General features: G+C 61.3%; 51 protein-coding genes and 5 pseudogenes (1 of these 56 running past the window's edge). 36 read left to right on the plus strand and 20 right to left on the minus strand.

All coding sequences use genetic code 11. The features are described 5' to 3' along the window. Both M653_RS1000000137505 and M653_RS0112670 read left to right on the plus strand, forming a co-directional pair. Nucleotides 1-185 (plus strand): annotated as a pseudogene (locus tag M653_RS1000000137505) (IS91 family transposase); the annotation flags it as partial. A 468-nt stretch (nt 186-653) separates the two neighbouring features. Then, on the plus strand, nt 654-1,463 hold the full coding sequence (locus tag M653_RS0112670; protein ID WP_051442652.1) for an SDR family oxidoreductase: 810 nt from the start codon (nt 654-656) through the stop codon (nt 1,461-1,463). 1,100 nt (nt 1,464-2,563) lie between these two features. Here the strand turns inward: M653_RS0112670 and M653_RS0112680 are convergent. Both M653_RS0112680 and M653_RS1000000137620 read right to left on the minus strand, forming a co-directional pair. Then, entirely contained in the window at nt 2,564-2,992 is a 429-nt protein-coding gene (locus tag M653_RS0112680) for a DUF1810 domain-containing protein (RefSeq protein ID WP_027143690.1), read from the minus strand. A 200-nt stretch (nt 2,993-3,192) separates the two neighbouring features. After that, nucleotides 3,193-3,401: pseudogene (locus M653_RS1000000137620) on the minus strand (DNA repair exonuclease); the annotation flags it as partial. 480 nt (nt 3,402-3,881) lie between these two features. Between M653_RS1000000137620 and M653_RS01000000132410 the strand changes: the two are divergent. Continuing rightward, a complete protein-coding gene (locus M653_RS01000000132410; protein ID WP_245262115.1) occupies nt 3,882-4,973 on the plus strand; it encodes a Fic family protein in 1,092 nt (363 codons plus the stop codon). A gap of 215 nt (nt 4,974-5,188) precedes the next feature. Here the strand turns inward: M653_RS01000000132410 and M653_RS0112695 are convergent, their stop codons facing one another. After that, entirely contained in the window at nt 5,189-5,371 is a 183-nt protein-coding gene (locus M653_RS0112695; RefSeq protein WP_027143691.1) for a CsbD family protein, read from the minus strand. 310 nt (nt 5,372-5,681) lie between these two features. On the opposite strand from M653_RS0112695, the gene M653_RS0112700 reads away from it, so the two are divergent. Together M653_RS0112700 and M653_RS01000000132415 are read left to right on the plus strand one after the other, a co-directional pair. Then, on the plus strand, nt 5,682-6,716 hold the full coding sequence (locus tag M653_RS0112700) for a PAS domain-containing protein (protein ID WP_027143692.1): 1,035 nt from the start codon (nt 5,682-5,684) through the stop codon (nt 6,714-6,716). 311 nt (nt 6,717-7,027) lie between these two features. Then, complete coding sequence (locus tag M653_RS01000000132415) at nt 7,028-9,115, plus strand: HWE histidine kinase domain-containing protein (protein ID WP_051442653.1); 2,088 nt, start codon at nt 7,028-7,030, stop codon at nt 9,113-9,115. Between the two features lie 445 nt (nt 9,116-9,560). Here M653_RS01000000132415 and M653_RS0112715 read toward each other — a convergent pair whose 3' ends face one another. Further along, nucleotides 9,561-10,082 (minus strand): SRPBCC domain-containing protein, encoded by a 522-nt coding sequence (locus M653_RS0112715; protein WP_027143693.1) that lies wholly within the window; start codon nt 10,080-10,082, stop codon nt 9,561-9,563. Next, the gene (locus M653_RS0112720; protein WP_027143694.1) at nt 10,060-10,425 is read right to left on the minus strand and encodes a metalloregulator ArsR/SmtB family transcription factor; all 366 of its coding nucleotides are present in this window, start codon (nt 10,423-10,425) and stop codon (nt 10,060-10,062) included. Before M653_RS0112720 ends, M653_RS0112715 begins: the two co-directional genes overlap by 23 nt. A 565-nt stretch (nt 10,426-10,990) precedes the next feature. Here M653_RS0112720 and nadE point away from each other — a divergent pair. Further along, complete coding sequence (gene nadE / locus M653_RS0112730) at nt 10,991-11,830, plus strand: ammonia-dependent NAD(+) synthetase (RefSeq protein WP_027143696.1); 840 nt, start codon at nt 10,991-10,993, stop codon at nt 11,828-11,830. 115 nt (nt 11,831-11,945) lie between these two features. Here nadE and M653_RS0112735 read toward each other — a convergent pair whose 3' ends face one another. Beyond that, nucleotides 11,946-12,152 carry a hypothetical protein gene (locus M653_RS0112735; RefSeq protein ID WP_027143697.1) on the minus strand — a complete coding sequence of 69 codons (207 nt, stop codon included), beginning with the start codon at nt 12,150-12,152 and terminating at the stop codon, nt 11,946-11,948. A gap of 864 nt (nt 12,153-13,016) precedes the next feature. On the opposite strand from M653_RS0112735, the gene M653_RS0112745 reads away from it, so the two are divergent. Beyond that, on the plus strand, nt 13,017-13,322 hold the full coding sequence (locus M653_RS0112745; RefSeq protein WP_027143698.1) for a hypothetical protein: 306 nt from the start codon (nt 13,017-13,019) through the stop codon (nt 13,320-13,322). 339 nt (nt 13,323-13,661) lie between these two features. Here the strand turns inward: M653_RS0112745 and M653_RS0112750 are convergent, their stop codons facing one another. The 7 genes from M653_RS0112750 to M653_RS0112780 form a co-directional block, all read right to left on the minus strand. After that, on the minus strand, nt 13,662-13,865 hold the full coding sequence (locus tag M653_RS0112750; RefSeq protein WP_027143699.1) for a KTSC domain-containing protein: 204 nt from the start codon (nt 13,863-13,865) through the stop codon (nt 13,662-13,664). A 161-nt stretch (nt 13,866-14,026) separates the two neighbouring features. Then, complete coding sequence (locus M653_RS0112755; RefSeq protein ID WP_027143700.1) at nt 14,027-15,667, minus strand: ABC transporter ATP-binding protein; 1,641 nt, start codon at nt 15,665-15,667, stop codon at nt 14,027-14,029. Then, nucleotides 15,657-16,481 carry an ABC transporter permease gene (locus M653_RS0112760; RefSeq protein WP_027143701.1) on the minus strand — a complete coding sequence of 275 codons (825 nt, stop codon included), beginning with the start codon at nt 16,479-16,481 and terminating at the stop codon, nt 15,657-15,659. The genes M653_RS0112755 and M653_RS0112760 overlap by 11 nt, the downstream gene beginning before the upstream one ends. A gap of 65 nt (nt 16,482-16,546) precedes the next feature. Then, the gene (locus M653_RS0112765) at nt 16,547-17,593 is read right to left on the minus strand and encodes an ABC transporter permease (protein WP_027143702.1); all 1,047 of its coding nucleotides are present in this window, start codon (nt 17,591-17,593) and stop codon (nt 16,547-16,549) included. A gap of 64 nt (nt 17,594-17,657) precedes the next feature. After that, nucleotides 17,658-19,265, minus strand: a complete 1,608-nt coding sequence (locus tag M653_RS0112770; RefSeq protein WP_027143703.1) for an ABC transporter substrate-binding protein — start codon at nt 19,263-19,265, stop codon at nt 17,658-17,660. A 120-nt stretch (nt 19,266-19,385) separates the two neighbouring features. Then, nucleotides 19,386-19,739, minus strand: coding sequence for a Rieske (2Fe-2S) protein (locus tag M653_RS0112775; RefSeq protein ID WP_027143704.1), 354 nt, complete (start codon nt 19,737-19,739; stop codon nt 19,386-19,388). Nucleotides 19,740-19,750: 11 nt separating this feature from the next. Continuing rightward, a complete protein-coding gene (locus tag M653_RS0112780; RefSeq protein WP_027143705.1) occupies nt 19,751-20,833 on the minus strand; it encodes an amidohydrolase family protein in 1,083 nt (360 codons plus the stop codon). A gap of 132 nt (nt 20,834-20,965) precedes the next feature. Between M653_RS0112780 and M653_RS0112785 the strand changes: the two genes are divergently transcribed. Continuing rightward, a complete protein-coding gene (locus M653_RS0112785; protein WP_027143706.1) occupies nt 20,966-21,823 on the plus strand; it encodes a LysR family transcriptional regulator in 858 nt (285 codons plus the stop codon). A gap of 89 nt (nt 21,824-21,912) precedes the next feature. Beyond that, nucleotides 21,913-22,992 (plus strand): hybrid-cluster NAD(P)-dependent oxidoreductase, encoded by a 1,080-nt coding sequence (locus M653_RS0112790; RefSeq protein WP_027143707.1) that lies wholly within the window; start codon nt 21,913-21,915, stop codon nt 22,990-22,992. Nucleotides 22,993-23,447: 455 nt separating this feature from the next. Here the strand turns inward: M653_RS0112790 and M653_RS0112795 are convergent, their stop codons facing one another. The 3 genes from M653_RS0112795 to M653_RS1000000135515 form a co-directional block, all read right to left on the minus strand. Beyond that, nucleotides 23,448-23,870 (minus strand): low affinity iron permease family protein, encoded by a 423-nt coding sequence (locus M653_RS0112795; protein WP_027143708.1) that lies wholly within the window; start codon nt 23,868-23,870, stop codon nt 23,448-23,450. A gap of 391 nt (nt 23,871-24,261) precedes the next feature. After that, nucleotides 24,262-24,699: a hypothetical protein gene (locus M653_RS1000000137625; protein WP_245262119.1), complete on the minus strand. Its 438-nt coding sequence runs from the start codon at nt 24,697-24,699 to the stop codon at nt 24,262-24,264. Between the two features lie 394 nt (nt 24,700-25,093). Further along, a complete protein-coding gene (locus M653_RS1000000135515) occupies nt 25,094-25,387 on the minus strand; it encodes a helix-turn-helix transcriptional regulator (protein ID WP_280940103.1) in 294 nt (97 codons plus the stop codon). Nucleotides 25,388-25,988: 601 nt separating this feature from the next. Here M653_RS1000000135515 and M653_RS0112810 point away from each other — a divergent pair. From M653_RS0112810 to M653_RS1000000136665, 3 genes are all read left to right on the plus strand, one after another. Beyond that, nucleotides 25,989-27,104 carry a PHB depolymerase family esterase gene (locus tag M653_RS0112810; RefSeq protein WP_027143711.1) on the plus strand — a complete coding sequence of 372 codons (1,116 nt, stop codon included), beginning with the start codon at nt 25,989-25,991 and terminating at the stop codon, nt 27,102-27,104. Between the two features lie 491 nt (nt 27,105-27,595). After that, on the plus strand, nt 27,596-28,066 hold the full coding sequence (locus tag M653_RS1000000137630; protein ID WP_245262120.1) for a hypothetical protein: 471 nt from the start codon (nt 27,596-27,598) through the stop codon (nt 28,064-28,066). A 588-nt stretch (nt 28,067-28,654) separates the two neighbouring features. After that, entirely contained in the window at nt 28,655-28,942 is a 288-nt protein-coding gene (locus M653_RS1000000136665; RefSeq protein WP_156938185.1) for a hypothetical protein, read from the plus strand. Nucleotides 28,943-29,058: 116 nt separating this feature from the next. On the opposite strand, the gene M653_RS01000000132425 is transcribed toward M653_RS1000000136665, so the two are convergent. After that, nucleotides 29,059-30,627, minus strand: a complete 1,569-nt coding sequence (locus tag M653_RS01000000132425; protein ID WP_084636632.1) for a Fic family protein — start codon at nt 30,625-30,627, stop codon at nt 29,059-29,061. 349 nt (nt 30,628-30,976) lie between these two features. Between M653_RS01000000132425 and M653_RS1000000137270 the strand changes: the two are divergent. The 3 pseudogenes from M653_RS1000000137270 to M653_RS1000000134385 form a co-directional block, all read left to right on the plus strand. Beyond that, nucleotides 30,977-31,105: pseudogene (locus tag M653_RS1000000137270) on the plus strand (IS256 family transposase); the annotation flags it as partial. Then, a pseudogene (locus M653_RS1000000137275) lies at nt 31,100-31,282 on the plus strand (AbrB/MazE/SpoVT family DNA-binding domain-containing protein); the annotation flags it as partial. The pseudogenes M653_RS1000000137270 and M653_RS1000000137275, both read left to right, overlap by 6 nt. After that, a pseudogene (locus M653_RS1000000134385) lies at nt 31,279-31,676 on the plus strand (type II toxin-antitoxin system VapC family toxin). The pseudogenes M653_RS1000000137275 and M653_RS1000000134385, both read left to right, overlap by 4 nt. A gap of 109 nt (nt 31,677-31,785) precedes the next feature. On the opposite strand, the gene M653_RS1000000135520 reads toward M653_RS1000000134385, so the two are convergent. Both M653_RS1000000135520 and tssH read right to left on the minus strand, forming a co-directional pair. After that, nucleotides 31,786-32,223, minus strand: coding sequence for a chromate resistance protein ChrB domain-containing protein (locus M653_RS1000000135520; protein WP_084636634.1), 438 nt, complete (start codon nt 32,221-32,223; stop codon nt 31,786-31,788). A gap of 6 nt (nt 32,224-32,229) precedes the next feature. After that, entirely contained in the window at nt 32,230-34,974 is a 2,745-nt protein-coding gene (gene tssH, locus M653_RS0112855) for a type VI secretion system ATPase TssH (RefSeq protein ID WP_027143715.1), read from the minus strand. A 332-nt stretch (nt 34,975-35,306) separates the two neighbouring features. Here tssH and tssA point away from each other — a divergent pair, with 332 nt between their 5' ends. The 21 genes from tssA (at nt 35,307) to M653_RS0112960 (ending at nt 57,635) form a co-directional block, all read left to right on the plus strand. After that, nucleotides 35,307-36,482, plus strand: coding sequence for a type VI secretion system protein TssA (gene tssA, locus M653_RS0112860; RefSeq protein ID WP_027143716.1), 1,176 nt, complete (start codon nt 35,307-35,309; stop codon nt 36,480-36,482). 5 nt (nt 36,483-36,487) lie between these two features. Then, nucleotides 36,488-37,024, plus strand: coding sequence for a type VI secretion system contractile sheath small subunit (gene tssB, locus M653_RS0112865; protein ID WP_027143717.1), 537 nt, complete (start codon nt 36,488-36,490; stop codon nt 37,022-37,024). Nucleotides 37,025-37,027: 3 nt separating this feature from the next. Continuing rightward, the gene (gene tssC / locus M653_RS0112870; protein ID WP_027143718.1) at nt 37,028-38,533 is read left to right on the plus strand and encodes a type VI secretion system contractile sheath large subunit; all 1,506 of its coding nucleotides are present in this window, start codon (nt 37,028-37,030) and stop codon (nt 38,531-38,533) included. A gap of 81 nt (nt 38,534-38,614) precedes the next feature. Further along, complete coding sequence (locus M653_RS0112875) at nt 38,615-39,064, plus strand: Hcp family type VI secretion system effector (protein WP_027143719.1); 450 nt, start codon at nt 38,615-38,617, stop codon at nt 39,062-39,064. Next, nucleotides 39,051-39,803, plus strand: coding sequence for a type VI secretion system baseplate subunit TssE (gene tssE, locus M653_RS0112880; RefSeq protein WP_027143720.1), 753 nt, complete (start codon nt 39,051-39,053; stop codon nt 39,801-39,803). The genes M653_RS0112875 and tssE overlap by 14 nt, the downstream gene beginning before the upstream one ends. 1 nt (nt 39,804) lies before the next feature. Continuing rightward, on the plus strand, nt 39,805-41,679 hold the full coding sequence (gene tssF, locus M653_RS0112885; RefSeq protein WP_027143721.1) for a type VI secretion system baseplate subunit TssF: 1,875 nt from the start codon (nt 39,805-39,807) through the stop codon (nt 41,677-41,679). Beyond that, nucleotides 41,643-42,710: a type VI secretion system baseplate subunit TssG gene (tssG, locus tag M653_RS0112890; protein WP_027143722.1), complete on the plus strand. Its 1,068-nt coding sequence runs from the start codon at nt 41,643-41,645 to the stop codon at nt 42,708-42,710. Before tssF ends, tssG begins: the two co-directional genes overlap by 37 nt. Further along, a complete protein-coding gene (gene tagH, locus M653_RS0112895; protein WP_027143723.1) occupies nt 42,707-44,161 on the plus strand; it encodes a type VI secretion system-associated FHA domain protein TagH in 1,455 nt (484 codons plus the stop codon). Before tssG ends, tagH begins: the two co-directional genes overlap by 4 nt. 3 nt (nt 44,162-44,164) lie before the next feature. Beyond that, entirely contained in the window at nt 44,165-44,617 is a 453-nt protein-coding gene (tssJ, locus tag M653_RS0112900; protein ID WP_010910850.1) for a type VI secretion system lipoprotein TssJ, read from the plus strand. 36 nt (nt 44,618-44,653) lie between these two features. After that, nucleotides 44,654-45,988, plus strand: a complete 1,335-nt coding sequence (tssK, locus tag M653_RS0112905; protein ID WP_027143724.1) for a type VI secretion system baseplate subunit TssK — start codon at nt 44,654-44,656, stop codon at nt 45,986-45,988. Nucleotides 45,989-45,992: 4 nt separating this feature from the next. Next, nucleotides 45,993-47,321, plus strand: a complete 1,329-nt coding sequence (gene tssL / locus M653_RS0112910) for a type VI secretion system protein TssL, long form (protein WP_027143725.1) — start codon at nt 45,993-45,995, stop codon at nt 47,319-47,321. Continuing rightward, nucleotides 47,321-50,863, plus strand: coding sequence for a type VI secretion system membrane subunit TssM (gene tssM, locus M653_RS0112915; protein WP_027143726.1), 3,543 nt, complete (start codon nt 47,321-47,323; stop codon nt 50,861-50,863). Before tssL ends, tssM begins: the two co-directional genes overlap by 1 nt. Beyond that, on the plus strand, nt 50,845-51,387 hold the full coding sequence (tagF, locus tag M653_RS0112920; protein ID WP_027143727.1) for a type VI secretion system-associated protein TagF: 543 nt from the start codon (nt 50,845-50,847) through the stop codon (nt 51,385-51,387). Before tssM ends, tagF begins: the two co-directional genes overlap by 19 nt. Beyond that, nucleotides 51,387-52,406 carry a DUF2169 domain-containing protein gene (locus M653_RS0112925; protein WP_027143728.1) on the plus strand — a complete coding sequence of 340 codons (1,020 nt, stop codon included), beginning with the start codon at nt 51,387-51,389 and terminating at the stop codon, nt 52,404-52,406. The genes tagF and M653_RS0112925 overlap by 1 nt, the downstream gene beginning before the upstream one ends. Then, nucleotides 52,406-53,497 carry a beta-ketoacyl synthase N-terminal-like domain-containing protein gene (locus M653_RS0112930; RefSeq protein ID WP_027143729.1) on the plus strand — a complete coding sequence of 364 codons (1,092 nt, stop codon included), beginning with the start codon at nt 52,406-52,408 and terminating at the stop codon, nt 53,495-53,497. The genes M653_RS0112925 and M653_RS0112930 overlap by 1 nt, the downstream gene beginning before the upstream one ends. Before the next feature lie 56 nt (nt 53,498-53,553). Continuing rightward, the gene (locus tag M653_RS01000000132435) at nt 53,554-53,886 is read left to right on the plus strand and encodes a PAAR-like domain-containing protein (protein ID WP_051442658.1); all 333 of its coding nucleotides are present in this window, start codon (nt 53,554-53,556) and stop codon (nt 53,884-53,886) included. Further along, nucleotides 53,876-54,385 carry a hypothetical protein gene (locus M653_RS0112940; protein WP_027143730.1) on the plus strand — a complete coding sequence of 170 codons (510 nt, stop codon included), beginning with the start codon at nt 53,876-53,878 and terminating at the stop codon, nt 54,383-54,385. The genes M653_RS01000000132435 and M653_RS0112940 overlap by 11 nt, the downstream gene beginning before the upstream one ends. Nucleotides 54,386-54,407: 22 nt before the next feature. Beyond that, nucleotides 54,408-54,875: a hypothetical protein gene (locus M653_RS0112945; RefSeq protein ID WP_027143731.1), complete on the plus strand. Its 468-nt coding sequence runs from the start codon at nt 54,408-54,410 to the stop codon at nt 54,873-54,875. Nucleotides 54,876-54,898: 23 nt separating this feature from the next. Then, nucleotides 54,899-55,876 (plus strand): hypothetical protein, encoded by a 978-nt coding sequence (locus M653_RS0112950; RefSeq protein WP_027143732.1) that lies wholly within the window; start codon nt 54,899-54,901, stop codon nt 55,874-55,876. A gap of 68 nt (nt 55,877-55,944) precedes the next feature. After that, complete coding sequence (locus M653_RS0112955; RefSeq protein ID WP_027143733.1) at nt 55,945-56,397, plus strand: DUF6484 domain-containing protein; 453 nt, start codon at nt 55,945-55,947, stop codon at nt 56,395-56,397. 8 nt (nt 56,398-56,405) lie between these two features. Further along, on the plus strand, nt 56,406-57,635 hold the full coding sequence (locus M653_RS0112960; RefSeq protein ID WP_027143734.1) for a TIGR02270 family protein: 1,230 nt from the start codon (nt 56,406-56,408) through the stop codon (nt 57,633-57,635). 28 nt (nt 57,636-57,663) lie between these two features. Here the strand turns inward: M653_RS0112960 and M653_RS0112965 are convergent, their stop codons facing one another. Further along, nucleotides 57,664-57,671, minus strand: partial view of a HEAT repeat domain-containing protein gene (locus M653_RS0112965; protein WP_027143735.1) — the 3' portion only. It continues 1,033 nt past the right edge of the window; the window shows 8 of its 1,041 coding nt (coding positions 1,034-1,041); its start codon lies off the right edge, out of view; the stop codon is at nt 57,664-57,666.

Raw genomic sequence — 57,671 nt, forward strand, 5'->3', positions numbered from 1 at the left:
GCGCCCGCGAACTGCTGAACGTCGCTGCGCCGCCCGAGACCGACACCTCGGAAGAGCCGGCTGACTTCCATCCGTCCTGCCCCTGCTGCGGCGGACGCATGATCGTGATCGAGGTGTTCGAACGATGGAGGCAGCCGCGCGGACCGCCACACGGTTCCCCGTCGACCGGGAGCAGCACGCCATGACCCGGCATGGCATGGTTCAGCCTTCGGCTGCAGGCACTCTGCCTCCGGCAACGGATCGACGCACGTCCATGGTGATTTTCGTCTCCGACAGAGCCGCTCCCAGCCGCCCACCGTCCCGACAACACCGCACGCAGGCGCAACGAAGCGGTCTGTCCGCATTCACCCCAGAGCTTCCCGACACCGGTCGCGCCATCGCCGACATCTGCAAAAATCCGAAATCTCCATAGCCATCGCCTGTGGCCCGCGGGTTCCTTCCTCGGGGACTTTCGTACGCCTGCCGGCGCCCGAAACTCTTCACGAAAGCGTTCGGTCCGTTTTCGGCATGGCCGCACTCGAAAGCGGTTTTCGCCTTCAAGGAGCAGCACCGCATTGGGCGCAGGACGAGATTTGGTGAGTACAAAACCGGCCGCGGGCGATATCTTGGACAACAGGAGATCAATTCTCGTCACGATACATTGGGAGGACGACGTGAACAATTCCACCGGAGGTTCTTTGGGCGTCGCTGTCATTACCGGGGCATCCTCCGGAATCGGCAAAGCTTTTGCCGAGCGCCTAGCCAGCGACGGGTACGACGTCGTGCTCGTCGCCCGGCGGCGCGACCGGCTCGAGTCGGTAGCCCGCGAGATCGAGGCCGGCGGCGCCTCCGCGGAAATCATCGTCGCCGATCTGGCGCTGTCGAAAGGCCTCGACAAGGTGGAGCAGCGGATCCGGTCCGGGGACGTATCGCTGCTCGTCAACAACGCCGGTTTCCAGACCTACATGCCGTTCGTCGACCTCTCGATCGACCGCGCCGAGGAAGAGGTCGCCGTGCAGATAACTGCGGTCATGCGTTTGTCGCATGCGGCACTTCCTGCGATGATTTCGCGCGGCGAAGGCGCCATCGTCAATGTCTCTTCCCTGCTCAGCTTCAGCGGAAGCCTGAACTTCCCGTTTCTGCCGAAGCGCTCGGTTTATGCCGCAACGAAAGCCTTCGTCACGACGTTCAGCGAGCTTCTCGCGGCTGAACTCCAAGGCAAAGGTGTTCGCGTCCAGGCGCTTTGTCCCGCAGTCGTCAGGACAGAATTCCATGACATCGACGGCAAGCCGGTCCTCAGGCCCAATGTGCCAGTGATGGAGCCGGCCGATGTCGTTAGGGCATCCCTGGCCGACCTCCGGCAGGGTGACACGATCTGTATCCCGGCATTGGAGGAAGGGGGCAGGCTCTCCGCTGTCGCGGACGCAAATCGCGCCCTGTTCGATGCCGGTCGCGGCGCCCAACTCGCGTCTCGGTATCGCTAACGGACGACGCGCTAGGCCTTTGTTGCTATGTAGGTTACGGTAACGGCGCCTGGTGAACGTCGGAGTATCAGTCGTGGCAAATCCCCACGCCCGATTGATTGCCATCGAGGAGACAGGCCAGCGCGGGATACCCGACAGCCAGATCGCGGACGGTCGCACTGCATCTCGCCATCCAAGTATGACCTGCAGCTCCAAGAGGCGGCCAAGACTTGTTAGACGCAGGAACGACTGATGTGGCTACGTCCATTGCCCAAGGATGGATGCTGGAAGACGGCCGAGACGCTCCACAAGCTCGCTATTGAGCATCTCGAACAGCTAAGGCTACAACGGCCCAAACGCTCCGGCACGGTTCGGCATTCCGACACGCCATATGTCGGATTATTTGCATTCAAACGAATTTTGCGACGCTATAGATGCTGCCTCAACGTAAGTTCTGGGAGGAAAGCATGGCTCCGCACGAGCAGCATGCCGTTGAAATCATCCGGGAGAGGAAATGGTCGGTGCGTGTGACCGCCTATGGCAGCTCCCTCACGTTGCCCTTCGAAGCTGAAGAGTACGCCCGCTCATATGCGGATGGTCAGGCGTTCCGCCTCGGTGTCCAAGTTGTCGAACTCAGGAGGTGCGCTTAGCCGCAGCAATCGGGGAACCTTCTCCCGCGCTCGGTGTTTGGCCGCGAAGGAGAATTTATATGAGTGGACCGGGCACCATTTGGACGCTGAGTATCGTCGGACCTGTCATCCTCGCCTTGATAATCATCTATGCTCTGCTGAATCAAAGGAGGCTTTCACGGCGCGTGAAAACCCACCAGGATGAAGCGGTCAATAAGCTCTATGAGGACCCCCAAGGGCGCTCCTCACCGGCTGGCGGGGTCCGAGCACAAGAGGCAGAGATTCGACTTCGTCAGAAATAGGCGGCTCTCTTGCTCCTAACGGCGTTGCTGGGGTGGAGAGCTGTGCTAGGGGTCTCTAGCCCCAAGGCGGCGGCCGTCGACAACGTCTTCGCGGGCACGTGCCGCGGCAGGGCATCGACGATGGCAGCCTTGGCCGGCAACCACGCTGCATGCCAGGAATCGCCGTGACCGTCGCATGCGTCGAGCTGTTTCAGAGCAGGTCCAGCGTGCGCTGGTCGCGCTCGCCGCCGAAGAAGCGGTCTAGTGCCTGGCGGAAGATTGCGCCGTCGACGCCGGCGGTTTCGCCAAACAGCGTCATTGATGAGCAGAACTTCACATCGTCTGGAGAGCCGAAGATTTCGTGTGCTGAGCGGCCGTTTACACCAAGAGCCGCGGCTGTCGCATGATGCAGGCGTTCGCCAAGAACGGCATCGGCGAGATACGCCCGCGCTTCATCCTTGGACGAGATGCCATAGTACTGCGCGTTCGGCGAGTGTCCGAGTCCGCGCAGCTGCGGGAAAACAAACCACATCCAGTGGGAATGCTTGCGGCCAGCGCGCAGCTCGGCCAGGGCGGCTTCGAAGACCGGCTCCTGGGCGGCACGAAAGCGCGCCAAGTCGTATGGATCGTCAAAGGCCATGCTTAGCTGACTGGCCGGTTCTGGCGTGCGCCGGCGAATAGCGCGCGCTTTAATCGGTGGCTACAATAATATACCCTAAACCAAAATATGCAGATCGTCGCTGGCCGCGAATTTTGTAAGTTCGTAACGGTTCCAGGGCATGGTGGTCTCACATCTTGTAGCCGGGCTTTTTTGTCCCCCTGGTGAATGAGGTCGAGAACAATCGAGGTCTGGTCGCCATCGTAAAGATCTCCGGCAATGACCAGAGCATCGACACGCTCCGCTAGGCTATTGCAGCGAATGCCTGTCGGCTGGCATCACCGACGAGCTCGGCGACCTCAGAATTTCTGAGCGCGAGCGAGCGCAACGGCGAATCGAGACGGATGTCGGCCGTATGAATAGATCGAAATTCATCCCGTGAACTCTCCAAGCCTGAACAGAGGGCTGTAGTTCGTCCAGATTAGCAGAAAGGTGCTACAGGCAGTTCAATGGCCTGATGAAGACTGAAAGCGGCATCCTTTCCCATTTGGGCGTCGTCCACGGAACTGAAAATCCCCAGAACGAACCTGGGGGCCGAAGGCGCTGACCACGGGGCGTTTCGATTTTCGGTCGCTGCCGGACCGGCCTAGCGGGGGCATGCCCACGCCGGCGTTACTCGAGCCTAAGCCGAAGGGGCGCCGCGCGTCCGTGCGGTACCGGGACCGCAGTGGCGCGGAAGGCGGGCAACCCTGCAGCAGGCGCTGCGGAAACAAGGGGCGCGGCGGCGGTGACTCCGAACGGTCCCGCGTCTCGCGAGCGGAGCGGCGCACCGAGCGCCGCCGGGAGGTAGTCAGCTCCTTCCGCCGCGACGGAATGATCTTAGCATCCGATCATAAGCTGCCAATACGGTATGCGGCATAAGAAACTTGGGATGCCACGACATAAACACTTGCTATGTGACGACAACATCGACTTCTTCCAGCGCGCGCCTATCGAGATGCAGGTCGCCATGGCGTGCGTGCGCGACGTGTCGACCGTGCTGGCCCTGCTGCTGGATGGCGGCCATTCCGCCGTGGCGGGGCGGCTTGCAGCTGCATTCCGCCGTGTGGGGCGCGGCGCCTTTGCTGACGAGATATTGGCGACCTTCAAAGCGGCAGGGTACGACGTCCGCGCGTCAGACCCCTTCGCCGGGCAGACGGGCGTGACGGCCATCGCGGCCGGCTTTCCCCCCCTGGTCGCCCGTTTGCGCGCAATATGGGAGTCGCAGCGCCAAGCCGTGATTGAGATATTCCCGAAGGCGCCGGGACTGCCGTCAAACAAAGACGCCTATATGAAGTTCGTAGAGGATATTTATGAGAGCGATGCCTATCATTCGCTGTCGATAGAAGGCTACAGCGTCACCGAGCTCATCGACCGGGTGCGTGAGGGGAACTGGAATCCGGAGATTGATGAAGACGATCGCAAGAACCGGGATGCTCTCGCCGCGCGTGGGTACTACCTCGCATTCCAGAAGGTCAAGGACTCAGTTGCGGCGATCCTTGACGGCAAACCGGCCGGCGCGCTGACGCGGGAAACCCACAGGGAGTGGTACCGGGAGCTGTTCGCGCCGTCAGTGACGGCCGGCCTTCTCGGGGCCAGCGCGCTTGCGGGATATCGCAACCAACTCTATACCTGCGCGGCATACCTGCGCGGCTCGCAGCACGTGCCCCCGCGTGCTGAAGTGCCGGGCATGAATGCACTGTTCGACCTCCTGGCAGCGGAACAGGAGGCGTCGGTGCGTGCCGCGCTGGGGCGCTGGCTTTTGGGATATGTGCATCCCTATCCGGACGGCAACGGGCGCATGGCGCGATTCCTGATGAATGCGATGCTGGCGTCGGGCGGCTATCGCTGGACAGTGGTGAGAGTAGAGGACCGGAAAGCTTATCTGGCAGGACTGGAAGAGGCGAGCGGCAATATGAATGTGAAGACGTTTGCCGCCTTTCTCGCCGAACGCGTGCGATGGCCCATGGAAAAGGAACCGTGAGGTGGCGTGGCCGGAACACCGAATTCCCACGCGCTTTCTTGCCATCCTCCCGCTGCATCTGAGCGAAAAGTCCACGAATATCAATGAGGACGCATGGGCGACAGCGTAGTGAACAGCCCAGGGGGCCGTCGTCATAGAAGGCGGCCTTTCCCTTGGTGATAGTCAGCCCAGCAGCCTGAACCCTCGCAGCATCGCCGCGTCGTCAAGCTCGGCGTTCAATCCTTCAAGGCGTCCCGAATTGCGTCCTTCGCCTTGCCAACCCCTTTTTGCAGGCTGCCTTCGGCCTTGTCGGCGGCCCCATCAGCGCGAAGCTTGTCGTCGCCCGTTGCCTTTCCGACTTTGTCCTTTACCTCGCCGCGCAGCTTCTTTGCTGAGCCCTTGACTTCGTCCTTGTGCATCGTCCTTCTCCTCGGTTGATCAGAACCAACGTGTGCGGCATCTGAAATGTTCCAGAGGAGCAGGAAGAGCCACGTGCCGGCGCCGTGCCACCCCACCCCCATGCGCTAACCTCATTGCACACCTTCCCCATTAAGGGACGAATGGCGGCGGGTGATAAACGCCATTCTCCCGCAGTTTGATTGCACCTTTTGCCTTCGAACAGCCACCGAAGCTTTGAAGGACGGTGAGGTGTACTGACCATTTTCAAGGGAAACGTTTTAGTTCCATCGACGTTGTCCCTGAGCTCATGTCACGCTCAGGGAAACATCGATGGACAACGAAGGCACATCCGGTCTCCACGGTGATGAACCGGTCGCCGTTACCGATCGGGCTATGCCTGATGTAAAGGAACTGGCTGCGATAGCCCTACAACGGACGAGAATGCCGATGGTGGTGACCGACGCCACCCAGAAAGAGTTTCCTATCGTACTAGCGAACCAGGCTTTTCTGAACCTCACGCGCTATGGGGCAAGCGAGGTGCTTGGACGCAATTGCCGGTTTCTTCAAGGCGCAGCGACATCCCCTGCCGCCATCGCCGAGATCCGAGCAGGATTGCAGGAGGGGCGTGAGATCAACGTCGAGTTGTTGAATTACCGGAAAGATGGATCGGCGTTCTGGAATCTGCTGCACATCAGTCCAATCCATGACGACGATGGCCGTCTGGTTTACCATTTCGCATCTCAGATAGACCGCACAGATTTTCGCAGGATCGAGAGCCTAGAAGCGTCAGAGCATCGGTTGCTTTTGGAGGTGGACCATCGAGCCAACAATGTACTTGCCCTTGTCGACAGCATCGTACGCTTGACGAGATCTGACGACCCCGCGCTATATGCCGCCTCAGTCCAAAGGCGCATACAGGCCCTGGCTAGGGCGCATGGCTTGTTGTCGCAGCGGGGCTGGCACGAGATTCCATTGCAGGAAACAATCTCGTCTCAGATTGAGCCGTACGGAGCGACTCGCGCTCTGCTGGACGGTCCTGATGTCATGCTTGCAGCGCATTCTGTTCAGCCCTTGGCGCTGTTCATTCATGAACTAGCAGTCAACGCCGCTTCCCACGGCTCGCTTTCGAAAGAGACGGGTCAGCTACAAATCAAATGGCAAGCCAGACCCCAGAATAATGGTTTCATCCTCGAGTGGCAGGAGACCGGCGGACCGCCCCCACCCACGCCTCGGCGAAAGGGTTTCGGGACACTCATGACCGAAGCTACAATACGGCGACAGCTTCAGGGGTCGTTACACCGCGAGTGGTCCGATCAAGGGGTAAGGATCGTTGCTGAAGTGCCCAACGTCACAGTCTCACGATAAAGAGAGGCTGCATGTCCACACCCGTCTCTGCCTAGCATTGTGCTCGCACCGGAACGCCATCGCCCTTCTGATTTGCAGATGGCTGCTACGGCAGCGACAACCCTGCTGCCGCAATCCAAAGCTTGCGGAAATGAAGAGCAAAGGCGGACCGGTTCTGGGCTCGACCTTGATGGGCCCGCGCAAGCCGGCAAGCGAGACGACAGCGCCCGCTTCGCCGGACCAGGGTCCAACGGCACTATATTCGCTTGAACTAACGCTTGCTGTTCCTGGCCCGCTGACTATGGTTGAGCGTTCCTGAGGCGGCACGGGATATGGACTTGCCTCGTCGATCAGTTCGATCGCACCTGCTTGGTTTGATCGCCGCCGCGGTTGTCCCGGTTTGGCTGTTTGCCGGCTATTTATTAGGCCAGTATGCCCTGCATGAACGATATCGTTTTGAACAGGATGCCGTGCAAACGGCTCGACAGGTGTCGCTCGTTGTAGAAGGCGAACTCGCAAATCTCCAAACCATTCTCGTCGGCCTTTCCAAATCCGCCGCGCTCGCCAATGGCGATCTGCGCGCCTTCCACCGCGAGGCGCTCGATCTTGTCCATGGGACGGACCGGACGATTGTCCTGCGCGATCTTGGCCGCAATCAGCTGATGAACACCGAAATCGGCTACGGCGCCGCTTTGCCGTCCGTGGAACCGATAGCTGCTGTTGACCGCGAGAAACTCAACCGCTCAGGTGTTTTCGTCAGCGATGTTTTCACCGGCAAGGGGTCAGGCGAATACCGCTTTGCTGTTGCCATCCGGGTGCCCGCCCCGAAAGGGGAGGACCTGCTTCTTTCGCTTTCTGTACCGACTGCCCGGATCCGCGATGTTTTGATGCCGGCCGTACCGGAAGGATGGACTGTGGGCGTGGGAGATCGCGACGGAAACTACGTGGCACGTTCCAAGTTGCACGACGAATGGACCGGGAAGCGCGGATTGCCCGAATACGTGGCAAAGATCGTTGGGCGCTCCGGTTCCTTTACGTCCCCCAACTTCGAAGGGGTGACGCTGCTGGCCGGCTACTACAGATCCCCATACTCTGATTGGTTCTACACCGCAAACGTGCCTCTTTCAGCGGCGCAGACGCCGCTTTGGCGCTCACTTGTGGCGATTTGCGCGATAGGTCTCCTGTCGCTCCTTGTTTCCGTTGCTCTCGGGTATATCGTCGGCAAGAGATTTACACAGGCCACCGCTGAACTGGCGACCCGGGCCGAGGCGCTCGGTCATGGCCGCAGCGTCGAACCCCTGTCGACTTCCGTTATGGAGTTCGCCACCATCGCCCAGGCGATGGTGGACGCAGACCGTGCGATCGCCGAACGGCGGTATGAGTTGGAGGCGGTGTTGGAGACAGCGCCGGCGGCGGTCTGGTTTACTTATGATCCGAAAGCCCTTCAGGTGATCCGCAACCGCTTCGCGGCCGAACTCATGGGCCTGCCGACGGATGCGCACAAGTCTTTCGGCAGGCCCGAGCTCGTCATCGACACCGTGGCCGTCAAGGACGGCCACATAGTGAGCCGCGAAGACCGCCCACTTAGCCGCGCCATGCGCGGGCAGCTGACCGATCATGAAGAGTTCGCCTACACGCTGCCATCAGGGGCCGAGCGCTTTCTACTTTCCAGCGCACGTCCAATTCGCAACCCGGCCGGCGACATTATAGGCGCCGTACAAATCAGTCTCGACATCACGGACCGCAAACGCGGTGAGGAGCACCTGAAACTGTTGACCAACGAGCTGAACCATCGCGTGAAGAATATCCTTGCTGTGGTTCAGTCCATTGCCACCCAGACACTCCGCAACGCCACAAGTTTGCCCGAAGCAGGACGCACGCTCTCCAGCCGTCTCGTCTCGCTGGCCAAGGCTAACGACCTGCTGACGCAGCAGAACTGGAGTGGCGCCGACCTCAAGGATCTGATTGCTACATCAATCCGCTCACACGCTCCGATCGAGCGCTTCAAGATCAGTGGCGAGTCTGTTTGGCTTCCACCGAACGTCGCTGTTTCAGCCGCTCTGGCTTTCCATGAGCTTACGACGAATGCGCTAAAGTATGGAGCGCTGTCAAACGATACAGGCACGGTGTCGATTCAGTGGAAGCTTCTCGGTCAAAAACAGCATCGCTGGCTGGCTCTAGAATGGCGCGAACGGGGAGGTCCGGCTGTGGAACCTGTCGAGCGAAAGGGCTTCGGCACGCAGCTTCTCGAGCGTGTATTCGCGTCCCGCACCTCAGGACGTGTCACTCTGAAGTTCGTTAAATCGGGACTGGTCTGCAACATGCGAGTGAATTTTGCGTCTGAGCTCAATCCCGTGGTGGACAACAACGACACCTCCGAGGGGAATCGTAGAAAATTTTCCCGACAACGCTCCGGGTGATCGAACGCGCCGCTCACCCGGAGACGCGAGCCGCTATGGCGGTTGCAACTGGGGTCATCGGGTCATCACCGCTCACCCATTCGTCGGGATCTCTGTCCACGTTGGCCGAGGCATCGTTCTTGCGCGTAGGTCTTCCATGCAATCTCGTGTCGCCGCGGTTCATTTGAGTGATGTCTAGCGCCGACCTAAAGGCGGAGGTCGTTCAGGCCTTTGCATCAAGCGGGGGTGCTGCGCTTGGCCGCTTCGCTGAAGGTCGAGAGCATCCTGTGCCGGCTCGGCCTCAGTAACTCATCGGTCTCAATGTGCTCGGCCGCCGCCCTCAACTGGCAGCCCCTCGCCCAGGCGCACCGAGCCAATGCCCAGTGAAGCGCTCGACCTCGACGCTCCCTGAGCTAGGGGACACCGCAGGTGACAGCCTATGCGGCCGAGCGCGAGATCTAAGACTTCATGAACGCCCGGCGCTGCCGTGCAGCGTGACGAGAAGCTTGTCCAGTTGGTCGAATGCCTCGCCCATCGCATCAGCTGCCCCGGTGCCGGCGGCGTCGAGAGCTTCCTTCGAAGGATAGCGCTCATTCATGACCAGCAGCGTCTTGCCCCCTTTTTCCTCGAAAGTCACCGTGGTGAGGGATCCCGCGTCACCGCCTTCGTCATTGGTCCAAGCAAGGCGAGAGTACGGTGTCACCTCGATATACCTGCCGAAGAACTCGTCAGTATTCGAGGCATCATGTCCGAACACCAAACGGTACCCGCCTCCTACCCGAACGTCCATCTCGCAGGAACGCAGCACCATGCCCGTCGACTTCGGTACCCACCATAGCTTGAACAGCTCGGGTTTGGTCCAAGCCTCAAACACGACGCGCGCCGGGCCATCGAAGCTTCGTGTGACGACCAACTCACGCTCCGACGTCCGTTCCACCGTCGTGCGGTTGTTCGAGGGGGTAGGCTCACTGTTTCTTCTTTTGTCCATCGACTTTCTCCTTGCGTTTCAATTCCTCGACCACCTTGTCCAACGCGTCGAAGCGTGCGTCCCAGAGTTGCCGGTATCTCTCGATCCATGCCGCCTCCTCCTCCAGTCCGCCAAGGCCGAGCGTGCAGGTCCGCACGCGCCCAACCTTCTTCGTGACAACCAGCCCCGCCTGCTCCAGCACGCCCACATGCTTCTTCATCCCGGTTAGGGTCATGTGGAATTTCTCGGCAAGCTCCGTGATCGAAGCGTCCGCACGTCCGAGCTGCTCTAGAACGCCGCGTCGGGTGGAGTCCGAGAGCGCGGCGAACGAGGCATCGAGAGGGGCTCTTACATACTGAACCATGTGGTTCAGTATGTAGCGCTCGGGTTGGCGCAATGCAAGGGGAGATCAAGCGAACTGGGCGGTGCCTCTGCGGTGGGACGCTCGGCCCGGATCGCGACAACCAACGCAAAGCGCCTGGTCGCGCTTTGCGTGACGATGGCGGGCCAATCAGGCCCGTGGGTCTAAATGAAGGGTCGCCAGAGAAGCAGTCTAGAGGCGTCTGTGCTTTTCGATTCCAAGGACACGGTGCGCGGAAACTCGGCGCAGCCCACGGGAGCCTGCTCCTCATTCGCCCTGGCGGCTATCTCGCATTTCACCGTCGCGAGCCTGATCCACACCACGCAAGCGTTCCGATCGAGGTTGGGCGTGGACGCGGTGCGGTGCCCCTTAAGGTAGTCGGATGCGATACACGATTAAAAATGACCGGAATTCGGCCCCGCCACGGTGATGAGCGCCGCCCTGGTCTGACGGCATGGGGTCGGCTATTGAAGCACTCCGGTTTCCCACGCAGAACGAGACCGGGTTGCCAAACCTGAATCGGGGCACCAACGACTGCCATGAATCAAGGGATGACAGGTATCTCGACATGACAGAACAAGAAGGGATCATCAGCGCCCTGGGCGTCGCTCCGGATTTCGATGCCGCAGTGGAGGCGCGCCGGCGCAGCGACTTTCTTGGCACCTACCTGCGTGCAGCCGGCCTCAGCACGTATGTGCTGGGCATCAGCGGCGGGGTGGATTCGCTCGCGGCCGCACTTCTGGCTCAACGAGCCGTTAGCGAACTGCGGAGCTCAGGATACGATGCCAAGTTTCTTGCTGTCCGGCTGCCGTACGGCACACAGGCCGACGAGAGGGACGCTCAGCGAGCACTCGACACCATTGGGGCGGACGAAGTGCACAGACTCGACATCAAACCGGCGGCCGACGCAATGCTTGACTCGATCAAGGTGGCTGGCGTGGAACTCGGGGATGCCCATCGGGAAGATTTCTTGCTGGGCAACATCAAGGCCCGTCAGCGCATGATTGCCCAATTCGCGCTCGCTGCTGGCAGCCGAGGACTGGTCATAGGCACCGACCATGCGGCCGAGGCAATGATGGGCTTCTTCACCAAATTCGGCGACGGCGCCGCTGACGTCCTTCCCCTTTCCGGGCTAAACAAACGCAGGGTGCGCGCCCTGGCAGCGCATCTGGGCGCTCCGTCCGAACTTGTCAACAAGGTGCCGACCGCAGATTTGGAGAACCTTATCCCACTTCGTCCTGACGAAGATGCATATGGGATCACATATGATCAGATCGACGATTTCCTCGAAGGTAAGGAAATCAACGAGGCGGCGCGGAGGCGAATCCTTGATGCGTATTTCAGCACCGCTCATAAGCGCTCGCTTCCGGTGACACCCGATTTTCGGACAGGCTTGCCGGTACCGTAACGTTGTTTCGTCCGTCCTGCCTGTTATAGGATGGGGAACGACAATGCTGGCTTTTGCTTACCATTGAGGATCGGCGGCCGAGCCGGGATGACAGGTCCGACGAGGGCCGGAGCGATCAGGCCGCTGTGGCCTTGAGCTGTTCGAGATGCTCAACAGCGAGCTTGTGCAGCGTCTCGGCCGTCTCTTCCGGCGTCCACCCTTGGGCCGTGGAGTTGGCGACAAGGGCCGCGAAGGCAGTTTCCAGAGCGACCTCGCAATTAACAGGTCGGTCGGGGCTGGTCTCGGCGAGAATGGGTGGGGCAACTTCAGGGGTTTTTGTCATGCAGAGGAATCCGCGCCGCTGAAAAAGGTTCCAGCCGGCGGCAGAGGATTTATGGGCACCCCTACTTCGCACCCCACTCCGCCACCCAAAAGCGCGTAGTGAAGAACGTGGCAGCGCCAAGCACGATCGCCTGCGGTGGGCAGGCTTCATACATGCCGGTACGCTAGGATTCGGTTAGCTCCTCGCTCCTCAGCGGCATTTCACAGGATAGGCTCAGCCTCGCCAGCTTTTGCCATCCTGGCCGTCGAGATCTTGCAGGGGTTCACTGGTCAAGTCGATCAGGCCTTTCAGGCCTCGCGACGTGCCGCCTCGATCCATCCCATTCGATGCCTACCTCACCTTTGATGAATCGCTGTCGCCGGCGTCAAAGAAGTATCGTCATCGAGCCCGCCTCTACCCGTTGTGACCCACTCTCAATAGATCGTCGCGTCCTTCGTGTAGCTTGCGAATGCCTTGCTCCGTCCTGCTTTTTGCTGGCAGGATTCTTCGATTTGGACTTCGCTTCTAACCACCTCGGTGCGCGAGTTGCCGACCTAATCTGATGTCGGTGCTTTTCTGCGCACCGCGTCGAGCTTAAAGATCCAGGTCCACAGTGGCAGGTCGTCTTCTGTGTCAGAAGACATCCCGCAGTGGTGCCTGACTGTCAGCAAGCCGATTTAGCAGTCCTTGCCATCTCATCTTCAGCGGCTTCCAGGCTCGGAAGCTCGGTACCTTCGGTGTGCGATATAGGGTGCCATTGTCTGTCCCAGATCGAAATAGTAGGCGCCATGCCTTCCAAGCATGGCCGCATGGTCGTTTGTTGCTCTGAGCGGTGACACATTACCGCTCGCTTGACGAAGCCGTTGGCCGCCCCAGAATCCTGGAATGGCAAAGGGCATCAACATCGGCGACGAGGTCGTAATCACCGCAACAGTGCGCAAGCGTGTCACTGAGGACCGGGTGAGCGTTTCCATACCCTCCTATGGGCAACCCCACTCGGTCATGGACCAAACAACGAAGCTACAGAAGGGACAGCACATCGAGTTGATCGGCAACGTCACCCACATCCAGGAAAACCGTGTAACCGTGAACCTCGGCACTCCCGTCACGGTCGATGCCGCTGTCGTCAGGCTGGTGAACGCCTATAAGGCCCCTACGAGGAGCACACCCCTGTTGGACAAGCCGACATGAAGCCGCCTCCCCACGACAGCAACGAAGTGGAAGAATGCTGGTCGCATAAACCAATGACTTACTGGATGGTTAGCCAACCCATATCCTTCGTATGATCCCGTATAGTGGGTCTGGCGAACTAGAGACACTGCAAGTGGATCATTAGCTATTTAGCGCGCGCCCTGACCGCCCACCGCAGGCTCGCAATTCGCGTTTGCCAAACATGCTGCGAGGTTGTTGGCTCCGGCCTGGTTGGACCCACCTCCCCTGTGAATGACGAATATGGGGGCCTTGCGGACGGTCACTCATGGAAGGCAGGCGTGGCAAGCCGCCCCCTAGATAGGATACGCTTGGAGCCTGTTAGCTGTCGCTTCGGCGGTAACGGAAATGGTTGCGGATGTGGCTGTTGAAGTACCGCCCCTTGGCGAAGGCGGATCGAAATGCATCAAACGTTTCGGGCGGTACATCCTCGAAATCATAACGCTTGTCGCTGGTCATTAGCCATACAGAGAGGATCCGTCTGTCCGGATCGTACTCCGTTCTGCGTATCAAGGTGGATGGCATCGCAGTCAACGGAAGACGGGGCCACGCGTTCCTGAGGGTGTCGCAGGGGACGGTTGGCGCGGCTAAATCGCCGCGACAACCCTTAGCTCGAAGACGGCCCCTGAGTTTCGGCTAACCGAGAACCGGAAGATAGTCGGCGAATGCCGGTCCCGCTTCTATTGCTATTTGAAAATTGGGTTCCGTCGAGCAAGCAGGCCCGTGAGCCAGTCCGGATCCATCTGCGGCACCGAGGAGAGAAGCAGTTCGGTGTAGGCTGCGTGGGGTGGCGTCAGTATCTCGGTTTTCAAACCCTGCTCCACCACCTGCCCTTTGTGCATGACCACGACCTCGTCAGCAATCGCTCTTACCGTCGCGATATCGTGGGTAATGAAGATGTAGCTGATGCCGAGTTCGTGCTGCAGGCGCATCAGGAGCTTCAAGATTTCTTCCTGCACAATCTGATCCAGTGCCGAGGTGACCTCGTCACAAATGATGAGCTCCGGATTGGCAGCGAGCGCGCGGGCTATGCAGATCCGCTGCTTCTGGCCACCGGACAATTCACCGGGCAGTCTGTCGAGAAAGCTTTCGTCCATCTCGATCATGTGCATGAGCTCGCCAACCCGCTCGTCGCGCTGCTGTCCCTTCAAGCCTAAGTAGAATTCGAGCGGACGCGAAATTATCTCCTCCACAGTCTGGCGAGGGTTAAGGGCGCTGTCCGGCGATTGATAGACCATTTGGATGCGGCGCAGCAGGTCTTTCGAACGTCCCTTCAAGGAGAGGGCAAGCGGCTTGCCATCAAACGACATCGATCCGGACATCGCAGGCAGCAAACCGGTAACGACGCGCGCGAGCGTCGATTTACCCGACCCTGATTCGCCCACGACTGCTACCGTCCGGCCGCGCGGAACCTTGATGGACACGTCCACCAGCACCTTAACCCTTCCGGCATAAGCCGCGGTGACATTGTCGATGGCGAGTAAATGGTCCTGGGTCCGAATCTCCGGCTTGGCGAGCTTGCGCACGGCCCAGAGGGTCCGGGTGTATTCCTGGGTAGGGGTAGTGAGCATCTGCCGTGTGTCGGCTTCCTCGACCGTTTGTCCATGGCGCAGAACCATGATCCGGTCCGCCATTTGCGCCACCACGGCTAAATCGTGTGTGACGTAGATCGCTGCTGTGTTGAAATCTTCAACAATCCTGCGGATCGAGGCCAGGACCTCCACTTGCGTCGTCACATCGAGCGCAGTGGTCGGCTCATCGAACACGATCAGGTCGGGCCGGCAAGCCATGGCCATGGCCGTCATGGCTCGCTGCAACTGACCACCGGACACCTGATGCGGATACCGGAAGCCGATGGTCTCAGGTTCTGGAAGCTGGAGGCGTCGATAAAGGTCAATAGCGTCGCGATTGGCCTTGTCTCTGCTGGCGATCCCGTGCGCAACTGCCGTTTCCACGGTTTGATCGAGGAGCCGGTGAGCCGGGTTGAACCAGGCGGCTGCGCTTTGCGCCACATAGGCGATGCGGGAGCCCCGCAGCCGCCGACGGCGGGCTTCGCTCATTGACAAAAGATCGACCCCGTCGAACAGCACAGAGCCCTGGGTAATGCGGCACCCCGGCTTGGCATAACCCATTGCCGCAAGGCCGATGGTCGACTTCCCGGCGCCGGATTCGCCGATGAGGCCAAGCACTTCTCCGCGTTTAAGCGAGAGATCGACGCCGCGAACAATCGGGTGCCAGCGCTCGTCCGAGAAGCCTTCGACGTGAAGGTCCCGGACCTTGAGAAGATCTGTTCCCTTTTCGCGCGCCGTGGCACTGCTACTTTTCATCACGAAGTCCGCTGGTTGAATGTAGAAACCAGTCCACGACGAAGTTCACCGCTACCGTCAGGAGGGCAATGGCGCCGGCCGGCAGCAGCGGCGTGACATCGCCATAGGTGATCAGAGTTGCGTTTTCCCGCACCATCGACCCCCAGTCAGCCGATGGCGGCTGTATGCCGACGCCCAGGAACGACAATGCTGCAATGGTCAGAAACACAAAGCAGAATCGCAGGCCAAATTCCGCGATGAGCGGCGGCAGGATGTTGGGCAGGATTTCCTTGCGGAGAATCCATGCGGGACCTTCGCCGCGCAATTGCGCGGCCTCGACATACTCCATAACCACGACGTTCAGGCCAACGGCCCGCGCCAGACGAAACACGCGCGTAGAATCCAGCAATGCGATGATCAAGACGAGACTGGTGATCGAAGAGCCGAATATCGAGAGCAGCATCAGCGCAAAAATCAGGCTTGGGATCGACATCAACACGTCCACCGCACGTGACAATATCTGGTCTGGCCACCCCCGGTACATTGCCGCCAGCAGGCCGAGCGTCACACCCGCTGCAAAGGATATGATCGTTGTGGCAACGGCGATGCCGATCGTGTTGCGAGCCCCGTAGATGAGTCGAGTGAGCATGTCGCGACCGAGTTGGTCAGTCCCGAACATAAACTCGTGGCTCCACGGAGCGAATGCCTCGCTAAAGACCTGCGTCTCTCGATAAGGAGCGATGAGAGGCGCAAATAGAGCGACCAGAACGTAGCAGAGGGTTACTACCATGCCGAACCAGGCACTGAGCGGCGCCTTCTTCAGCGCTATCCTCATCCGAGATCGGCGTGTGCGCCTTACCCTGGGCGCTCTCGTGGTCTGGATGAGGGGCTCCGCACTTGTCATCTTGGGTGCAAAAGCCTCGGATTGGTTGCGATCGAAATGATATCGGCGATCAGGTTGAGCAGGATGTAGGTGGCGGCGAAGACAAGGGCGCAGGCTTGCACGACTGGTACGTCCCTCGATTTCACGGCATCGACCATCAGTTGGCCGACGCCGGGGTAGACGAACACTACCTCGACAACAACGACGCCGACGATGAGATAGGCAAGGTTGAAGGCGACAACCGTCACGATCGGGGCCCAGGCGTTTGGCAAAGCGTGCCGAAGCACGACCACCATTGGCGTCATTCCCTTCAACCGAGCCATGTCGATATAGGGGCTTGAAAGCATGTTGATGATCGCCGCGCGCGTCATTCGCATCATGTGAGCGACGATGACGAGTGTGAGCGTTATCGACGGCAGGGCTGCGCGCCAGACGTGCTCCCAAAACGGCGTCTGATCGCTGATATTCGCCAGGGTCGGGAACTTGGGTACGACGTTCAAGGTCCAGTCGATCGAAGCTGCGAGCCAGACGGGTAAAGACTGTGCGAGATCGGTGCCGGCGAACGTGTCGCGCGAGATGATCAGGAAGGCGAGCATGTAGGCGACGAAGAATTCAGGGAACGAAATTGTCGTAAGTGTCACCGTGTTTACAAGCCGATCGAACCAGCTGTTCCGGTACAGGGCCGCAAGAATACCCAACCCTAACGCCAGCGGCACCGCGACCAGCGCCGTCATTACCGCCAGGAACATGGTGTTATAGAGACGTGGTGCGATAATCTCCGCGACCGTTCGCCGGTAGCCGGTCCGGCTGGCGAAGGAGGAACCAAAATCACCCTGTGCCATCTTACCAATCCAGCTGAAGTAGCGCTCGATTGGCGGGCGATCGAGGCCGATCTCGTGTTGAAGGGCGGCGACCGTTTCTGGGGTAGCAGCTTGACCGAGCGTCGCTTTGGCGAAGTCGCCAGGCAGCATTGCGATCGCCGAAAAGATGATGATCGAAACGACGAACAACGTGATCAGGCCGAGGCCTAACCTTTGCAGAACCGTTTTTGCGACCGGATTCACACGCATGCGCGCAGTCCCAAGAGCGCGCCGCCCGCGGTGCGACCGGCGCGCTTGGCAAACACCTCTATGCCTCAGCCGTCCACCAGCGCTCAGCCATCTTCAGTCCGTCATTTTCCCAATTTGGCGCCACATCGCCATGGGCGAGTTTCTTGGATTTGGCGCTGACAAAGTTGTTGAACACCAGCACGATAGTACCGCCATCATCATGGGTCAGCTGCTGCATTTCGGCATACATGGCGGCGCGCTTGGCCTCATCCGTCTCGGCTCGGGCTTGGACAAGCAATTCGTTGAAGCGTGGATTCTTCCAGAACGACTCGTTCCAGCTGGATTCGGCTGCGAAGGCTTGCGTGAACATCCAGTCGGCGGTGGCGCGACCGCTCCAATAGGAAGCGCACCAGGGCTTCTTGAGCCAGACGTTGTCCCAATAGGCGTCCTCCGCTTCGCGCACGACATTGACCTCGATGCCGCACTGTGCGGCCGTCTCGCGAATGAGTGCGGCCGCGTCTACCGCACCTGCGAAAGCCGCATCTGCGACCGAGAGATCGACCTTCAGCTTTTCGAGCCCCGCCTTTTTCAGATAATGGCGCGCCTTTTCGGGATCGAAACTGTGCTGCGGCTCCGGGTTCTTGTAAAACTTGATCGCCGGCGCGATTGGATCGTCATTGGCAACGGTAGCATGTCCAAGGAAGATCTTGTCTGCGATCTCTTGTCGGTTGATTGCCCATTTCATTGCCATGCGCACATCCGGATTGTCGAAAGGCGCCATGGTGACATTCATCGGCAAAGTATAATGCCCGTAGCCGGTGATCTCGATGATGTCGATTTTCGGATTGCGCTTCAACATGCCGAGTGTCTTCAGATCGGCGCGGCCGATGTAATCCACTTCCCCCGTCGAGAGCGCAGCCATGCGTGCGGCCAAATCCGTAATGGCGACGAACTCCACCTCATCCAGGTATGGCTTGCCGTTCTTGAAATAATTCGGATTGCGCTTGAGCTTGGTCGAGACGCCAGGCTGAAAATTCTCGAGCACGAATGCGCCAGTGCGCGCGCCCGAAGCCCAATCCGCTTTCCCGTCAACGCTCGGCATGATCACGAGATGATAATCGCTCATAATATAGGGGAAATCGGCGTTGCCGCTGTCGAGTGTGAAGACAACGGTTTCTGGGCCGTCCGCCTTAATTTTCTTCACAGACGCAAGCAGAGGCTTCGCCGCGGATTTGGTGTCGGCGCCCATGTGATACCGCATAGAGGTCACGACGTCGTCTGCCGTCACGCTCTTGCCATTGTGGAAGGTCGCGCCCTTGCGTAGCTTGAAGACCCACGTCTTGGCGCCATTGGAAGATTCGAAGCTTTCTGCCAGGTCCGGCTGTATGCCGCCCTTCGCATCCACCTCGGTCAGGCTGTTGGACATAGCGCCTGAAAAGGCGGTTTGGGAGAAAGTGTCGGGATACCCAGCCGGATCAATAGAATCTGTCGTCGCTCCATGCGCCATGCCAAGCTTTGCGAAGCCGCCTTGCTGCGGTTCTGCTCGTGCCGCAGTGACAAAGAGCTGATCTGCGGCGACGACGGTCAGGCCTGCCGCTAAGCCTAGATGGATGAAGTCACGCCGCGAAACCTTGCCGCTCCCGATAAGACCTTTCGCGATGCGCAGTTTGTACTCTGATTCCGACATTGCCGTTCTCCCATTGCGGATTTTCCGCGTTCTTTTTTCAACCGTCGTCAAGCACGCGATGCGTAAGTGCTCCTTCTCCGCCGTTCTGGTCTTTCGTCGATTTGCCTCCCGTCTGCCAGATCAGGCGGTCACGTAGACGTTGCCGTCCTCCACGATGACGGGAAACGTCCGCGCACGCACAGTGGGATCGACCAGCGCCGAACCCGTCTTGATGTCGAACTCCCAGCCATGCCAGGCGCAGCGCACGATCTCGTTTTCTCGATGATAGATGAAGCGGGCTTCCTCGACAGGCGCGGTCGTCCCGCATTGTGGCCCCTCACAGAGCGGCGCGCCGCGATGCGGACAGATGTTGAGCAGCGCATGGAAGCTCTCTCCGATGCGGAACACGCCCACCGAAAGGCTCCGGACCTTGGCAATGACGGGTGTGCCCGCTTCGATCTCGTCGACGCGGCATATGTAGGTTTTCTCGGCCATGTTCTGCTCCGTCAGGCAGCATTCGCGGTCAGGAGGGCCGGAATCCGCTTATAAACATCGAGCGCATTTTGACCCATCACCTTCGTCCTCCAAGCAGGAGGAATGTGCAGCGTGTTGGCGTCATCATAGTCCCAATGCGGATAGTCTGACGCAAACATCAGCGTGTTCTCACCGTCCATGGCTTCCAGGACGGACCAGAGATGCTGCACGTTGGCCGGCTGCTCCAGCGGCTGTGTGGAGAAGCGTATGTTACGGCGGCAGTATTCCGATGGCAGCATCTTCAGCCATGGTGTTTCCTTGCGCAGCGCCTTGTAATCGGCGTCGAGGCGCCACAGCACCGTCGGCACCCAGGCGACGCCGCATTCGACTACGACGAAGTAGAGTTCTGGCCATTTCTCGAACACCCCGTGAGCGATCATGCTGGCGACGTGACTGATCGCCGACATGTGCAGGATGGCGTGCGTTTCCCAGAAGAAGGTCGTGGGGGCAGGCGCGACGGCGTTCCAGTTGACGCCACCGTGGCCGCCCAGGTGAATGGCAAACGGCAATCCCATCTCCGCACAGGCTTCGTAGATCGGGTGGTAGAAGGGATCACCATACGGCTTCACGGAGCCTTGGGAGGCTAGAACCTGGACCATGCGGGGGTGAGTGCCGAGCCGACGGATCTCGGCGGCCGCCAGCTTCGGATCCTGAGGCGCAATGATGATGGAACCCATGAAGCGGTTGTCTTTCGGCAACCACTCGGCGATCTGATAGTCATTGTAGGCACTGACCAGCGCACTGGCGTAATAGGGGTTTGCGAGAGTCGAGGCTTCTATAGGCTCGTCCCCGGTGAGGATCGCCACGCCGACATTGTATTTGTCGAGGTGTTTTTCCTTCATGATCCGGTAGTTGTCGGCTTCGGTCTCGGGTCGCACATCCTTCCGGGAGAAATCCTGCGGATGGAACCAGGGGCGATGGCCATGCGGGAAGGACCCCCTGGGGCCGGTCTTCTCGCCCTCGATGAACATGTCCTTCCAGATCCCGGAAAGATACGGTTCCAATACCGTGGCGCTCGACCAGTAGTTGTGACAATCGCAGTCGACGATAAACACTTTAGCTTTCGCTCCCTCTCCAGACCGCGGCTCTACTTGCCGTTTAGCTTGCCCAGCTTCCGCCTTGACAATTGCCGGATCAAGCCAATGATCTCTGGGTAATGATCGGGTTTTTCGATTGGGGGTTTGTCCGTGCAGCTGGACCACATTGAGACGTTCCTCGACATCGTCGAGTCACGGAACTTCAACCGGACTGCCGACCGGCTCAACATTACGCAGTCGACGGTCAGCAGCCGGATCAAGAGCCTCGAAAGCGCGGTAGGATCGGAGCTCTTCCATCGTGGCCGCGCCGGCGCTGAACCGACCGCGGCGGGACGACGTTTCGAAGCCTACGCGCGGGCGATGCTGTCGACCTGGTCGCAGGCGCGTCACGACGTGCGCGCGTTCAACCGGTTCGAAGGAACCCTTCGCGTGGCCGCGCAGGTTGGCATGACACGCTCAGTGCTGCCTGGGTGGGTGGAGGCGCTCTGTCAAGCCCTTCCCAAAGCCTCGATCCATGTGGAATCCGACTACTCCAACCAGATGGTGACCGATCTCAGCATGGGAAATCTCGACATAGCCGTGCTCTACGCGCCCCGCTATCTTCCCGAAATAGCTTATGAGCACCTTATGGTCGAGGAATATGTGATGGTCTCGACCTTTGCCAGGACGATGTCGGAGGTCGATCCTGACAGCTACATTCGACCCGGCTACACCGTCGTCCTTGAGAAAACCCATTCGGAGCTGATCCCTTCGTTGGCAATTTCCCGCCTTTCCATGGGATCTGAAAGCCTGGCCGAAGCCATGCTGCGGCGAACCGGGGGGAGCTGTTACATGCGCAACGACGATGCCCGCAGGTTTACGGCCGAGTGCCCGTCCTTCCTGGTCGACGGCGCACCGACGCTCTACCAGCCCGTCCATACGGCCATGCTCGCCCGGCGCAAGCATGAGCCGATCATCCGCAAAGGGCTTCGTGCGCTGCAGCTGGCGGTGATGTCGCTCGAGACGTAGATCGAAATTCCCGATTAAAAAGCAGGGCTCAACCCACTGTTCCGGACAGCCTGCGGCTGCCATGTTTGGCGCGTCATTGAGAGCCAAACATGAACGCACATACCTCGTTTCCGGCGTCCGATTTTTTCGCACCGATGCGGCAGCGGCAATGGGCCGACGCATCGCCACAGGCAATGCTCTGCCGTGCGGTCATCGACGAGACGCACGACGTGAAGACCTTTGTGTTCTCGGCCGCCTCAGATTGCATGTTCTGCTTCAAAGCGGGGCAATACGTGGTCCTTCACCTCGCGATCGATGGCGTTGCGGTGGCCCGGTCCTATTCCGTTTCGTCGCCACCAACACGTCCGCTCGACCTGCACATTACGGTCAAGCGGACACCAGGCGGGCTCGTTTCCAATTGGATCCACGAGAATCTGCGGGCGGGCGACGAAATCAAGATTGAAGGCCCGCGGGGCTCGTTCAAACTTGACGGCTTGCCAGGCGAAAAGCCTCTCTTTCTTGCGGGCGGCAGCGGGATCACGCCTCTTATGTCTATGCTGCGAACCCTGACGGACAGAGCTTCCGATCTGGACCTGTGCCTCATTTACAGTGCGCGGTCGCCGCGAGATCTCATTTTCAGGTCGGAACTCGATGCGCTCGCTGCCCGATTCCGCAACCTGAGCGTGACATGCGTCTGTTCCAGGGCAGATCCCTCCTGGGCAGGACCGACGGGCCGCATGGACGGCCCCTTGCTCCTGCGCCTGGTCCCCGATCTTCGCGAGCGCACGGTCTACGCCTGCGGCCCCGAACAGTACATGAAGGCGCTGCGAGACGGTCTTGGCCAGGCAGGCGTTGACCCCCGGGGTTATCATGAGGAGAGCTTCGGGGGCGCCCTGGGCGGTGCTGCTCCGGATGTGGCCTCTGCGGTTTCGTCCTCGGTCCATTTCGCCCGTTCCGGATTGGAGCATCGTTGCGCACCCGGAGAGACCCTGCTGGAGGCGGCGCGCAACTGTGGTGTCTATGTTCCGACCGGCTGTCAGCAGGGAATTTGCGGTGCATGCCGGATTGCCAAGCTCTCGGGCGAAGTTGCGATGCAGGATCTTGGCGGACTTACGTCCGAAGAAAAGTCAGCGGGCTTTGTCCTGGCCTGTTGCAGCCGCGCTCAAGGCTCAGTTTTACTCGATCTTTGACTTCGGTTGAGATCTGAACGGGTGATTGCCGAATTGACCCAAAGCTGGTCACGCATGCGATTTCAGCTGAATTCCAGGCGTGAGTTCCAAGAAGGGCAGACCCAAAGCTGTGTGGCTAGGTGCTCGGGGAACGGCGTTTGAGTGCCTGAGTCCGCATCAAAATTTTGGCCGGACTTCAGGGCGTCCGGTATTCGGTGGCGATATCTGCTGCCAAGGAGTGGCAAAGCCGATCTGTGCGGCTGAGATGAGGCGCATACCAGCCATTCAGTAGCTGACCTCCGCCTGCCGGTGATCATCCAGTCTACGTTGTCGACCGCAGAACGGCCTGAATATGTTCTGCGAGCTCAAGTTCGCCCGCCTCGATCTGCAAAAGATATCGGGCTCGCCAGCAGGAATTTATTCAACCCGTGGATGGGGAGCGGCTCTAGACTAGTGCCGTTTCTCTTCGGTGCCCCTCAGGTGTTTTGAGCTTGCGGTTGGCGACGTTTCTCTTCCTTGTCCCTCTTGCCTGCCGGTTCCGAGGATTGGGAGCGGGCAACTGCGGCCTCGCAGGTAGACCGGATCTCTTCGACCTCGGCCGCCGTTAAATGATCTATCCCGATGAAGCTGTTCTTGCCCGCACTCACGCGCACCAGTTCGTCAAGCTTTGCCTGTACCGCTGCCCCATCTCGATTCTGCGTATTCTGGATAAGGAAAACCATCAGGAAGGTGATGATCGTCGTCGAGGTGTTGATGATGAGCTGCCAGGTTTCGGAAAAACCGAGGAAAGGTCCCGAAAAGCCCCAGACCGCAATCAAAGCCATGCAAAGGATGAAGGTGATCGGACGACCTGCCCCGCGAGCGACAGCGTTAGCGATCCTTGCGAATGTCTTTTCCATTCAGCTCCCAAGCCATCACAAGAAACCCCGCCGAGCGGGGTTCCTTTAACTCAATGGGCAGCCGCTTTTTTCTTGGTGGCCGATTTGGGCTGACCAGATCTACCCCTGGCCGCGGAGTCCTTTGAGTGGGCTGCCATAGCTGGGGCAGCTCCAGTCTTCTTGGCCGCGCTCGCCTTCGCAGTCGCTGCTTTCTTACTCGCTGCCTTCTTAGCAGGCGCCTTTTTCGTGGCTTCCTCGTTCGAGGAGAAAATGCCGGTGATGCTGCCGATGATGGACACTGCGCTGCCCTCCGTTGAACTGGACCATCAATGCGCATCCGCCCGAAACGGTTCCATTAGACTAGCGTGGCGTCCGGTGATTGGCGCTCGCGGCTGGCCCGGCCGGCGGCGTCTCATTTCCGTTTAGGAAACTGGATCACCTTCGCCTCGGGCTTCGGCTCCAGCGGCTCATGGCCGGGCACTTCATGCCAGAAGACTTGGCCCAAATCGCGCTGATCGACGGGCTGACCGCATGCGGGACAGTTGTAGAAATGGTCGCCCTCGTTGGTGAGCTCAGGTCCGTGCACCTTGCCATGAATCGGAGGACCGACGTCGGAGTGCTCACTCCATTCCAAGAGGTCTGGACGTTCGTCAGGTCCGACCAAGCTGTACTCATACACGGTGGCTTTCTCTTCATCGACCACCCGGAACCAATGATCCTGCAGTGCTCTTGGCGACACTCTTTGTTGTCCGGCGGCGGCCTCGGCGGCTTTCATAGGATCGCTCTCCACGACAGTGCCAGATGACACGACTGTATTGCCGTAGATCTCTTCGACCTGATACTTCGTCATAGTCGCCGCATTCCGATGAGGTCGCAAAGTGGTAGCTTTGTTGCGTCGCGCATGCAGTTTGCACTTCCGGAACTCTTTTAGCTACAGCTAATTGACTGGCCGGTTGGTGGCAAAGGGGCGCGAGGTGCCGCAGTATCGGGTGAGTCATGGCCGCCGGATCGGCTGTGTCTTCGAGCATGGTCATCGCACAGCTTCCCTTCAAAGCGGCAGGGGCACACATCGGCCAGCCTGTCAGGCGCCAGGAGGAAAGCGGTGCGTGTCACGGAGACCAAGGGCGAAAAGCGAGCCTTCGCTTACGTTTGTCGGACGGCATGAGCGCTACCGTGGCGGTCCCTTCCTTTAGAAATGCCAAGGTTCACCCTCACTTTTCCTTCATCGATATGTGGAGTTTTCTTCATTCCGCCGCGCGATTTGTCTGCCGGCGGCGCCACGTTCTATTGCCGGTCCGGCGACTAGTCTGCCCCTCAGAGCGCGGCAGTAATGGGTCCCCTTCGGCGGGAAAGACAATTCCCGCTCCTTCGAAAGCCAGGAGCATGGCGGCGACAGTGCGGGGATGCGGTTTCCTTACCCCGTTCTCAAATTCGCTGATCGTCGCTTCGCTAAGATTGCACTTGGCGCCAAGCCGCACTCGCGACCAGTTCAATAGCGCTCTTGCTATTCGCGACTGCTCTGCCGTCAGGTTTCGCACTTCATGGACCTCCTGCCGACGAACAGCGGACCGTGCGGAAGGTTCCCGAAGTATTCAGCGCGCGCTAACGGAACGGAAGCGGCTCTCAGCATGCCGGCGAGGGCCGATTGTCGTTTGTTCCGCCGTGCTCTTGATCGGGCGACGACTGGATCCACGAGATCAAGTATGACGGTTCCGCACCCAGCTGATCCTCGATTGGGATGGCGCCCGGGCCGACACCAGGACCGGCAGCGGCTGGTCGAAGCGCGAGGAAATCCGAAAGTCGCGCTGCCTCGCCGGATAGTGATGCATCTTCTAGTTTGCAGAGTAGTAGCCGCGATCCGTTCGCGGGACCTCTGAGGACAAGGTAACCAGCCGCCCGGGCCGCTGCCGCGCTCTCTTCGCATGTGGCGAGCCGAGGATGGTTGCACACGATATCCTGAATGTGCCGTCATTACCGCGCCCGCTCCGGCCCAAGGCGAGGTGTGTTCGCCAGAATGGATGCGCAGGAGAAAACCTGTTCGCAGAGGCAGGTATTTATGCTGCAGCGCAGCAACCAACTTGGAAAGGCGGCGTTCCAGTATTTGATCTGCTTTGGATTTGAACGCAAAAGGATGCCGACATGAGAAGTCTCGCCGATACCGTCGCACGCTTGGCTGCTCGGCGAAAACAAAGCAACTCGGTCGTGGCCGGTGACGTCGGAAGGGATCGATTTTCCGAACTTCAGGCGTTCGGGTCCAACCCAGGACGGTTGCGGGGCTGGACATACCGCCCCAAGGACCTTGCAGCGGATGCACCTCTGGTCGTTGCTCTCCATGGCTGCACGCAGTCGGCTGTATCCTATGACCGCGGCGCGGGCTGGTCGAGGATGGCAGATCGCAAGGGCTTTGCCGTGCTCTATCCAGAACAGCAGCGCAGCAACAATGCCAATCTTTGTTTCAACTGGTTCGCCCCAGACGACACCCGAAGAGGCTCGGGTGAGGCACTTTCGATCCGGCAAATGATAGAGGCCGTAGTGATCGCAAACGATGTGGACCGGACTGGGATCTTCGTCACCGGCCTTTCCGCTGGCGGGGCAATGGCCGCCGCGATGCTGGCCACTTATCCGGATGTCTTTGCGGGCGGGGCCATCATAGCTGGTCTACCCTATGGCAGCGCCACTACCTTGCCGCAGGCATTCGACCGTATGCGAGGTCATGGCGGCCCAACCGCGAAGCAATTGGCGTCGGCAGTCAAGCAGGCGTCCGGTCACTCCGGACCATGGCCGAAGCTCTCCGTCTGGCATGGAAGCGCCGACACGACAGTCAGTCCCGTCAATTCGAACCAACTCGTCCGGCAATGGCTTGCACTCCATGGACAAAGTGAAGCTCAAGCCGACACCGCGGAGCGGCAGGGCTATCGCCGCGACGTTTGGAGGGATGCTACGAATCAGGAAGTCGTCGAATCCTACCTCATCCCAGGCATGGCGCACGGGACACCCGTGGACTCGGCAGACGGCTTGAGTGACGGCGGACCTTTTATGATCGACACCGGCATATCATCCACTTCGCTTATCTCCCGGTTTTGGGGACTAGCCGGCACTGAGGGCCAGTCGCCAGACGCCCATCCATCGACGAGATCGGTGCGACACTCCCCTTCGGCGGTCGCGCACCCGCCGTTCCAGCCGCCGAGCGGCCCGGACGCCGGCCCTGGTCAGATTATCGAAGACGCTCTTCGCGCTGCCGGCTTAATGAAATAGAGTAACGGCCAGACTTCAATCGACACAGCTTTTGTTTTAGGCCAGCCCCCGAGCCTCCCTATTCGAAAACGGGACCGTTACAGTAACGCGCGACTTTAGGCGTCCTTGGCGTCGGGAGGTCAGGTGTGCCGGAAACGCTTTTGTTGAACTTTAAACCCTCCACTCCCGCAGGATCTCACCCTGAAGCTGCTTCTGGACAATTGAATTGATCATGGTCGGGCCGAAGCTGGGCTCCCCGGTGGAAATCCAGATTATCATCCCAGGCTTCGCCACCGCAGTCTAAAGCCGCCATGAGCCCGCCGCCTGCCAGCTGCCTGCAAGCGGCCCAACGGGAACATTAGGCGATGATTTGGCGCAGGCGCCGGTCTCCGGCCGGCACAAGCGAGCTTGCCTCCGGGCAATGCCACGTAGCCGGCGCGACAGGGTTTCTGTGGTCGGCGGCCGATGCGCTGGACGTTCTCGACGTTCTTGTCGTCGACGAGGCCGCCCAGATGTGCCTGGCCAACGTGCTGGCCGTATCGCATACGGCCAGGCGGCTGATCCTGCTCGGTGATCCGCAGCAGCTCGATCAGCCCACGCAAGGCACGCATCCCCATGGTACGGGCGGGTCCTCACTGGAGCATGTACTCGGCGGCAGGCAGACGATCGACCCGGATCGCGGCCTTTTCTTCGCTGAAACCTGGCGTATGAACCCGAATATCTGCGATTTCGATTCCGAACTCTTCTATGACAGCAAGCTCCACCCGGTACCGAGCTGTGAGAAGCAGGTCGTCCTGTCCAACGGGCCGATTAAGGGCTCGCGGCTTCGCTACGTCCTCGTCGAGCATGCCGGCAACAAGAGCTATTCGGTTGATGACGCAGATCGTGATGACCATCATGAACAGCAACACACGATGGATCGACCGGGACGGCATCGAAAGGGCCGTTACAATCGACGATATCATCGTCATCACACCCTGTAATGCGCAGGTTTTCGAGCGCCATCCGGACGTGCGCGTCGGTACTGTCGATAAGTTTCAGGGCAGGAAGTCCCCATCGCGATTTATTCGATGGCGATGTCGAGCCATGCCGACGCCCCGCGTAGCATGGAATTCCTCTACAGCGCCAACCGCTTCAATGTCGCGGTCTCCCGTGCAAAATTCCTCGCGATCCTTGTCTCATCCGGGGATATTCGAAGCCGAATGCAAGACGCCGCGGCAGATGCAGCTCGCCAATGCCTTCTGCCGCTACCTGGAAATGTCTGAGGCGTTGCCGGCATAGCGGAGTCGCCGTCGTCCGGCGCCGAACTGCAACCATCATCTTTCTTGGTGTGAAGCAGGACCCTATCTATCGCGCGCTCTGTCGCGATCATGCCCGCCGGCAGGAAAACCTTTCTGCCGGCCCTTATCTTCGACATCCGCCTGTTCTTCGCTGACTCATCCTTCTGGTGCGCTCCGCCCGGCGATAGGCTCCTGCCATGGCGTACACAGGCATCCGTCGCTTTTGGATCGGACAGCACACACAATAGACTGCACCTGACAACAACAGCTCCGGACTTTCTTCGAACAACCATGTTGTCGGCTGAGCGCCCTTTTCGTCACCGCGCTTTCCAACGGTCACATGCTAGTCCGCCCATCGGGATCGGGGCGCTCGATCAATATTTTATCCGGGCCGAGCTCGAAGTGTCGATGTGCCAGATGGATCGCGAACCGCTTCAATTTCCCGTGCCGGGCGAGCGCATCTCGGACTTCCTACAGGCAGGCAAGATCCTCGTCATCAAGCGGCGGCGCATCCTGAAGCTCCAGCAACACCGACCATTGCATGGGCTGAATCGAAGCTGCATGATTTCGGCTCCGTGAGCTCGCGTGCAGATTAAAACAACACGCTTCGCGCTCAATGTCACCGCCACTTCAGTTTTCAGGAGAAGAATGACCCGTTTGTGACCTGGTCGATTCCGGGTTTCGTGCCGCTGGCGTCAACGAATCTGCGCGGCGACGGGAGCGGCAACGGGGTTTGTCTCCGCGAAGATCGCTTCGATCTCAGCCGCTTCCCTGTCGGTCAGGCCCGCGAATTCGCGTTCGCGCGCGCGCTTCGACACGGTCCCGCCATTCTGCCGCAGGAAGCGGAACAGCAGGCCGAGCAGCCGGTCCGGCATGTCGGCGATATTCAGCACGCGCGCTTTGAACGTGTCGTAAGCTTTGAGGAAAGCGGTTTCTGCCGGCAGATCGACGTCAATTGTCCGCGCGACGCAGGAGAACAGAAACTCTGCATGCGGCGTCGCATCGAAGTAGCGGTAAAAGTCCGCAGTGTCGTTCAGAACGTCCACATTGTGGCGATCGGTAGGCCTCCAGCGAACCAGCGGCAGCATCCGCTGCGAATAGCTTTCGAGTGTGCGCCGATACTCGTCGATGCGGTCGAGAATAACGGCGGACACCGGAAACACGACGCCGGGCGGATTGAATCCGCGCTCCGCCAGGACATGGTGGATCAAAAAGCGATGCAGTCGTCCGTTTCCGTCCTCAAAGGGATGGATATAGACAAAGCCGAAAGCGAGCACGGCCGCCGCCAGCACAGGGTCGAGCGCCGGCGCGACCGTCCTGTCGAAGGCGGTAAGGCCATCCACCAGGCCGCTCAGGTCTTCCTGCCGCGCGCTGATATGATCGGGGATCGGCACGCCGGTCGTGCGATCATGCTGACCGACGAACCCGCCTTCGGTGCGTAATCCCAGATGAACGAAACGCGCATCGCCGATAACAATCCTTTGCAGGCGGTCGAGCTCGGCGCGGTCAATCGGCCGCCTTCCGGCTTCCGCGATCACCTGGCCCCACCGCTGGATACGGTCCTGCAGCGGGTCCTCGCCTTCGATCTCGAAGCTGGACCGTGAATCCTTCAGAAGCAGGAACGCCGCCGTCCGTGCCAGCAGATCGGCGGGCACGTCGGCGACCAGCGCGCGCGCTTCCCGGGCAAGGTTCCTGGTGACGAACGCCTCAAGGGTGGGCGTCCTGAAGATCATCGGACAAAAGGCGGGCGTGCCCGGAAGGTTGTTCTTGACGCGGTGGCGCGTGGATGTGACGCCGCCTGTTGCCCATTGCTGTTCGGGGTCGACGATGTGCGCATAGGCGCCGCTGGCCGCGTCCGGCAGGTCGAGGCGGGCCTGCATCAGCCATTCGTAGAGAAACCAGACGCGGCGCGCGAACGAGCCCGTCGGTGCGGCGCGGACGATATCGGCGACAGGTTCAGGCCCGGTCGCCCTGAACAGGGTTTTGAGGACGCACAGATCCAGCCCCTCATAGCGCAGGGCGAATGTCAGGTGGCCAGCCAGGTCGGCGTGCGGCGTGTGGCGGGGCGTGAATATCCGCCAGCCTTCCGCCTCATAGATCTTATGGCGCTGCCCGATGGCAGCCAGCTTCAGCGGCACGGGCACGGCAAGCCGGTAGGCAGCGATCAGGGCGGCATACCCTGCGGGCAGCGCCTCCTCCGGCAGCCTGCGGTCATGAAAAACAGTAACCGGGCCTGAAAACTGATTCTGAGGACCATCACCCATGAACGTCGATACCTTTCCGTGAAAATCGAACACTACCCCTACTATCGCATGAAAATGGAGCACATTCAATGAAAACAGTTTACAAACAGGGCACGGGCCTGAATTTCGATAACCAGCCAAGCAACTGGTGAGGCCAGGAAGATCGTCATGATGACCAGCCAACGGCCAGCACATTCGGGATTCATCGGTCCACTGCATCAGATAACGACGCGCCCAGAGATCAAACGCGTCAGAGGCGGCATCATCTTCGGTGATGTCCCTGGACGTGGTGTAGCTGGTAGTGCGGTGGTCATCGGCGCTTTCCGGTAGAGTCTGGTTGCGACACCAACTCCTGCTTGAAGGACCACCGATGACCGACGACATGATGAACCTGCGCGCGCTCGTGGAGAAGACCCCGGACGCCGATCTCCTGCGCGAGATGATCGGCTTTGCCGCCGAGCGGCTGATGGAGATGGAGGTGGGCGCCGCGACGGGTGCGAAGCCGGGAGAACGGCTCGATTTTGAAAAGCTTCCCGGCGGCGAATTGCGGGTGCGGGCGGCGCGGCCGACCGGCACGATTGACAGCTTCCTTGGACTGCTCGCCAGCAAGACGAAAAAGGTCGCCACGATCGAGGACATGAACGAGGCCGCCGCCGGTTGGGCGGGCGAGGAGTGAAAGTCACCGTCGACACCAACGTGCTGGTCCGGGGCGTCGTCCGCTACGATCTAAAGCAAGCCGCCGCAGCAGACAAGGTGCTGAAAGAGGCGTCGCTGATCGCCGTTTCCCTGCCGTGCCTGTGCGAATTGGTGTGGGTGCTGCGCCGGGCCTATGGCTTCGAACATCCGGTCTGCGCGACCGCAATCCGCGCATTGCTCTATACCGGAAACGTCGTCATGAATCGACCCGTGTTGAGGCCGGGCTTGCGTTGCTGAACGCAGGGGGCGATTTCGCGAATGGTATCATGGCCTATGAAGGCACTTGGTTGGGCGGCGAGACCTTTGTGTCGTTCGATAGAACGGCTGTGAAGCTACTTTCCAAGCACGGGGAAGCCGCAAAGCTGCTGTCGTGAACGCCGCCTTCATTGGCGGCTCGTGGCTCCGCTGGATCGGCGAGACATGGTTCCTGTTACGCTCAACTACTTCACGCTGCTGCGCGTCCAGAGACTCAGCAATGGCGATCTATATCGGCTGGCTAATGCACATGACCCAAGGGCGGCCGGAATTCTGTTCGTGCTGCCAGGGATAATGGCCATGATGTTGGCGCTGTCCAGGCGCTATGGGGCTCCAGTCGTCCTGCAAACCCCTGGATTTGCCAAAAGGCAGGAGTGAAGACGGCGGCGAAACGCGCGTCGCATTGCGGCGCCGGCGGCACTCTGACCACAGGCCATCGACGACAGGAGCGCCCTGCACGGTTCGCTGCTCGTCACTCTGATATGCCATGGCTACGCCGGCGATAAGGCTGGTAATCCCTGTCGCCTCCTCGCGGCCGAACAAGCGGATGATCGCGTCAGCATCGATGAAGCGACGGGTCAGCCAGCTGTAAGCAATACGGTCGACATGCACGTCCCGGCGTGTGACCCAGATCGTGGGCGCGAACGCGTGACGGCGAATCCTGATCGGGCACTATTCGAAAGAGTAGGTAAATCCTTTCGCCGAGGCACCGACGATGACTTTCGTCATCTTCTTGCCCTCGAGCGCGCGATTGAGCACGCCGCGGCTGAGTTCCGGCAGCAGCGTGTTGGTGAGGATGGCGTCGATCATGCGCCCGCCGGATTCGATCTCGGTGCAGCGCGCCTTGATCATATCCAAGACACCCTCGCCGATCACCAACTCGGCTTCGTTGGTTGCTTTGAGACGCCGCGCGATCTTGGCGAACTGGTGTGTTGCGATCGCCTCGATCATTTCGTCCGAGAGCGGGTAGTAGGGGATTGTCACCACGCGCCCGAGAAAAGCGGCAGGAAATACTTTCAACAGAGGACCGCGCAAACCGGTGTCCAGATCGTCGAGGCCGACACGCAAGGTGCCGTTCCTCGTGCGATCCATGATGACTTCGGACCCGACATTCGAGGTGAGCAGGATCAGCGTGTTCTTGAAGTCGATCCGGCGGCCCTCGCTATCGTCCATCATGCCCTTGTCGAAGACCTGGAAGAAGATCTCGTGCACGTCCGGATGCGCCTTCTCGACCTCATCGAGCAGGATCACCGAATAGGGCTTGCGCCGCACGGCTTCGGTCAGGATGCCGCCCTTGCCAAAGCCAACATAACCGGGTGGCGCGCCCTTCAGCGTCGAGACCGTGTGCGCCTCCTGGAATTCGGACATGTTGATCGAAATCAGGTTCTGCTCTCCGCCATAGAGCGTCTCGGCCAGCGCCAAGGCTGTTTCGGTCTTGCCGACGCCGGAGGGGCCGCAAAGCAGGAACACGCCGACCGGCTTCTCCGGAGCGCCAAGGCCGGCGCGGCTGGTCTGCACGCGTCGCGCAATCATTTCCATCGCATGGTCCTGACCCACGACGCGCTCGGATAAAGTGGCGGCCAGCTTGAGCGCCTTCTCAGTCTGGCTGGATAGCATGCGTCCGGTCGGAATGCCGGTCCAGTCCTGGACGACGGCGGCCACGGCATTGCGGTCGACCGAGGGCAGGATCAACGGCGTCTCGCCCTGCGCGGCGGCAAGTTCGGCCGTCAGTTCGCGCAATCGAGCCAGATCAGCTGCGGAATCGCGCGCTGGAGCAGGCTCGCGGGCGGCAAGCGCCCTTGTCTTGCGCGCCTCGCCACCTGGGACCTCGAGAGCTTCGGCCGTGGCTTCCTCCCCCTCCTCCGTGGCAAAGGACATGCCCTTGCCACGGAGTTTGGCACGAAGGTCAAGAATCGCGGCCACAAGCGCCTTTTCGCGATCCCAGCGTGCTTGCGCTGCAGCAAGCGTGGTCTCGGTTTCCGCCAACCCGGCCTCCACGCGAGCCTGTCGGTCCGTCACTTCGATGCCGATCGCCGCCTCGCGGCAAATGATGCCTTTCTCGACTTCGAGCGCCTGGCGACGGCGCAGGATGTCCTCGACCTCGGCAGGCGTCGCGTGCTGAGAGATGGCAACGCGGGCGCAGGCGGTGTCGAGCAGGCTGACCGCCTTGTCGGGCAGCTGCCTGGCCGGGATGTAGCGGTGCGAAAGGGAAACCGACGCCTCGATCGCCTCGTCCAGGATTTGCACCTGATGGTGCTGCTCAAGAACGCCGGCGACACCACGCAACATCAGCACGGCCACCGATTCGGAAGGTTCGTCGATCTTGACCACCTGGAACCGACGGGTCAGCGCCGGATCCTTCTCGATGTGCTGCTTGTATTCGGCCCACGTCGTGGCGGCGATGGTGCGGAGCTCGCCGCGCGCGAGAGCAGGCTTCAAGAGATTGGCTGCATCGCCGGTTCCCGCCGCGCCACCCGCGCCGATCAGTGTATGCGCCTCGTCGATGAACAGGATGATCGGTGTCTCTGAGACCTGGACCTCGTCGATGACAGCCTTCAGCCGCTTTTCGAACTCGCCCTTGACGCTGGCGCCCGCCTGCATCAGGCCGACATCGAGCATGCGCACGCTGACATTCTGAAGCGGCGGCGGCACGTCGCCCTGGGCAATGCGCAAGGCAAAGCCCTCGACGACCGCCGTCTTGCCGACACCCGCCTCGCCTGTCAGGATCGGGTTGTTCTGCCGGCGCCGCATCAAGATGTCGACGATCTGACGGATCTCCGCATCGCGGCCGACGACCGGATCGATCTTGCCATCACGGGCGCGCTGAGTGAGGTCGGTGGCGTATTTGGCGAGCGCCGAGTCACGGCCCGGGCCGCGTTTCATCGGTGTTTCGGCGGCAGCTGTCGCGGGCGGTGAGCCGGATTCGAGCGAGCCTTCAATGACATCGGCGAACCGCGCAATGACCCCATCAGCATTGATCTTGTCGAATTCGGCGCTGATCTTCGAAACCAGCCCCTCCAGCACCGGTGTCTTCAGGCAGGCGAGAAGAATATGCGCGCTGCGCACCTCCTCGACCCCGAATTCCAGTGTGGCCAGGTTCCAGCCTTCCTGTATGGCGTGGAAGATGTGATCGGAGAATTCCTCCACCGAGGTCGCGCCGTAGGGCAGCTTGTCGACGGCACGGGTCATATCCGCCGTCAGCCGGCTGACATCCAGCCCGGCATCAGCGACGATCATCTGTACATCCGAGCGCTCGGACAGCACCAATTGCTGGACGAAATGGACGAGCTCGACATACGGGTTGCCGCGCAACTTGGCCGTGTCCGCGGCGGCCTTGAAGGCGCGCACCCCCGTGGGATTGAGCTTCGCAACAAGTTCCTTGCGCTTGAAACTCTGCGACGACCGGCGCTGTTCCATTTGAACCTGCCCCCGAAATCTGCTGACCCTACCCTGCCACAGAAGCAGCTGCTTGACAAAGCCGTGTGAGGAGACGGTCCTTCTGACCTGTCCGCGCGGCACCTTGTGGTTACACAAGCCTAGCAAACTCCTGCAAAGAACCCGAACTGGAATCCGAAATACGCGAGCCATTGCACATACCCGGTCCGCCGATCGCCGCATGGGTTTCGTTGAAAGATAACCGAGCATTCAGCTTCTGTTGGTTTTCGAGCATGTGCTCAATTGTCGTGGCATTGGACCGATGATAACGTTGCGTCACATATGAGGCGCGGAGCCGCTCGCTGGGGGTACGTGTGATTGATCTCGCACTCTGGCTGAATCCTCTGGACGGTGCGAATCCGTCGGGAGCGGATTTGCGCAACGACCCGGCTTTTCACGAGCTGGAGCGGCTGACGGAAGCCCAGCTCAAGGTCGTGCAGGACGGCGGCAGCAAGCCTTCGCAGTCAGCCAGCTCGGTCGACTGGGCCGCCATCCTCCAAAAAGCGGAAGAATTGCGCTCACGCGGCCGGGATTTGCGCCTTCTGGTCATCGTCACGCGCGCGCTGGCCAATGAAGAGAGGCTTGCCGGCCTCGCCCAGGGCCTGACCCTGATCGCAAAGACTCTCGACCAGTATTGGGATTCAATGCATCCGGCTTTACGGCCGGCTGGCGCGCCTCGCGACGCGGCGCTGCGACGCATCAACGCGCTGCTTGACCTCCAGAACGGGCAAGAAGGCCTGCTGGCGAACCTGCGGCAGACCGTCTTCTTCTCACCGCGCACGATCGGGCCGATCAGCGGGCGAGACCTGGAACAGGCAGCGCTCGACGAGCGCGTCATGCTCCAGGAAGCTGCCTCCGGCCTGGGGAACGCCGAAAAGGCGGCGCTAACGGCCGCGCATAACCAGATGCTGAACCGGGTGCGCACCGCCTGCGCGGCGCAGATCGATCAGGCCATGGACGCCATCACCACCCTTTTGAGCGATGCGCGCGCTGCGATTTCGGCGCTGGATGCGGTCGATACCGCGCTCAACGCCCACATCGACGGCAATGGCGCGGCCGTTCCGGATTTGAAGAAGTTCCTGCAGCGCTTGCTGACGACGCTGGAGTGGAATTCCAGCGCTGCCGCCGTGGCCAACGGTGCGGCAAAGCCTGCCCCGCAGCCGTCCCAACCGGCATCGACGCCCCCTCGAAACGGACATGGAGCCGAGACGATGGCAAGTGTGGCAAGCTCTGCGCAAACCAGCACCGGCCTGCCTGACCGGATCTACTCGCGTGACGAGGTCGTCAAATGCCTCGATCTCGTGGTTGAATTCTACGACCGCACCGAGCCGTCCAGCCCGATCCCGCACCTCGCCCGGCGCGTGCGGCGGATGGTGCACATGGATTTCGTGGAACTGATGGAAGATCTCGCCCCGTCGGGGCTGAAAGAATTCCGGCTGCTTGCCGGTGTTTCCGATCCCAAGAAGCCGGCCCAGAAGGATGAAAGGTGACAACCATGCCAGCAGAGAGCAAAGCCAAGGTCATCGAAAGAAACCGCGCGCCGCGTGTGCAGATCGCCTACGACGTCGAAACCTACGGCAGCCCGACGACGATCGAGTTGCCGTTCGTCATGGCTGTCATGGCCGACCTTTCCGGCGCCTCGCAGACCAAGGAAGCGTCAAAGTCGGTCCTGGATCGCAACTTCGTCGAAACCGACGCCAATCGCTTCCCGAAATTCATGGAGGCGATGGGCCCGCGCGTAAAAGCGCGCGTGAAGAACACGTTGCCGCAAGTGGAAGGGGCCGAGCGGGACGAGGAATTGGCGATCGATCTCACCTTCTCCAAAATGGGAGATTTCGCGCCCGACAAGATCGCCGAGCAGGTGCCGCAACTGGCCGAGATCCTCAAGATGCGGCGCCAACTCGAGGAACTGCTGGGCTTCATGGATGGCCGCGTCGACGCTGAAAAGCGCATTGCGCAGCTTCTCAACAACGAGCCGCTGCTGAGCAAGATCGCCGGCCAGGCGATCTCTGACGGCAAGGGCGAGGAATAAGTCATGGCCGAACAGCAAAAGACCGCAGCCGCAACCGCCGAGGCGGAAGCCATCGATCTGGGCGAATTCAGCGGGCTCCTTGAAAAGGATTTCAAGGTCAGGAAGGACGACACCGAGAAGCTCCAGCAGTTGGTGCGCAACCTGGCGCTAGCCGCACAGTCGCGATCCGAGACGACGACCATATCGTCCAACGCGATCAAGTCGATCAAATCGCTGATCGCGGGCATCGACAAGATGCTGACGACGCAGGTTAACGAGATCCTGCACGCCCCCGAAGTGCGGGAGATGGAAGGCACCTGGCGAGGCCTTTGGTACCTCATCAACAACACCGAGACGGATACCAAGCTCAAGATCCGGGTGATGAACATCTCCAAGGAGCAGTTGGCCGACACGCTGGAAGACTATGAAGGCCAGATGTGGGACCAGAGCCCGATCTTCAAGAAAGTCTATACCGACGAGTATTCGATGCTGGGCGGCGAGCCGATCGGCTGCATCATCGGCGCCTACGAGTTCTCCAACCACCCGCGCGATGTCGGCCTGCTAAGCAACATCTCGGGTGTCTGTGCCTCGGCGCACACGCCGTTCATCGCGGCCGCCTCGCCGCGGCTGTTCCGCATGGACAGTTGGCAGGAACTGCCAAACCCCCAAGACCTGCAGATGATCGTCAACAACCCGGCCTATGCCTCATGGCAGTCACTGCGTGAGAGCGAGGACGCCCGCTATATTGGGCTCACCATGCCGCGGGTGCTGGCACGCCTGCCCTACGGCTCGGAAACCGTTCCGGTGAAGGGCTTCACCTTCGAGGAAGAGGTGGGCGGCGACCATAACAAATATGTCTGGATGAACGCCGCTTTCCCGATGGGCGTCAACATCAACCGCAGCCACAAGCTCTATGGCTGGGGAACGCAGATCCGCGGCGTCGAGAATGGTGGCACGGTGCTCAATCTGCCGGTGCATGCTTTCCCGACCGATGACGGGTCAATCGCGATGAAATGCCCGACCGAGGTCGCCATCGATGACCGGCGCGAGGCGGAACTGGCCAAGCTCGGTCTGATGCCGATCTTGCACCGCAAGAACACCGACCTCGCAGCCTTCATAGGCGCGCACTCACTTCAGGACGACGAGACGCGGGCTGGCCGTCTGGTCGACCCCGACGCCCAGGCAAACGAACGGCTGAGCGCCAACCTGCCCTACCTCTTCCCGGTCTCGCGCTTCGCGCATTACCTCAAGGCGATCGCGCGCGACAAGATCGGCTCGTTCAAGGAACGCACCGATATGGAGACATGGTTGACCGAATGGATCAACCGATACGTGCTGGCCAATCCAGCTTTCGCCGACGACAAGGCGCGGGCCAAGCGGCCGCTCGCCGCGGCCGAGGTTCAGGTCGACAGCGTCGAAGGCAGACCCGGTTACTACAACGCCCGTTTCTATCTGCGTCCGCATTACCAGTTGGAAGGCATCAACGCCTCCCTGCGGTTGGTGTCGGAACTGCCGTCGGTGAAGGGCTGAAACGCAGCGAAGTCATCTTGTTTGGTTTGAAAGCGGTGGAGAAAGACAATGCCGACCACAGAAAGAAGTGACGCTCCTTCCATGAAGATCGATGGTTTTTTGAAGGTTCCCGACATCAAGGGCCCCAGCAAGCGCGACGGCCACGAAGATGAGATCGAAGTGCATGGCGTCGATTACAAGATTATGGCGCCCTATGATCCCAACTCGCTTTCGCGACGCGGCCGCGTGTCGATGGGAATGATCAAATTCTTCAAGCACTACGACAAGTCGTCGCCCTATTTGAAGAAGGCGCTATTCGAGAACAAGGCGCTCGACGAGGTGGTGTTTTCGGCACGCCGCACCATTGACGGCGAGACCAGCGACTATCTGGTCGTGACGCTCACCGACGCCTCCATCATGGAGTATGATATGCGGCAGGCCGCCGATGAGGCGGACCTTATCGAGGAAGAAGTCAGCTTCGCCTACAAAAAGATCAAGTTCGTCTACGACAAGGACGACGAGATCGAAATGGACGTCTATGTCGGCAAGTGAGACCAAGCGGCCTGGCGCGAGGGCGCAGCTTGGCGGCAGTTCGCGCGCAAGGCGCGAGGCGGTTCAGCCGTCCCTGTGGGACCGCCTCGTCAACGACTTGCCAGGACTGACGTCGGAGATCGATGGGCTGCGCCGTCTCTTGGAGGAAGAGCTCGGCGCCGAGCGCGTCGAGGCTCTTCTTGCCGGCAATGCGCGCGCCATCGATGCCGACGCCGAACTCACATCCGAGCAGAAACGGCGCCTGCACCGCCTGGTCTTCCAGGCCCAGCATCGCGCCGAGATCGAAGGCCGCGGCGTGGTCGTTTCGGCACGCGTGTTGAGAGAGGCCGTGCGGCGCGACATCGAGGCCCTGTTCAACACCGAGCGTTTCGAATCCGTACCGATGCTCTCGGACGCCGAACACGAACAGCCCCTGGAGGAACTGCCCTCGCTTGCTGACTTTCCGCAGGTGCGCCGCAGCGTGGTCAATTTTGGCGTGCCGTCTTTTTCCGGCCGCTCGTCGCGGGATTTCGACCGCGATGGGCTGGCACGCGAAATCCGCGCGGTGCTTGCCACCTTCGAGCCGCGCCTGAAGGAGAGCGCCACGATCGTCAACGTCACGCTCGGCGACAAAAACGTCGGCCTCAAGATCGAGATCGACGCGGTGCTGATCATGGCCCCGACACCGGAGCGCATGCGGCTGCGCACCACAATCAATCTCGACAACGGCCTGGCACGAACCGAATTCCGGGAGACCTGAGATGGATCGGGTCTTTGTCGAATACTACGAAGAAGAACTGACCCATATCCGGGCGCTGGCCGCGGAATTCGCAGACATGCATCCGGCGGTTGCTCGTAATCTTTCCCTCGACACGGTCCCGTGTCCCGATCCTTATGTGGAACGGCTGCTTGACGGCGTTGCCTTCCTCGCCGCGCGCACCCGTCTGAAGGTCGACGCGGAGCGCTCGCGCTTCTCGCGCGCCGTGCTCGATGTGCTTTACCCCGATCTGGTGGCGCCGGCGCCGGCGACGGGGATGGCTGTGCTGAAACCCGGCCAGCAAGTGCACTCGATGATCGCTGGCCACGCCATCGCGCGCGGCACGCGACTGGTCTCCACCCTGCATCCAGGGCTTTCGACACGCTCCACCTTCACCACCGCGCAAGAGGTCACGCTGTGGCCGATCGCCATCACCTCGGTCAGCTATTTCCAGGATCGTAGCGCGCTCGCCGCCGCCGGAATCGCGCCGGTCGGCGACATGCGTGGCGAAGCGGCCTTGCGCGTCACCTTCGCCCGGACAGGAAAAGGCAAGCTCAGCGACCTGTCGCTCGATCGTCTCGACCTCTATTTCGCCGGCCGTGCCAAGGCGCCGGTGATTTTCGATGCGATCTTCGGGGCCTGCTCGGCCGTCGGCGCGCGGGCGCAAGGCAAGACCAATGCGCTATCGGCGCTGCCCGAACCCGAAATGATAGGTATTCACGACGACGAAGCGCTGATGCCGCGCACCCGTCCCACCTTCGAGGGATATCGGCTGCTGCGCGAATATTTCATGATCCCGGAGCGCTTCCATTATGTACGGGTTGCCGGCCTCCAGCCGGTGGTGCGCGCGTGCGAGGCGGGGATGGAGATCATCTTCCTGTTCCGGCGTGCGGTGCCTGAACTCGCCGATGTGACGGCTGCCGAATTCGAGCTCTTCGTGACGCCGGTCATCAATCTCTTCGAACGCGAATGCAACGACGTTGAGATCGATCCGCGCAAAACGCGCCAGGTGCTGCACGCCGACCGCACCCGGGCGCGGGATTTTGAGATATTCCGGGTCACCCGGGTCGAGGATGCCGACGCGGAGAGCGGCGAGGCGACAATTCCCGAACTGTTCAGCCTGGGGCAAAACCGCGGCAGCGGCTGGGTCTATTCGACTGAGCGACGTCCGCGCCGGGCCACCGAGGACGAGCGGCGCGACGGCCTGACCCGCACCTCCTATACGGGCGACGATGTCTTTATCGCCGTCTCGCGCCCGCCAGGAAGCACGCCAAACCGGCTGCTCAAGCGTCTCGGCATCGTGGCGCTTTGCACCAATCGCGACCTGCCGATCCTGGACGACACGCCGACGCTTACGCTGGAGACGGCCGATCCAGTCGAAGCGGTGCGCTTGCTTGGGGCACTGCGGCCGCCGCAGCCGGCCATCCCGGCATCTCTGCCGGCCGGGGCTGAAGGTGAATCGCGCGCCGACAACCTTGCCTGGCGGCTGGTGGCGCAGCTCTCGCTCAACTTCCTCAGCCTTGCCAAGGAAGGCCGTGGTGTCGATCCGCTGCATGCCTTGCTCGACCTCTATGCCGATCGGGGCGATCCGGGTCTTGCCCGCAACGTGCACTCGATCGTGCGCATCGATTCGCGCCCGGTGATCGAGAGGCTCCGGATCGATGGGCCAATGTGTTTCGGACGCGGCACCGAGGTCACTCTGCATATCGACCAATCCGTGCTGGCCGGTCAAAGCTCATTGCTGCTTTCGGCCCTGCTTTCGCGGCTGTTCGCCCGCCATGCGGGCATAAACGGATTTGTGCGGACCCGTACGCGATTGCTGCAGAAGCAGGAGGATGTGCCATGGCCGATGACGCCCGGCAATCGCTACCTGATCTAGCGCAGCACGCAACGGTCGCGGCCGAACCGTTGTCGGAGAGCTTCGACTTTTTCGAGTTGCTGCGACGCCTGGAGCAGCGCGGCGGATTGTTCGGCCATTCCGGAACGGCCGGCCGCGAGCCGGCGAGACTCGGCCAGCATGTGCGTCTGAGCTTTTCGGCCCGGGACGTCGTCAAGGTCGAGGACGCCGGGGACAAGGCCCGGGCGCGAGTGACCGTCGCCAATTTCGGGCTGCTTGGACCGGAAGGACCGATGCCATTGCATCTGACGCGCTGGGTGCTCGACCGGCTGTCGCAGCGCTGGTTTACAGGGGCCGATGCCGAGCAGACCAGCGACACGACCTTCGTCGATTTCGTCAACATCCTGCAGCATCGGATGATTGCGCTTTACTACCGCGCCTGGGCCGATGCGCATCCAGCGGTGCAGGTCGAGCGTTCCGTCGGTGGGCACGTTCGAGCCATGCTGGAGGCAATGTCGGGGATCGGCCTCCCCGGGACGCAGGACCCCGAACTCGAGACAGTGCGCCTACGACAGGCTGGATCGCTGGCCAACCAGGTCGACGGCGTGGAGCGGCTGACACTGTTTCTCACCACCGCCTTCAAGGTGCCGGTGCGCATCAAGGAGTTCGTTGCCGCTTGGATCACCATACCGACGCCACTGCAGACGCGTCTCGGCAAGGCCTATGCCGGGCTCGGACGCGGGGCGACGATCGGGCCGCGGGTGTTCAGCCGCCAGAGCAGGATCGAATTGCGCGTCGGTCCGCTGAGCCTCGACGAGTTCAAGTCTTTCCTGCCCGGCGAACGGCGCCTAGGCCTGTTCAAGAAAGCGGTGCGCGACATGATCGGCGAAGCGCTCGATGTCGATTTGCGCATCGTGCTGGCGCGCGATGACGTGCCCCCGCCACGGGTCGGGACTGTCCAGCTTGGCCGGACGGTCTGGCTCGAACGGCCCGCAGATAGGGGGGATGCCGACGATCTCAGATTGCACACCATCGTCGGCTGGCGGCCCGAAATGGCGGAGGCGGCCGCATGACCCTGCTGCTGACCCTCGAACAAGGCCCTCGCTCGCAAGTGGTCCGGCAGACCCGCCTGGATGAGGGCGAATTGGTGATCGGGCGCAATGCCGATGCTGGCTGGCAGATCGACGACCCGGACATGTTCGTCTCGCGCGCGCATTGCAAGATCAGCGGCAACCAGGACGGCTATTTCGTTACCGACACGTCGAGCAGCGGATTGTTCGTCGACGATTCCGACAGCCCCGTAGGACCTGGCAGGTTGATGCGGCTGCAAAGCGGCATGCGGCTGCGCATGGGCGATTACGTGTTCCATGTCGAGATCCAATCCAAAGCGAGCCAGACGTCAGTCGGCCCGGCCCCGGTCGCCAGCCATACCACGCCGGCGTGGTCATCGCTGCGAGCGCGAACGCCGGCCAGCATCGGCAGCGACGACTTCTTCTCGGCCAGGATCGAGGAAGAACCGCGTACGCCCCGTCCGGCGGATTTGCCCAACCCGTTCGAGCAGCCCGTGCCGGGGGCTTATGATCGCGCATCGAACCAACGCAGTTCGCCTGCCTTTGATGACCCGTTCAGCCTCGACCCGGTGGCAACGCCGCAAGCCAGCGACGCCGCTGCCGCGGGCCAGCCGGATCCCTTCGGGCTGGGCGAAATGTCTTCGCCCAGCGATGCGTCCTGGCACACAGCAAAGCCGGCCAGCTTCGATGACGATTTCAGCCTTGGGCCGGCCGCTACGCCACCTCTCAGCAACGGCGCCGATGCCGCAGGACGTGCCCAGCATCAGGCTGAAAAGCCCCGCGCAGGCAATCCTTGGGATATGCCGCAGGCAGCCGCGTCGCAGGCGCCGCGCCGCGCCGTTGCAGCGGCGAAGCTGGCGCGCCCGGCGCAGCCAGCAGCAAGCGATATGGCGCTTCGCGCCGCATTCTTGCGCGGCATGGGTGTCGAGGACGCCGATTTTCCCGGCCGCGATGCGATCGCCGAAATGGAAAAATTCGGTCGTGAATACCGGCTGATGCTGGACGGCCTGATGCAGCTCCTGCGCAAACGCGCTGAGGAGAAGGGAAGCGCGCGTGTCGCTCAGACGATGGTCGGCGCTTCCGAGGTCAATCCGCTTAAATTCCTGCCGACGGTCGAGGATGTCGTCGTCACCATCATCTCGGAACGCAGTCCGGGCTTTCTCTCCGGCGAGGCGGCGATCGGCGACGCGGTGAAGGATCTTGCACAGCATCACGTACGCGCCTGGCGGGGCGTTCAGGCAGCACTTCGGCGCATGATCGACCGTTTTGATCCTGCTGCGATCGAAGAGGAGCTCAAATCCAACTCCGCCATCGGCAATCTGCTCTCCGGCGGGCGTAACGCCAAGCTGTGGGAGCTCTACCAGAAACGCCATCGCGACATCGCCCAGAGCGCGGAATCGAGTTTCCTGGGCGAGATCGGCGCAGACTTCAGGGACGCATATGAAGAGGAGTAGGACATGATCGACCGACGCGAATTCGTCGTTGCCCTTGGCGCCACGGGGCTGCTGGCGGCTTGCCAGAGCGGCCCGCCGAAACCATCGGTTATCTCGGTCAACGTGACCGGCGGTGCGGGCATGAATCCAGGACCGGGCGGCGGCGACCGGCCGGTGACGGTATTGGTGATGCGACTTGCCAGCACCGGCAAGTTTAACTCCGCCGACTATTTCGCGCTGCAGGGCGACGCGGGCTCGGCGCTCGGTGCCGACCTCATCGGCTCCGACGCGATCTCGGTTGCGCCTGGCAAGACGGCGGCCAAGACCATCACGGTCGAGCCAAACGCGACGGCGCTCGGCTTCGTGGCGCTCATCCGCGAGCCGGGTGGACGCAACTGGCGCACCACCAAGTCTGTGTCGCCAGGGTCGAAATTCACCATCAACGTCAGCCTCGGCAAGGGCGGCATTTCCGCCTAGCGACAAGGCAGACGGGTGCGTGCAGAAAGTAATGGTATGAGCGATGCAAACAGGGTGCTGTGGTCGGAGGGCCTGTTTCTCAGGACCCAGCACTTCCAGCAACAGGATCGGTTCTTCGAAGGCATGGTGCTCGGCGCATTGCAGGCCGGCCAGCTCCATACTTTCGGCTTCCAGCACCTGACCCTCGACCAGTCGCTGCTCGACGCCGGTCAGGTCTCGATCGTATCCGCCCGGGGCATCCTCCCGGACGGCACGCCCTTCTCCATCCCGGACCTGATGGACGCTCCGAAGCCGCTGCCGGTCACGGCCGACACCGGCGCCGGGCCGGTGCTGCTTGCACTGCCGCTCGAGCCGCCCGGTGGCGTCGCATACGATCCGGCGCATGCCGCATCGACGGGCGCGCGTTACCACGGCAAGATCGTTTCAGTGCGCGACGCCGTCCAGGGCGGCGCCGATCCCGAAGAGATCGAGATCGCCCGGCCGCATGCGGCCCTGCTTGCGCCCGGCAAATCGGTGGGCGGTTATACCGCCTTGCCGATCGCCGACATAAAAGGTCTGCGCGCCGACGGCGGCGTCTCGCTCGACGAGACGTTCCTGCCGCCGACGCTGATCACCGGCGCGGTCCATTGGTACCGGCAGTTGCTACAGGAGGTCGTCACCGGCCTCGACCAGATCGCCGAAGCGCATGGTAAGATGGTGATGGGCGGCGCCGGCCGCAGCGTCGAAGACCTCTTGATGCTGCACCTGGCCAATGCCGCTCGCCCCCGGCTTGCCCATATGCTTGCGCAGGATGTCTTTCATCCTGCCGAACTCTATCTCGAACTTGCCGGACTGGCCGGCGAGATGACAACCTACGGCTCGAGCTCGCGGCGGCTCGGCGAATTGCCGGCCTACGACCACATGGCCCCCGGCCCCGCCTACATGGCGCTGGCCGACGCCTTGCGTTCGCTCATCCTCAGTCTGCGTCACATCGAACCGAAATCACGCGCGCTGCCGGTCATGCGGCACGCGACCAATGTCTGGAAGGTGCGCATCGACAACCCTAAGCTCCTCGTCGCCAGCCGCATCGTCATCCGTGTTGGATCCGAACTCTCGGACGACGCGCTGCGCAAGATCTTCGTCAACCAGGCCACAGTTGGCGCCGCAGACGAGTTCGAAGGACTTTGGAAGTCGCGCCTGCCCGGAATTCCGCTGAAACCGCTTCATTCGCAACCACGCGAGATTCCCTATGATGGCGACCGGCTGTGCCTGGAGCTCGACCAGAAGAGCGAGCATTGGGCCTCCTTGCTCGACGCCCCGGGGTTCGTCATCGGCGTTTCCGGTGTCCTGGAGAGCGAGCCGCAGGTCGACTGCTATTCGGTGAACAGGTGAGGCCATGAGCCGGGATGATCCGTTCGGACTGTCGGAGGATCGCGAGCGCACACGCATCCGGCTGACCGGCGCTGCACCCCGGCCGATGGCGCCGCTGGCGCCGGGCGCGCCGGTCAAACGGGCGCGCGCTCATCCCAACCCGCTCATCAACATCTTCGCGCCATTGCTCGAATTCGCGCCCGAGCTCGAAAGCGCACTGGCGCCGGAGAACCCGGAAGCAATGCGCACGCGCCTGCTCGACGAGTTGGTTCAGGCGCGCGACGCCGCGATGGCAGCTGGCTCCTCGCTGGAACGCGCCGACCAGGCGGCATGGGCCGTGGCGGCGTTGCTCGACGACCTGGCACTCAACACGCCATGGGGCGGCGCCAGCGCCTGGCCGCGCCAGCCGCTCGTGGTCATGCTACGCGGCGACGTCGATGCCGGGACCCAGTTCTTCACCCGCCTTGACGAGCTGGAGCGCCATCCCAACCGCGACCGCGAAATGCTGGAGCTTCAGTATTACTGTCTGGCGCTCGGCTTCCGCGGCAAGTATCGGGTGCCCGGCCGCGCCGGCGACCGCTCGCTCAATGCCGTGCGTGTTGCAGCCGCGCGCTTCCTGCGCGATGCGGACTCCGAGAACGCACCGCTATCGCCGAACTGGAAAGGCGTGATCGCGTCCGACGAGCCGCAGCGCTTCATCGTCCCGATCTGGGTGATGGCACTTGCCGCCATCGTCGCCGCCGCCGCCGCTTACATCGGTCTATCGGTGAGCTTGAGCAGCCAGGCGATTGAACTCTCCGCGCTCGTGCGCACGCTGCCGCCGGCCTCACGCGGCGACGTCGCCCGCGCCGCGCCCAGGCAAGATGCTCCTGAACCCGAGGCACCGCAGCCGGTCGATTTCGCTCTGTTGCCCGCGTTCAAGGCCGAAGCGCCAGCCAGCCTCAAGGGCGCGCTCAGCGGCACCGAGAGCGTCTCGCTGGCCAAGCTGATCATCCAGTCTTCCAACCCCGAGCTGTTCCAGTCCTCGCGGCCCACGCTGTCCCAAGGGTACGAGCCGCTGATCGCCTCGATCGCCAAAGTGATCCTCGCCAATCAGGAGCTGATCGGAAACATCACGATCATCGGCCATACCGACAATGTGCGCCTGCAACGGTCCAACCCGCTCGCCAGCAACCAGCGGCTCTCGGAGGCGCGCGCCCAGACCATAGCGGACCTCCTGGTTCAGGCTGGCGTGCCACAGGAGCACATCCATTCTGAAGGGCGCGCCGAGACCGATCCTGTGGCCGACAACGCGACGCGCGAGGGCCGTGCGCTCAACCGGCGCGTCGAGGTCCTGGTCGAGAAGAGACTCTGATGTTCATCCTGCGCTTCCTCTGGGCCGTCATCACCTCGCGATTCCTGTGGACGCTGATTGGCATCGCGCTGCTTTCGCTCTTGATCTGGGTGTTCGGCCCGATCGTGAAGGTCGGTCCTTACGCGCCATTCGAATCCGAGAATGTGCGCATCGCCATGATCGCGGGGCTGATCATCCTGTGGCTGATCTGGCTGATCGTCGCGCAGCGGCGTGCCATCCGCGCTAACCGCATGTTCGTCGCGGAGATCGCAGCACCCGTGGCCGAAAAGCAACTCACCCCCGGCGAGGAGAGCGCCGCGGCCGTCGGCGCCAAGTTCGCCGAGGTGATGGCCGAGCTCAAGCGGCGCAAGCTCGGCGGCAGAAAATTCCTGCGCGAGATGCCGTGGTATGTAATCGTTGGGCCGCCAGCCACCGGCAAGACCACGGCATTGCGCCAGTCGGGCCTCAATTTCCCGATCGACCTCACCGATGATTTGCAGGGCGTCGGCGGTACGCGCAATTGTGACTGGTTCTTTTCCGAAAACGCGGTGCTGATCGACACTGCGGGCCGCTACGTCCAGCAGGAGAGCCAGCCGGATGTCGACGCTGCGGAATGGCTGGGTTTCCTTGACCTTTTGAAAAAGCACCGCGGCCGCCGCGCGCTCAACGGCGTCATTGTCACGCTGTCGATCGATGCGCTGTCGGAGGGCGACGAAGCGATCAAGGCGCACGGCCGCAAGATCCGCCGTCGACTGGCGGAGCTGAACGAACGACTGGAGATCCGTCTGCCTGTCTACATGATGCTGACCAAGGCAGACCTGATCAAAGGCTTCGAAGCCTTCTTCGGCGGCTTGTCGACGACGGCGCGCGAGCAGGTGTGGGGAACGACTTTTCCGCTCGACGCCCGCGTCAACGCCGGCACGATCCAAGCGGAGCTAGCCAGGCTTGCCGCGGAGCTTGAGCGGCGGCTGGTGCCACGCCTGGAAGACGAAGACAAGCTCGGCCAGCGCGCCGAGATCTTCCGCTTTCCGGCGCAGCTGGCGAGCCTTGGCGAGCCGATCAAGACACTGCTCGAGGCGATGTTCGGCGAAAGCCGCTACGAGGAAGCCGCCTGGTTGCGTGGCCTTTATCTGACGTCGGCGACACAGGAAGGCGCTCCCATTGACCGGCTGACCGCGGCGCTATCATCCTCCTTCGGGCTGCCACCGCGCCGCGCCATGCCGGCGTCGCGTGTCGAGAAGCGCAGCTTTTTCCTCAGGAACCTTCTCACCGAAGTGATCTTCAAGGAGGCCGGCCTTGGTACGTTCGATCCGCTGGCGCAGCGTCGCCGCGCCTGGATCTGGCGCGGGGCTGCCGTCGCCTGTGCGCTCGCGGCTTTGCTGGCCGGCGGCCTGTTCACCTGGTCCTACCTCGACAACCGCAATGCGATCGTCGAACAGGCCAACCAGTTCGAAGCCCTGCAGGGGCCGCTCACCGAGGTCGCCGCCATGCCGGCCGCGGTCGAGCAGCCGACCATGGACGGTGCGCTAGCTGCCATGGACGCCGTGGCGACGGCGCGCACCGCCCCGCCGGACGCTGTCCATAACCTGCTCGGGCCGACTGCTTCGGCGGAGTTGGCGCGCGCGCAGACCGATACCTACGACCATGCGCTGCGCAACGTGCTCGAGCCGCACATGGTCGCCCTGCTCGAAGCCACGATGTGGCGGCAGATCCGCGATCCGGACTTCATGCTCGGCGCGCTGAAGACCTACCGGATGATGACCGGCCTGTCGCAGATGGACACCGATTTCGTGCAAAACTGGTGGGTGAACAGTCTGCCGCAATTCGCGCCGGCTCCGCCCTTCCCCACCGCCGACGCCGAACAGCACCAGCTCGCTGCGATCCGCCGCATGGCCATCGACGACAGCTACATCGCCCCGGACAAGCAACTGGTCGGCGAGGCGCTGAAGACCGTGTGCACGATCTCCCTGCCAGAGCGCGCCTACAGGCAGCTCCTGGCCGACCCGGAAGTAGCAGCCGTCAAGGAATGGGTGCCGGCCAATTTCGCCGGGCCGAACGGCGCCAAAGTGTTCGCGCGCCGCTCCGACAAGACGTTGCGCGTTGGTGTTCCCGGGCCCTATACCTATGCCGGCTTCCACGACGCGATCCTCGATCGGGTCGAGGATGTCGCGGGACAGGCGGCCCTCGATCGCGCGGTGTTTGCCGGCGGCTGCGCGGAGAATTCCGAGACATCGGTTTCAGCACTCTCGCAGGACATCTTGAAGCTCTACTATGACGACTATATCGCGCAGTGGGACTCTTTCCTGCGTGACATGCGGCTTGCGCCGCTTACCGATCTCAACATCGCCAGTGAGAACCTCAAGGATCTTTCAAGCGCCGACTCCGCGCTGAAGCGCCTGTTGACGGCAGTCGTGCAGGAGACCGACCTCACCCGCTCCGACGATGCGCCGGCCGGCGACAAAAGTGGCGCTGCCGCCAGCACCGGCTCGAAGCTCTTCAGCAAGCTCGGCAAGCTGGGCAAAGTCGTGACCACAGGCGCGAAGCTCCTGCCGCGCGCCGGCTCCGCCAGCCAGGTCGACATGACCGGCAGCCTGGTTGCCGACCATTTCAAGCCGCTCAAAGGCACCATCGCCCAGGTCGACGGCCAGCCGCCAGCGCTGGACGCGGCGATAGTGGCCCTGACGGCGCTGTCGAATGTGCTACAGACGGTCACCGCCAATCCGAACCCGCAGGATGCGATCAAGAAGCAAGGCGGCCTTGCCGAACTCACAGGTGCGGTCGCCAGGCAGGCGCAGATCCTGCCCTCGCCGATCAACGACTGGCTCGGCGGTATTGCCGGCGACACCAGCGGCCTGTCGCAGAAGGCCGTGACCAACGAACTCAACGCCATCTGGCGGGCCGACATACTCCCCTTCTGCCAGGCGGCGCTCAACAACCGCTATCCATTCAGCGCCGAAAGTGCGGTCGACGTCAATGTGCGCGACTTTCAGCGTCTGTTCGGACCCTCGGGCATGATCGATGCGTTCATCAACGACCATCTGATCAATTATGTCGACACCGCCAGCGAGCCATGGAAATGGCGGGCCGATTTCGGCCTCGACACAGCGGCGCTCGCAGCGTTCGAACAGGCCAGGCATATCCGCGACGACCTGTTTCCCGGCGGCACCGGCCCGGTGATGAACTTCACGCTGGAACCCAAGGACCTCTCACCCAACGTGGCGCGGGTCACGCTCAACCTCGATGGCCAGAATCTCGTTTACTATAACAACGCCACCAGGCCGCAGCCGATGACGTGGCCCGGCAAGGATGGCACCGGCGTCATCTCGCTCGCCTTCCAGCCGGTCGACGGCTCGCCCGAAGTGATGCTCAACGAGACCGGCAGCTGGGCGTGGCTCAGAATGCTGCGCGGCGGCCGCTTCGCCGCGACCAAGCTCACCGACGTCTACAGCCTGCGGCTCGGCACGAAAGGCGTGTGGGCCGATTTCGAGCTCAAGGCGGCCAGCGTCGAGAACCCGTACACACTCGAAATGTTCAAGAAATTCACATGTCCGCCGCAGATCTGATCCTGCCCGGCTTCTACGGCAAGATGCCCGCTACCGGGGATTTCGTGACGCGGCGGCTGCCGGCGGGGTTCGTGCGCGTATGGGACCGCTGGCTGTCGCAGCATATCGTGCCGATGTTCGGCTCGGAAGCGTGGCCGCACGATAAGGCGCTTCGCTTTCTCGCTGGCCCCGCTACCTTCGGCGCCTCGGCGGGCCTCGTCCTGCAGAGCGCCGACAGGGTCGGCAGGCGATTCCCACTGAGCGTCGTGGCGCAGCTTGCCGGGCCTCCGCTTCAGCTGGCTTACGCCGACACCTGGTTCGACAGTATCGAGGAAGCCGCTTTGGCGGCGCAACGGGGCGAGCTGACAGCGGACGAATTGGATGCCGCGCTTGCAGCCCTGCCCGTGCCACTGGTCGAACAGAATGGCGATGTCATCGACGACCTTGTCATGTGGACGACACACACGGACATCTTCGACATTGATGGACAAGCGCCGCAGCCGGCGCTCCAGCAGATGCTGGCCGCAAGCTGCGAGACCAGCTGATGTGGGCGGTATCCAACACCACAGGATTCCCGGCTATGGGGAGCTGGGTTCAGGACAAGGCCGCAAACAAGATTTGGCTGGTCTGTGTGAAGGCCACTTTCGACATACTGCCAGACGGAACCACGCGGCCCTCGGGCGATCAGGTGTCGCCGTTTATACAGGGGCAACCTCTCGGCGGCGACTACGAGAAAAGCCTGATCTATGAGGCCGATTTTTTTGGCGTGAAGCCGTGCACTGACGTGCTCGTCAACGGCACCGCCTGGCCGCCGAATGATAGACCGACCACTGAACTCGACGTTGGATTTCAGGTTGGTCCGGTGCAAAAGCGCCTGCAGGTGTTCGGCAATCGCTGGTGGACGGTGAACCTTGCCGGACAGCGTGTTATTTCGAGCCCCGACCCGTTCGCCAAGATGCCGATCCGGTATGAATACGCTTTCGGTGGCTGGGATCGTACTGCCTCCAATCCGAAGGATCATCGACTGGAAGCGAGGAATCCGGTCGGGCAGGGCTTCATCTCTAATCCAAATGGCTGTCTCGGGCGGCCGCTCCCCAACATAGAAGATCCTGCAAACCTGGTCTCTTCCGTCGCCAGTCGCCCCGCACCGGCTGGCTTCAACGCCGTGGCCTGTCACTGGTCACCACGCCGCGAACTCGCCGGAACCTATGATGAGGCCTGGCAGAAAACTCGCTTCCCGCTCTGGGCGGAAGATCTCGATCCCCACTACTACTGCTGCGCGCCGCGTGATCAACAGGTGGCCGGCTACCTGCGCGGCGGCGAGCCCGTACAAATGATCAATCTCTCGCCGAACGGCCCGATACGCTTCCATCTGCCGCGAATGGTCTTTGGCTTCACCACGCGCATCAAACGCGAAACGATTCATACCCGGGGCACGCTGGCAACAGTGATCCTGGAGCCGGATGCTTCGCGCGTGGTTATTGCCTGGCAAAGCGCGCTCGTTTGCAACAAGGACATCGACTATCTCGATCAAACCTCTGTCCGTCTGAAAAAGCTGATGTGATGGTATTCGCAGCCTATTTCCCTCGGACGCCAATCTGGCTGGCAGGCCTTGCAGCGCGGACCCCGGTTGGGCTGCGCCCCGAAAGCGCGGCGGCGGCGGTGCGGGCGGGGATATCAGGAATTTCCGAGCATCCATTCTTCGTCGACCGCATTGGCGAACCCATGCGTCTGGCGCGGGATGCGATCATGGGCCCTGATATGCCGCTTGGAGAGCGTATGAAGGAACTGCTGCTTTCGACGTTGCTGCAACTGCCGCCGGCAGCGACGCAATCAGCCAACGACCTGAGAACGCTCCTGATCATCTGTGCGCCGGAGCCGCGGCCGGGGCTGCCGGACGGGGTCGCCGAAATGCTCGGCCGTGCCGTGATGGGACGGTTCGGCTCGGCGGACATGCGCGTGCAATACCTTGCCCACGGACACGCTGCCGGAATGCTTGCGTTTGGTGTCGCCGCCAAGGCGATTGATGAGGGCAAGACGGACCTGGCGGTGGTAGCAGGCGTCGATTCCTATCACGAGTACGAAACCCTGGAATGGATGGATGAGACGGGGCAACTTAAATCCGAGGCAAATCGAGACGGCTTCTTCCCGGGAGAAGCGGCGGGCGCCTGCCTGCTGGCACGCAGAAATCTGATATCAGAATTGGGCCTGGCACTCTTGGGACGGCTAACCGCGGTCAGCGCCGCGCCCGAGCGGATTACCATCAAGCGGCACGGCGGGGAGGAGATTTGCGTCGGCGAGGGGCTGAGTTCCGCCTTCCTTGGACTTGGCCCCGCCATCGACAGCGATCGACGCAAGATCACCGATACCTATTGCGATCTCAATGGCCAGCGTTACCGCAGCGAGGAGTTGGTCTACTCAATCCTGCGAGTTCAGCATCTTTCAGATCAGGCAACCCACTTTTTGCATCCGGCCGACTGCTGGGGCGATGTCGGCGCCGCGTCGGGGCCGCTATTCGCGGCCCTCGCCCACGCCGCCGCCAGCAAGCGTTACAGTCACGGTTCGCGGGCCGCGCTCTGGGCCGGATCCGAAGGCGGACAGCGGGCGGTGATGCTGCTGGACTTTCCTAGCACCCCGCCAAGAAAGGACGCGTGATGGTTTCAGTTGGGGTCAATCCACCCAAGACGCCGGTGACTGAGGGAAGTATCGATATGGCGCCTGCGGACGTGCCCAATGTCTGCAAGATGCCGGGGCCGCCAGCGCCGTTCGTGCCCGTTCCACTACCGAACTTTGGACGCTCCGCCGACCGGTTGTCAGACGCGACGTCGACGGTCAAGATCGAAGGGAAGAAAATAGCCATCAAAGGCAGCTACTACATGAGCGCGCCGTCGCCCGACGTGGCGAGCCAGGGCACTGGCGGAGGCGTGGTATCGTCGGCTACGCAAGGAAAGACCGAGTTCGTTGCGCCGGGCTCGATGGACGTGAAGGCAGAAGGCAAGAACATCCAACTGCTCGGCGATCAGATGACCAACAATGGGAGCTAACTCCGCCACCTCGACCGGAAACAAGCAGGCTCCGGACAACAAGCCGATGCACAAATGCGGCGAGGTTGGAAGCTATGGCGGCCTCAAGAACGACGGCAAGGCGAGCCGAGCCGACGGGTCGCGGGTATGGGAACGCGACCATATTCCGGCCAAGGCCACGCTCTTCAAGCGCGCCAAAGTCATGTTCAACACAATGTCTGCAGCCGTATACGAATGCGCAAAAGGAAAGATCGAATCGCGTGGCATGGCGATCGTGATCCCCCGCAAATCTCACCGCGGCTTCAGCAAAACCTGCGGCAGCAAGAACACCAAGACGCAAATTCGACAAGACGCAAAATCCAAGGAAAGCATGACCGCGGCCGTCAACCGGGATACAAAGGCGTTGCAGAAACATCTGGACACCACCGACTGCGGTCCAGCTTATGCGGAGGCGGTAAAGGAACTCAAGAAGTTTGACTTCGATCAGATGATCAGAGATGCCGTGGACGAATGCAAGTAGTCACACAACAGGGTGAACTCCGATGGCTCAGACGAACTACCAGGATTGGGTTGGCCTTTTCGGTCATACCGCCGAAGATCCGGCCGTGAAAGCCTTGCTGCGGTCGGCCGGGGTCACCAAGAGGCTTGTCATGCCTCGCGACGAACTGGATCTTCTCGTCGACATTGCGGGCATGACCGTGAATTTCCAGGACGCTGAGCTTTTCGAGGACCTGCCGCCAGTCGGATCCGGTAATTGCGTCCTTACCGGAGTCGTTCTCCGCCTGGAGAAGAACAAGGTGGCCCCGTACGGCGGACCGCTGCCCTACGGCATCAAAACAGATTCTTCTCAGGCCGATTTGCGCGCCCAGTTTGGAAAACCGAGTGAATCGGACAGCGACATCGGCTGGGATCGTTGGATCATAACAGACAATCTCACGCTCACCGCGCAATACACGGGCGACAGGTTCTCGATCGAGGCCTTGATGCTGAGTCTGCCAGAACCCGCTTAAACCGCGATTGCGATCATAATCTCATGGATTTGAGCAAATCAGTTTACCTTCTTGGTCGGCTATCGACCGATCCCGACGTGCAGGCGCTTCTCGACAGCCTGAAGATTATTCGTCAGCCCTCGGTGGACATCGACGAAGACGGCGATGATCGGATACTTTCGGCCGAAGACTGGCTGAGCAATTTGCAGCTTGGCATGGAACTCGGGTTCGAGGCGCGCGCACACTTGATGGGCGAGGATGATTTCGATCCCGAGACTGAACCCATGGTGCTCTCGCAGCTGTATTTCTACCGCAATCATGCCGACGTAAAGCCGTATCGTGGACGGCTGCCGTTCAGCATCGGGCCTGACGACGACAGGAACGGTGTAAGGGCGAAGTTCGCAACTTACGAACCGACCCGGCGCTCCTATCTGCGCGACACGTGGGAACTGCCAGAGTGTCGGGTGACCGTCAGCTACGTCGACGATGGCGCGCGGATCGGATTTGTTCTTTGCCTTCTGCGCCCGCCTGCCATGCCAGCCGACGCCGACGATGCGGCCCTGGTTCCAAGCATCGCCCAGATCGCCCGCGTGATGGCCAAGCCGTTGACACATTCCGAGGTTCGGTTGACTTTTGCGCCGTTACGGCTGGAGCAGAATCTGGAGGAAGACGAAACCGGGTCGGTCGCCAGCCTCACACGGCACTTCGGCATAGAATTGCGATTTCGCTATCTCGGTGGAGGTCGCGATCAGTCGCTCGCAAACGTCTTGTTCTACCGGGAGCACGAGGCAGAGGGTGCACGCTGGCCCGGGGAGTTGCCGAAAGGGCTTTCGTTCGACGACTCGCCAGAACAGGTAACGCAAAAGATCGGCCGTCCTCCGGATCAACTGCTGGACGAAGAGTTCGAAGGTTATGCAACCTGGCACTTCGTGGAATATTCGCTGAAAGTGAAATACAGTACAATGGAAAACTACGTTCTGTGTGTACAAATGGTGGCTGCCGATACTACGCTGGCCGCGTGAACGTTGCGAAGTTGCCGGGTTTTCCCTGCGCGACTATGCTTGGACAAGTCCGGAAAGGGGTAAGCACTATGAATGACCGCCCTAATTTTTCGAGCGCCGGCAGCAATCTCAGCAATGGCCTCGTCATCGGAACCTTCATTGGGCGCGACCGGTCCGGCGAAGCAATTGTCTCGGTTCCCGACGGAATCGAAAGGAGGCTGGCAATCGCGCGGGCAGCGGTCATGCTGGAGGTTGCGGATGTTGGGGCCGACGTGGTGGTGATGTTCGCGGGTGGCGATCCGGACCAGGCGATCATCCTGGGGCGCCTGCAGCATCCGAAGCCGGTTGCCGCCGAAGACGTGGCCGCAACCCTCGACGGCGAGCGACTGGAACTTTGCGCTGAGCGCGAGATCGTGCTTCGCTGCGGCAAGGCCAGCATCACACTGACCCGCACCGGCAAGATCATCTTGCGGGGCACTTATATCCTCAGCCGTTCGTCCGGTCCCAACAAGATCAAAGGGGGCTCGATCCAGCTTAACTAGAGCCTCGGATGTCGCGCCGCGTTATCGAGCATATCGTCGAGCAACATGCCGAAGACGCGGCATTCCTCTGGTTGCAACGTGACTGGGCGGTCGATGCTCCCGATCAGCATCTCAAGAATCTGAGACGGCTGGACGACCGCCTCGAGGCGCATGTGGATGGTCTGCGTGTTGCCGGTGAATGGGGGTGGCAAGCCGCTGAGACGGCTTTCGACCGGTATCAGGAGCCAGGCGAGACTTTCGTGGCCGCCGTTCTCGCCTTGGAGAGCATGTCAGAAAACCGGATCGGTTATATCCTGAATCTTGCCGAGGCATCACCACAGCTGTCGCGCCCCGTCGTATCAGCGCTGGGTTGGGTCGAGCCGCATGCTGTCCAGAAATGGATCCCGGCGCTGTTGGAGGACCCGCTCCCTTCCAGGCGCCTGCTTGGCATGGCCGCATGTTCGGTTCGTCGGATCGATCCGCCGACCCGTCTTTCAAACTTGCTCAACGAAGTCCCCGCAGTGCGCGCCAGAGCCTTGCGCCTTGCGGGAGAGATTGGGCGCGTCGACCTACTCTCCGACATAAGGGCAGCTCTCCATGACGCCAACGAGACATGCCGCTTTTGGGCAGCTTGGTCCTGCGTGCTTCTAGGCGACAGATATGAGGCGTTGGAGGTGCTGCGGATGCACGCTAGCGCGGACGGGATCGGCTGGAAGGGCACGCAACTCATGCTGCGCGCAGCCGATCATCAAAACGCCGTGGAATGGCTTCTGGGACTGCGAGGCGATCGTTCGAAGGAGAGGCTGATCGCGGCCGGGGCCGGCGTTGTCGGGGACCCCGTCTTCGTACCTTGGCTGATTACACGAATGCGCGACCACGAACTGTCCCGGCTGGCCGGCGAGAGCTTCGCAACTATCACCGGCATCTCGCTTGAGGAACGAGCAATGCATGTTGAGGCGCGTGGAGACCTGGACCCCGCAGACCTGCCGACCGGCTATTCCGCTCACGACGAGAACCTCGTCTGGCCAGATGTCGGTAAGATTCGAGAATGGTGGCGGCAAAACCAAACGAATTTTGCTCAGGGCACGCGGTACTTGCGGGGCAAGCCTCTAGCAGCAGAGACTCTGGCGCAGACCTTTGCACAGGGGACGCTGCGTCAAAGGCGGGGCGCCGCTTTGGACCTGGCATTGGGCGCGCCGGAGACTCCGCTTGCCAACAGTTCGGCTCGCTTGTTCAAATGGCTTGCATCAGCGGATTGAGGCTACCGCCGTTTGCAACCACATCAAGTCATTGGA

It is taken from the genome of Mesorhizobium sp. WSM3626 (assembly GCF_000513935.1).
GTDB lineage: Bacteria > Pseudomonadota > Alphaproteobacteria > Rhizobiales > Rhizobiaceae > Mesorhizobium > Mesorhizobium salmacidum.

Coding starts and splice junctions, on each gene's coding strand:
- tssL (WP_027143725.1), top strand. CDS start 45,993: ATGAGCCGGGATGATCCGTTCGGACTGTCGGAGGATCGCGAGCGCACA.
- M653_RS0112735 (WP_027143697.1), bottom strand. CDS start 12,152: ATGACAAAAACCCCTGAAGTTGCCCCACCCATTCTCGCCGAGACCAGC.
- tssK (WP_027143724.1), top strand. CDS start 44,654: ATGAGCGATGCAAACAGGGTGCTGTGGTCGGAGGGCCTGTTTCTCAGG.
- M653_RS0112875 (WP_027143719.1), top strand. CDS start 38,615: ATGAAGATCGATGGTTTTTTGAAGGTTCCCGACATCAAGGGCCCCAGC.
- nadE (WP_027143696.1), top strand. CDS start 10,991: ATGACAGAACAAGAAGGGATCATCAGCGCCCTGGGCGTCGCTCCGGAT.
- M653_RS0112960 (WP_027143734.1), top strand. CDS start 56,406: ATGTCGCGCCGCGTTATCGAGCATATCGTCGAGCAACATGCCGAAGAC.
- M653_RS0112810 (WP_027143711.1), top strand. CDS start 25,989: ATGAGAAGTCTCGCCGATACCGTCGCACGCTTGGCTGCTCGGCGAAAA.
- M653_RS01000000132425 (WP_084636632.1), bottom strand. CDS start 30,627: ATGGGTGATGGTCCTCAGAATCAGTTTTCAGGCCCGGTTACTGTTTTT.
- M653_RS0112795 (WP_027143708.1), bottom strand. CDS start 23,870: ATGGAAAAGACATTCGCAAGGATCGCTAACGCTGTCGCTCGCGGGGCA.
- tagH (WP_027143723.1), top strand. CDS start 42,707: ATGACCCTGCTGCTGACCCTCGAACAAGGCCCTCGCTCGCAAGTGGTC.
- M653_RS0112955 (WP_027143733.1), top strand. CDS start 55,945: ATGAATGACCGCCCTAATTTTTCGAGCGCCGGCAGCAATCTCAGCAAT.
- M653_RS1000000137625 (WP_245262119.1), bottom strand. CDS start 24,699: ATGACGAAGTATCAGGTCGAAGAGATCTACGGCAATACAGTCGTGTCA.
- M653_RS0112745 (WP_027143698.1), top strand. CDS start 13,017: ATGGCAAAGGGCATCAACATCGGCGACGAGGTCGTAATCACCGCAACA.
- tssH (WP_027143715.1), bottom strand. CDS start 34,974: ATGGAACAGCGCCGGTCGTCGCAGAGTTTCAAGCGCAAGGAACTTGTT.
- M653_RS0112790 (WP_027143707.1), top strand. CDS start 21,913: ATGAACGCACATACCTCGTTTCCGGCGTCCGATTTTTTCGCACCGATG.
- M653_RS0112715 (WP_027143693.1), bottom strand. CDS start 10,082: ATGGACAAAAGAAGAAACAGTGAGCCTACCCCCTCGAACAACCGCACG.
- tssC (WP_027143718.1), top strand. CDS start 37,028: ATGGCCGAACAGCAAAAGACCGCAGCCGCAACCGCCGAGGCGGAAGCC.
- M653_RS0112680 (WP_027143690.1), bottom strand. CDS start 2,992: ATGGCCTTTGACGATCCATACGACTTGGCGCGCTTTCGTGCCGCCCAG.
- M653_RS0112950 (WP_027143732.1), top strand. CDS start 54,899: ATGGATTTGAGCAAATCAGTTTACCTTCTTGGTCGGCTATCGACCGAT.
- tssE (WP_027143720.1), top strand. CDS start 39,051: ATGTCGGCAAGTGAGACCAAGCGGCCTGGCGCGAGGGCGCAGCTTGGC.
- M653_RS1000000137630 (WP_245262120.1), top strand. CDS start 27,596: ATGTGCCTGGCCAACGTGCTGGCCGTATCGCATACGGCCAGGCGGCTG.
- M653_RS0112945 (WP_027143731.1), top strand. CDS start 54,408: ATGGCTCAGACGAACTACCAGGATTGGGTTGGCCTTTTCGGTCATACC.
- M653_RS0112700 (WP_027143692.1), top strand. CDS start 5,682: ATGGACAACGAAGGCACATCCGGTCTCCACGGTGATGAACCGGTCGCC.
- M653_RS0112770 (WP_027143703.1), bottom strand. CDS start 19,265: ATGTCGGAATCAGAGTACAAACTGCGCATCGCGAAAGGTCTTATCGGG.
- M653_RS0112750 (WP_027143699.1), bottom strand. CDS start 13,865: ATGCCATCCACCTTGATACGCAGAACGGAGTACGATCCGGACAGACGG.
- M653_RS0112930 (WP_027143729.1), top strand. CDS start 52,406: ATGGTATTCGCAGCCTATTTCCCTCGGACGCCAATCTGGCTGGCAGGC.
- M653_RS01000000132435 (WP_051442658.1), top strand. CDS start 53,554: ATGGCGCCTGCGGACGTGCCCAATGTCTGCAAGATGCCGGGGCCGCCA.
- M653_RS0112760 (WP_027143701.1), bottom strand. CDS start 16,481: ATGAGGATAGCGCTGAAGAAGGCGCCGCTCAGTGCCTGGTTCGGCATG.
- tssF (WP_027143721.1), top strand. CDS start 39,805: ATGGATCGGGTCTTTGTCGAATACTACGAAGAAGAACTGACCCATATC.
- M653_RS0112925 (WP_027143728.1), top strand. CDS start 51,387: ATGTGGGCGGTATCCAACACCACAGGATTCCCGGCTATGGGGAGCTGG.
- M653_RS0112755 (WP_027143700.1), bottom strand. CDS start 15,667: ATGAAAAGTAGCAGTGCCACGGCGCGCGAAAAGGGAACAGATCTTCTC.
- tagF (WP_027143727.1), top strand. CDS start 50,845: ATGTCCGCCGCAGATCTGATCCTGCCCGGCTTCTACGGCAAGATGCCC.
- M653_RS0112775 (WP_027143704.1), bottom strand. CDS start 19,739: ATGGCCGAGAAAACCTACATATGCCGCGTCGACGAGATCGAAGCGGGC.
- M653_RS01000000132410 (WP_245262115.1), top strand. CDS start 3,882: ATGCCACGACATAAACACTTGCTATGTGACGACAACATCGACTTCTTC.
- tssJ (WP_010910850.1), top strand. CDS start 44,165: ATGATCGACCGACGCGAATTCGTCGTTGCCCTTGGCGCCACGGGGCTG.
- M653_RS01000000132415 (WP_051442653.1), top strand. CDS start 7,028: ATGGACTTGCCTCGTCGATCAGTTCGATCGCACCTGCTTGGTTTGATC.
- M653_RS1000000136665 (WP_156938185.1), top strand. CDS start 28,655: ATGTTGTCGGCTGAGCGCCCTTTTCGTCACCGCGCTTTCCAACGGTCA.
- M653_RS0112720 (WP_027143694.1), bottom strand. CDS start 10,425: ATGGTTCAGTATGTAAGAGCCCCTCTCGATGCCTCGTTCGCCGCGCTC.
- M653_RS0112940 (WP_027143730.1), top strand. CDS start 53,876: ATGGGAGCTAACTCCGCCACCTCGACCGGAAACAAGCAGGCTCCGGAC.
- M653_RS0112695 (WP_027143691.1), bottom strand. CDS start 5,371: ATGCACAAGGACGAAGTCAAGGGCTCAGCAAAGAAGCTGCGCGGCGAG.
- tssM (WP_027143726.1), top strand. CDS start 47,321: ATGTTCATCCTGCGCTTCCTCTGGGCCGTCATCACCTCGCGATTCCTG.
- tssB (WP_027143717.1), top strand. CDS start 36,488: ATGCCAGCAGAGAGCAAAGCCAAGGTCATCGAAAGAAACCGCGCGCCG.
- tssG (WP_027143722.1), top strand. CDS start 41,643: ATGGCCGATGACGCCCGGCAATCGCTACCTGATCTAGCGCAGCACGCA.